Source organism: Dyadobacter bucti (genome assembly GCF_005869225.1).
Lineage (GTDB): Bacteria > Bacteroidota > Bacteroidia > Cytophagales > Spirosomataceae > Dyadobacter > Dyadobacter bucti.
Genome location: NZ_SWFP01000001.1, coordinates 1,211,101 through 1,268,771 on the forward strand (window position 1 = coordinate 1,211,101; position 57,671 = coordinate 1,268,771).

Sequence of the window (57,671 nt, forward strand, 5' to 3'; positions counted from 1 at the left end):
GTTCTCCATTGTGTGTTATCTGCTATCAAACTTATATTAATTGACTCCCAGATGTTTATCGGAAGAAAGCAAGCCATTTTTGCTCAGGATCTCCCTGGCCAAGTTCAGGTAGCTTACTGCTCCTTTGCTCTCTGCATCCTGCGCCATGACAGGAATCCCGAAACTCGGGGCCTCGCTGATACGTACGTTACGGGGGATAATGGTATTGAAAACAAGTGATTCGAAATGACTGGTAACTTCATTGACAACCTGATTGGATAAACGCAGGCGCAGATCATACATCGTAAGCAGGATTCCCTCGATGACCAGGCTGGTATTAAGCCTTGACTGTATGATAGTAATGGTATTCAACAGCTTACCCAACCCTTCGAGTGCAAAGTACTCGCACTGGACAGGAATAATAACCGAATCCGCCGCTGTAAGGCTGTTAATCGTAATAAGGCCAAGGGACGGTGAGCAGTCAATGACAATAAAATCATAATCCTCTCTGACCTCCGCGATGGCATCTTTCATTCTGTGTTCGCGGTTTTTGAGATTGATCATTTCAATCTCTGCGCCCACCAGATCGATATGTGACGGCAGTAAACTCAAATTAGGAAAATCCGTTTCCAGAACGATATCTGCAGTTTTTGCCTGCTCCACCATCGCCTCATAAATACTGTTTTCCATCTCCTGCGGATTAAATCCCAAACCCGAAGTTGAATTGGCCTGGGGATCAGCATCTATGATCAGTGTCCGGAATTCCAGTGCGGCAAGACTTGCCGCCAGGTTGATGGCAGTGGTGGTTTTCCCTACTCCTCCTTTTTGATTTGCGATTGCAATTACTTTGCCCATGTATTAATAAGTGTTACCAAGGTCAAATTTCAATTATTCAGGGCAATTCACCAAAAAATGTTCCACGGACTTTTAAATAAACCAAATAATATACTAACATTCAGTTAGTTAGTATATATTATTATTTGATTAAAATTAAAATCACCCTTAAATATAGCGATGTTTCACGCCCAGACCTGGGTTCCTTCGGTGCAGTTTTTACACATTTCGATCTCCGACCGGGAGCGGATGAGTGAAGCCCGGAAATCCTTATATTTTTTACCTTTCCAGAGCTGGCGGAAAGTCTGCCTTTTCATATCGCCCAATTGATATTCGGCGTCCTTATCAAAACAGCAGGGTACCACTGCGCCGTCCCAGGTAATGACACAAGAGTGCCACATTTTCCAGCAATGGTCTACAAATTTATTTTTGATCGAATATCCGCCTGTTTCTTTTTTTTCGTACCGCGAATATTTTTCAATAGTCGGAATAAGATCGGAGCCTTCTTCATAATCATAGATTTGGGCGGTTTTTAAACCCACTTCATCGACGCCCATTTCTTCCGCCAGTTTCTTCACATCCTCAATCTGATGTTCATTGGGTTTCACCACCAGAAACTGGAAAATAACATGAGGTGTACTCGATTTCAACTCCTTTTTCCACTTGATGATGTTCCTGGTTCCTTCCAGTACTTTTTCGAGATTTCCGCCAATCCTGTATTGCTGGTACACATCCTGCGTGGTTCCGTCAATAGAAATAATCAGCCGGTCCAGGCCCGACTCGACAGTTTTCCGTGCTTTTTCGTCAGTCAGATAATGTGCATTGGTAGAGGTGGCCGTGTAAATTCCCTTGTCATGCGCATATTGGACAAGCTCGAAGAATTTCGGATGCAGGTAAGGCTCTCCTTGAAAATAAAATATCAGGTACAATAAAGTATCTGCAAGTTCGTCGATCGTTTTCTTGTACAGCTTCTCCTCCATCATGCCCGTGGGCCTGGTGAAAGAACGGAGGCCACTGGGACATTCCGGGCAGCGTAAATTACAGGAAGTAGTTGGCTCGAAGGAAATAGCGATCGGCATACCCCAGTGCACTGGGTTGCCGGTTGCTTTGGAATAAAAATAACTGCCTAAAATCTGAATTGCATTCCACGCTCGCTTCGGTGTGACCTTTGACATCAGGTTCAGACCATCTTTAAAGTTTTTATTCATTTGGGCAGCTTTTGGCTATCAGCAGCTCGCTATTAGCCTGTTTGTTATTTTACACACCTTGTTAATGCGCATATTTCATAAAACCGAAATCCCGGTTGTGTACTTAATTTCGGAAATTACGAAATAACTGCTGATGTGTAACACACTTTTCAGGGCGGAAAGTTTATGCTGATAAAATTGATTGTATGCTTCCCCATCTTCCACGACTACTTTCAGCATGTAATCAAAGTTGCCGGACACTACCGCGCATTCCAGCACTTCACTCATACCCACAATAGCCTGATTGAAGTCTTCAAAGCTTTCTTTCCGCTGTTTATCAAGGGTAACATTACAATACACCACCAGACTCTTACCGAGCTTCCTCCGATTTAACAGGCATACATATTTATCGATAAAACCCTCTCTTTCCAACTTTCTGATCCGCTCATGCACAGGTGTGACCGAGAGATTGATTTTGCTGGCTATCTCCTTGATCGTCAGCTGAGCATTTTGTTGCAACATTTCCATGATTCTCCGGTCGGTAATATCAGGTTGCATACAGGTTTTTTTATTGTGTCCGATTCATTGTTTAGGCACCCGGAAGAATTTTTTCCTACCATATCACTCAAAAATAGTTTTCTTTCCTATCCTTTTGCCTTTGGATAGAATCTTTTTTTCATAAAAATTAATTTTGTCCTCTCTCAAAAAACTATTTTTCACTACAAAATCTGCTGCCCAATGATCATCGGTGTACCCAAAGAAATCAAAAATAATGAGAACCGGGTGGCAGTTACGCCGGCCGGCGTAACTGAGTTCCTGAAATATGGGCATTCAGTATATGTGCAGACCGAGGCTGGAAAAGGTAGTGGTTTTACCGACGAGCAATACGCAGCAGCAGGAGCGACAATCCTTTCGGCAATCGAGGAAGTTTACGCAATAGCCGAAATGATCATAAAGGTAAAAGAGCCGATCGAAAGCGAATATGGTCTTATCAAAGAAAATCAGCTGCTTTTTACATATTTCCATTTTGCCTCTTCTGAGGCGCTTACACATGCCATGATCGAGCGCAAAGCAGTTTGCCTGGCATACGAAACTGTTGAGAGAGCGGACAGAAGCCTTCCCCTGCTGGTGCCGATGAGCGAGGTGGCGGGACGCATGGCCATACAGGAAGGCGCAAAATACCTGGAAAAGCCAATGGGCGGGTTTGGAATTTTGTTGGGCGGCGTTGCAGGGGTCAAGCCTGCCAATGTGCTTGTGCTTGGTGGAGGCATAGTAGGTACTCAGGCCGCAAAAATGGCCGCCGGGCTTGGAGCCAATGTTACAATCGTGGACATAAGCCTCGCCAGACTGCGTTATCTGGAGGATATTATGCCCGCCAACGTGGACACGGTAATGTCCAACGAATACAATATCCGCGATCTGATCAAAAGCTCTATACTTATTATCGGAGGTGTCCTTATTCCTGGCGCAAAGGCTCCGTTCCTGATCACCCGCGACATGCTGAAACTTATGAAACCTGGCACGGTAATGGTAGACGTTGCTATTGACCAGGGCGGATGCTTTGAAACTTCAAAAGCTACCACACACGAAGACCCTATATATGAAGTTGACGGCGTGGTACATTATTGCGTCGCGAACATGCCCGGAGCAGTTCCTTATACCTCAACCCTCGCGTTAACCAATGCTACCCTGCCCTACGCGCTGCAACTCGCAAATAAAGGCTGGCAAAATGCATGTTCTGCAAATGAAGAACTAATGAAGGGATTGAATGTGGTAAAGGGCGCTGTGGTTTTCAAAGGTGTGTCCGATGCCTGGAACCTGTCCTATACCGATGTAAACGAAGTACTTTAAATCAACAAACCTAATTAATTAAACCTTGCGGGATTTCTGAACCTGCAAGGTTTTTCGTTTCTAAAAATATTACAATTAACTACGGCAATGCATTGCGATTTCGAAAGTTATTCTTACTTTTGCATAAAATTTGAACGAACATCCGTTCGCTTCTCTGCTTCATACACGGTATAGCATTTTACAGATCAGCTACCCAACCTTAAATTTGCCCGGTTGGAATTTACCGTTCTCATGCAGAGCCCCACGGATGGTTTGTGGCGGGCTTTTGCGCAATCCCCTTTTAAATTAGTTTGAAAAGTATTTTTGATTGACACACCATGTGATGGTACTGTTTTGCCGTACTTTCCTGATCTGTGGGTCATCTGTGCTCAAATGCCTGTAAGAATTTGTCTGTTCTCAATAATGAACAAACCTACCGAGTCTGTAAAGATTTGATTACAAGAATTTTATCCATTTAGAATTTTATAATAATATAAATATAATGACAACTGAAACTATTGAAAATTTCTCAGAGCTAAACCTCTCTGAAAACATCCTGAAAGCCTTAACTGAAATGGGTTTCGAAAAACCCTCACCGATACAGGCACAAGGAATTCCGGCAGTTATGCAAGGTGCTGACGTAATTGGTCAGGCGCAGACTGGGACCGGCAAGACCGCTGCCTTTGGTATACCCGTATTGGAAAGAATAGATCTGTCAAGCAATGCTGTTCAGGCATTGGTACTTTGCCCCACCCGTGAATTGGCTGTGCAGGTTTCGGAAGAAATAGGAAGACTGGCCAAATACCAGAAAGGAATAAGAATTGAAGCAATATATGGTGGCGATTCCATCGACCGCCAGATCCGCTCGCTGAAAAGAGGCGTACATATTGTGGTAGGAACTCCCGGCCGTGTGATGGATCACATGGAACGCAAGACATTGAAATTCGACGAAGTACGCATGATGGTACTGGACGAAGCTGATGAAATGCTGGACATGGGTTTCCGTGAAGACATCGAAAGTATCCTGGCTGATATGCCGGAAGATCGTCAGACCATCCTGTTCTCGGCTACAATGTCGAAACCGATCATGTCGATCACCAAACGCTTTTTGAACGATCCTATCCTGATTAAAGTCGTTCGCAATGAACTCACCAATGTAAACATCGAACAGGTGTTTTTCGAAGTGAAGCCACAGGCCAAGGTTGAAGTGATGACCCGCCTGATTGACATGCACCATCTGAAATCCCTACTTGTTTTTTGTAATACAAAACGTAAAGTGGACGAAATCGTGGAAGACCTGCAACTGAGAGGCTATGCTTCGGAGGGTATCCACGGCGACCTGCGCCAGCAGCAAAGAAGTAACGTTATGAGCAAGTTTAAGGCTGGCGTAACTACTATCCTTGTTGCTACGGACGTCGCTGCGCGTGGTATTGATGTAAGCGGACTCGACGGTGTGATCAATTTCGATATTCCCTTGGATGAAGAATATTACGTTCACCGTATTGGCCGTACAGGTCGCGCGGGTATGTCCGGGAAAGCATTCTCACTTGTGGCACGTGACGAAAAATTCCGTCTTAAAACAATTGAAAACTACACCAAGGTAAAAATCGAAAAAGGAGTAATTCCTTCTTACGAGGATATTGTTGGTGTGCGCAAAGCAAGATTTGTAGAGAGTATATCGGCAGCTATCAAAAACGGTGACGACCTGGATCTTTACAATGATGTTCTTGAAATGCTGCATCACAGCGGTTACAGTACTGAGCAAATTGTTGGTGCGATGGCCAAGCAGATCATGGGTGTTCAGAAAAATGAATACGCTGACAGCAACTTAGCATGGGAAGAAAGACGTGGAGAGCGTGACGGCCGCCGTGAAGGCAGTGGTGATCGTTTTGAGCGCCGCTCATCGGGAGGTAGCCGCTTTGAAAGAGGAGGCAGAGAAGGAGACCGCCGCGGATCGGATCGTTTTGCACCAGCAGGCCGTGGCGAGTCACGCAGGTCAGAAGGTGGCCGTGATGAATCAAGAAAGTCGGCAGTTCCGGAAGCGGGTATGACGCGCTTATTCTTGAGCCTCGGCCGTAAAGACCATATTCTTCCAAAGGATATCGTAGGCGCAATTGCCGGAGAAGCCAACATTCCTGGAAAAACCATCGGAGCAATTGATATTTATGACAAATTCACATTTGTAGATGTCCCTGAGCGTGACGCACGTGCCGTACTTCGTGCTATGGATGGAAATACCATTAAAGGAAAACCTGTACAGATCGATATTGCGAAATAATTGATCCGGGAATTATATTTGAGAAAAGGGACTTGTAAAAGGGTCCCTTTTTTACGTATTTTTCAGAATGCAAAAAGATCAGAGACCTGAGGTATGGCTTCGCGGCCCGCTTTCCGACATACCTGCTTTATTACAACCTGCCGCCCACGCTATTTTGCAGGCAGAGGAAGAAATAACCGCCCTGGCTACGGAATTTCCGAATGAATTGCTCTGGGAAAAGCCGGCAGGCGTGGCATCGGTAGGCTTTCATTTACAACATCTGGCCGGAGTTCTTGACCGGCTTTTTACTTATGCAAGAGAAGAGCAGCTGAGTGACAATCAATTGAATTATTTGAGAAACGAAGGAAAAGAACCCTTCCCTGGCTGTACCTTGCAGGATTTGCTTGATTATTTCCGCAGTCAGATCAGGCAGGCTCTTAACCAGTTCCGGCGCACCGATGAATATACCCTGACCCAGGTCAGATATGTTGGTCGTGCCAAAATCCCTTCAACGCACATTGGGCTGCTTTTTCACGCGGCTGAGCATACCCAACGTCATCTCGGTCAGCTGCTGGTAACCGCCAGAATATTGCAAGCCGGTTCAAAGAATCCTGACTTCTGAATCAGTCGTCTGCTTCCGTCCGAATATGGAGTAGTTTCCTGATCCAGCTTTGTTGCTCGGCAGCTTCGTCCTTTTTGTCATTTTCATCAAAAGAAAATTTAACCGTATCGCCGAGGTCAGGCTGCCCTGCATTGACCCAGCATGTATACCAAACGTCACCCACCATCTTTATCGAGGCCTTCATTCTCCGTTCAACCTGGCCATTGAGCATCTGGTGATATTTCGCGGAAAATTCCCGGGAATAGGATCTCGTCAACACGTTGTTTCTCAATTCGTAACTGTACTTTTTTGCCGGATCAAAAGAGGCGCTCAACTGCTTTTCAAAGAGAAATACAGAATCACTGGCCAGATGAGATGCTTCAACTGTTCTCCAGATTTTCTCCTGGATCCTTTCCACATATTCCGCCTCACCAATCCATAGTTCGTAGTCAGCAGCAAATAATTCCGGCAACCTCGATTCCCAGAAAGCGTGGATCCCCTCCTGCCGTGTCAGCTGGCCGTTATAGTTTCGGGTTGTGTGTAAAGGCACATGCGCATCGGCAATGTAATGACCCAGGTCGGCAGAAATTCTCAAAATCCTTTTTGCATCTTTTGTCTTAAAAGCTTCAGTTAGCTGGTAAGCGGCCGTTTGCACGTACCATGGCACAATTCCATGCTTCCTCAGGCTATCTTCCCCCATTTTCCTTACTGCATCTGGCCAGGAAGCAGGCAACATCTGCAGGGCACTGTCGCCGTACGTGTCAAGATCAATATAATGCCGCTCTGCTTCACCTATTACGGCATATCTTCTCCGGTCGGGGTTAGTGGCATTTTCAGTGAGATAATCAATATTCTTTTTATAGAAAAACTGCATCTCATACGGAAGCCGAAACACTGCCAGACGGTTGATCCGCTTGTGCGCCCAGAATCCCCAGGAAAAATGAAAGCCGCAAAAAACAGTCATACTCAGTATCATGCCGCAGATTGTGGCAGATAAATTAAAAAATTTCGGTTTTTTTGCTGAAAAAGTTTTGATGTAACCGTTTTTCACATCCATATAAAATTTGGAACCTCAGTCAGGCCATTTTTTACATGTTTAGACGCATTCTGCAGAAAAAAGTAACAAACCAGCTCTTTTTCAAACCTGTCTTCGGAAATGAGACCAAAAATGCCGTCGTCGACCGTAATTATCGATTCAATTTCCGGAACCACCAGCAATCTGAGCTGAAAACTACTCCCAAATATTATTTCTCAAAATCAAACTTAGCAATACAAATCCACTGAGAATTGCTCATTTTTCAATATAAATTATATTTTTTATATAAATAATGCAATTATTAAATAATGTTTTACCTTTGTCATTATCATAAATAAGTACGAATCGATTTTTGAAATAATGAGAACAAAAAATAAAACAATAGGATATTTAATACCGGTATTCGCATTATGCGTTTTTATGCTGGTCATTTACGGAGCTTACGTACCACACAAACCTGCGGAAACACAGCGCGTGATTTGTATTAAGTTCAAGCCTGGAACATCAAACGAAGATATTGAGAAGCACTTCCGGGACTTTGCATCAATGAAAAATGCAGTGAAGGATGTGGTAGCTTATTCAGCAGGACATGTGCAGAAAACAAGCGACGATCAAAACCAATTCGATGTCATTCATTACCTGACATTCCGTACTGACGAAAGCGCTCAGAAGTATGTTGCCAATGCAGACCGGAAGGCATTCGTGAAGGCGAATGAAGGGCATTGGGAGAACGTACTGGAAATGAATTCCAACATCGAAAAATAATTTATAATAGTAATAGGAGTGAAAATTTTAAAAAGAGTCGGGTATCCCGGCTCTTTTTTTCTTTTACGGTTATTACCAATTAATGGGGTCCAGCCCCTTGCTTTCAAGATATGCGTTGGCTTTGCTGAAATGTTTGCAGCCAAACCAGCCCCCTCCATTGGCAGACATGGGCGAGGGATGCCTGGCTTTCAGCACCTCGTGTTTCCCCGCGTCAATCACCGCCCCCTTGTCCTGTGCATATTTGCCCCAAAGCATAAATACGATGTTACTTTTTTCATCGGACACACATTTGATCACAGCATCCGTGAATTTTTCCCATCCCCTGTTCTGATGCGAGCCAGGTGTACCGCTTTGCACCGTCAGGGTCGCGTTGAGCAACAGCACCCCCTGCTTAGCCCACCTCTCAAGATTACCGGTTGCCGGAAACGGCTTTCCCAGATCCGATTGTATTTCTTTGAATATATTGACCAGGGAAGGCGGCATGCGCACGCCGTCATTGACGGAGAAACACAATCCGTTCGCCTGGCCTAATCCATGGTATGGATCCTGGCCTAAAATAACGACCTTGCAATCGTCAAAACTGCAGAAATTAAATGCATTGAATATCTGTTTTGCAGGCGGGAAAATTTGCCGGGTTGCATATTCACTTTTTACAAAATTCACCAGCTCAGGAAAATAAGGTTTTTCAAACTCGGGCGCCAACCTTTCTTTCCACGACTGCTCAATTTTTACATCCATAAAACTGTTTTTGATTTGGAAACCAAATTATATGATTTTGTTTTGGTTTTATCAGTAATTGATGACTATTTTCGTTTAAGCTGAAGAATTCACTACTTACCCAACACCCTCAAAGCATATGGTTTCCAAAGTGACAGATGGTGTAAAAGTCACCGTACTAACTGAGTATCAGTCGGATTATTCGAACCCCGGACAGGATCATTATGTCTTCACTTATAAGATTCTGATTGAAAACCATAGCGAGTATACTGTTAAATTGCTAAGAAGGCACTGGCTTATTTACGATGCAAACGGAACCGTTCGCGAAGTCGAAGGCGCAGGTGTGGTCGGTCTCCAGCCTATTCTTGAACCGGGTGATGTGCATGATTATGTCTCGGGATGTAACCTTCGCACCGACTTGGGCAAAATGGCGGGTACCTATTTGATGGAACGCGTGCTCGACGGGCGTCAGTTCCGGGTTATCATTCCTGCATTTTCGCTGGTTGCCCCCTACCGGATGAACTAGAATCTTCAGACCGACATAATTGATGTCTTTCATTAAAAGTCTTACCATTGATTGCAGCATACATTAAGTACCTCCTCAAATCAGGAAACGAGCATTCCATTCACTCCCCTTTTTTGTTTGAACTTTACACGAAGGTCATAGCAGCCAAGAAAGATGAAAATCCGGACTATCCTGCATTAAAATCACTTCGTAAGGAGCTTCTTAAATCGACAAGAGAAATTGAGATCCTGGATCTTGGCGCAGGCTCCCGTATCAACAAGTCGAATCGCCGTCAAATCAAAACAATTGCAAAAAATGCCGAAAAGCCAGAAAAATTCGGAAGGCTCTTCAATAGGCTTATCCAAAGGTTTCAGCCACGGACAATTCTGGAACTGGGTACTTCACTGGGTCTCACCACCCTCTATATGTCCCGGGCAAAAAAAAATGCAAAAATCCTGACTTTCGAAGGCTGTCCGGAAACCGCAGGTGTTGCCAGCGACAATTTCGCTAGGATGGGTGCGGATAATATCGACATCATCATAGGAAACATAGACGAAACCCTACCCAGCACACTTGCCGGACTACGTGAACCATTGGATTTCGCATATTTTGACGCAAATCACCGGCATGAGCCAACGGTCCGATATTTTGAAAACTGCCTGCCCTACGCTACCAACGATTCCGTGTTCATTTTTGACGACATATACTGGTCGGAGGAAATGACTGCCGCCTGGGAACAAATCAAAGCCCATCCACAGGTAACCCTCTCCGTCGATCTTTTCTGGATAGGACTTGTTTTTTTTAGAAAAGAGCAGGTAAAGGAGAATTTCATATTACGGTTCTAGAAAATCATTCATTTTATCCCAGAATTATCCGGCAGATAAATGACGGGCGGGTCAGGTAACAAACTTTTCCCAAAGTTGCTACCTTTACTTTTCCCTCATTTCTTTCTGCATGAACACACGATCTATCCTCAGAGCATTGGCAGACAGTGGCATCATTTCCAGCCCGCAAAGTGCTGTTATTGAAAAATTTGAAACCGAAAAACCATTTTCCATCCACTCGGAACTTCGGTCCGTATTGTACCTCGGAATCATTCTTTTCGGTGGTGGTGTTGGCGTAATCATCTATGAAAACATTGACACAATCGGTCATCAGGCTATTATCGGCGCCATTGCCTGCGTCATCATTGTCTGCTTTTACCATACCTATAAAAACCGACTCCCTTACACCAGTTCTGAAGTCGAAAATCCAAACAAGTTTTCGGAATACTCCCTGCTTCTGGGGTGCACCACTTTTCTTGCCCTTGAAGGTTACCTGCAGTTTCAATATCAGACATTCGGTACGAGATATGGCCTCACGGTACTGATACCAACTATTATTTTCTTCTTCTGCGCCTATCGCTTTGATCACCGGGGCGTACTGTCTCTGGCTGTAACGGGACTGGCTTCCTGGCTGGGGCTCACGATAGCGCCCATGTCCATCCTGGCTGGCAATGATTTCACAGACATCAGGATCATTGTACTTGCAATCTTGCTGGGTGTGATGCTGGTGGCGTTGGGCTGGACGTCCGACAGATACCGGGTCAAACGGCATTTTTCGTTCACTTACCTGTTTATGGGCGGCAATCTGGCGTGCCTGGCTGCCTTGACAGGACTATTCACGCACGACTACAAGATCATTTATTTTTTGATTGCGGGTGGTCTCTGCTACTTTTTCATACTTCGCTCCCGGGAAGAACAATCCCTTATTTTCCTGCTTATGGGTGTGATTTACGGATATGTGATCATCACCTATGCTCTTTTTACAACTTTTGGGGACACAGCTGCGGCGCTACTTGCAACCTATTATTTTCTATTTTCAAGTATAGGAGTCATCATTTTTCTGTTAAACGTCAAGAAATTCCTTGGGATCAAAAAATGAAAAAGGCATTCAACCAAAACTGGATCGAAAATCTGAAAATCCAGGAAACTGCATCTTCCTGGCTCTCCAAAAATCTGATCTCCGCCGATCAGTTATCCACAATCAAGGCCGTTTTTGCTGAACATTTCTACCGTCCCGGCATTTTTATCAAAATCGGGCTGTTTCTTTTTGCCATAATTGCCTGCTCTTTTTTTGCCGGCTTTGCTTCCATATTCTTATCCGGCGGCGGCTCGGATGCGGCAATCGTGGTACTAAGTCTGGTTTGCCTGGGAGGATATGCTTTTTCACTGGAATATCTTATAAAAACCAGAAATCTGTTTCATTCAGGGGTCGACAATGCGTTGTTATATTCCGCGATCGGTGCCGCCATGACGCCTGTTTTTATCCTTTTTAATAATCTGGAGATCTGGCAATACTGTATTTTCATGCTTTTTATCTTCTTATTCGCAGTGCTTCGCTACGCCGACTTTTTTGCAGCATTGGGTTTATTTGCAGTAATATTAACGCTGGTTGCAACCTTGCTGGTCAAATTCCCGCTCGGAAAAGCCTTGCTTCCCTTTGCGGTCATGGCATTATCGGCAGCCATTTATTTGGCGGTTAAAAGAATCAAAGACACATATTACCATGATCGCGCAAAATTGCTCGAAGTCCTTTCTCTCGTCACATTTTATTTGGGAGGAAATTACCTTGTCGTTCGGGAGGGAAATGCTTTTTTAAATGAATTAAACGCGCCGGTATCGCCGCAGGTCGCTTTTGCACCCCTGTTTTATTTTTTCACGATAATCATACCCCTGGCTTTTATTATCGGAGGAGTCCGGAAAAAAGACCGCATCCTGTTCATACTTGGCCTGCTGAGCTTTGCATTTTCTGTATTCACCTACAAATATTATTTTGGCTTTTTAACTCCCGCACAAGGAATAACTGTGGCGGGTGCCCTGATGATCCTGCTGGCCGTAGCCTCGATAAAATATTTCCATACCGCCAAACACGGGATCACCGACGAACAGGACAGTAAACGTAAATTTGCAAACCTAGAGGCGATCATTGTGGCCCAGCAAATCGGCCAGTCCCCTCAGCACGGAGGTCCGGAATTCGGAGGCGGTGATTTTGGCGGAGGAGGCGCTGGCGAAGCATATTAACATTGTACCTTGGAAACGCTGGAAAAATCGCCAATTATCCTGGGAAACCCGCCGGAAAACATCGAGTTCTTCACAGTACAGACCAAAAGGATGCATTTATACATTTCTCCGACGAATCATCGGCCGGTATTCTATCCAGCTCACCTCCGCGGAGAACGTGTGGATCAAAAAAATACTGGTCAGATAATTATACATATACCGGTTATCGTTTGATCGGAATTAGAAAGCTGGATCAGTTTTTTTGTGGGCAAAAAATGCCCGGTCAATTTGTTTGCGGGCAATTAAAAACGATATTTAGAATATATTTTGGTCTACAAATAACCTTGGATTAATGTACACTTTAAAGCTTCTTCTGGAGATTATGGGAGGTTTAATCGTCCTGTTTTCTATTATTCCGCTCATAAGAAATGATTTCTGGGCATTCCGCGTTTTCGAATATCCCCGCCTTCAGAAACTTTTCCTCAATGCCTGCATACTGATCATCTACGCTTCTCTTTTTCAAGTTTCCTCAACTTTCGAGATCGTTTTGGTAGTGTTGATCAGCGCAAATGCGGCTTACCTGATCTATCAGATTTTCCCATTTACATTTTTTGCCAAACGACCCCTGCTCCGGGCAATGCATTCCGATCCGAACAATGCACTGAGCATCATCTCATCCAACGTTTTCCAGGATAACAAAAATACTGCTGGCGCTATGAAGCTTCTCAGGAAATATGATCCTGACATAATCCTGCTGCTCGAAACAGACAATTTCTGGTACCAAGGCACAGAGGAACTGAAAAAGCATTACCCCCATCAGGTGTTGGTGCCTCTTGAAAATACTTATGGAATGCTGCTTTATTCAAAACTAGAGTTGGTAAACCCGGAAGTAAGGTATTTGGTGGACCCGGAAATCCCTTCGATCAAGGCAAGGGTTGTACTTCAATCGGGAACCGAAGTTCGGCTGTATTGCGTACATCCCACCCCGCCGGTACCCGGGGAAAATATGTTTTCGACCGAACGTGATAAGGAATTATTACTGATCGCAAAGGAGGTTAAAGCTGAAAATTTGCCGACGGTGGTTGTGGGCGACCTCAACGATGTCGCCTGGTCTTACACTACCAATCTCTTTACCCAGATCAGCGGATTGCTCGATCCGCGAAAAGGCAGAGGCTTTTTCAATACATTTCACGCTAAATATCCCTTTCTTCGTTTCCCGCTCGATCATGTATTTTGTTCTGTTGATTTTAAATTGCTGCGCCTGCTGCGTCTTGAAAATTTCTCATCCGATCATTTCCCGATCCTGATAGAGCTCCAGTACGAAGTTCTCGCAAAGGTGCAACAGGAAGAGCCAGAAGCCGACGCGGAGGAAATTGCCCTTGCAAACGAAAAAATAAAAAAAGACACCAACTAATCCGATTTATGGCACAAAAAACGGGCATAAAATGATGGCAATGATATTGGAATGATTTTTGCTAACCACCAATCATGGTTATACACTCTGCACCTTCCCTACCCCGACCTATTGGCTATGCATAACAAATCATACGAAGAAAAAATAAAACCCGAGTTCCAGAAATGGCAACTCAGGATGCGGAAGCGGCCCAACTTCGTGGACAGGACCTCGAAGAAGATTCAGGATAAAATAAATAGCGTCATCCCCGACAAAGTGCATCAGGCCATCACGGCTACCATTAAGCAAATGATTCGCGCCGTGCTGACCGGAGCGAAGTTTACAACCGCTTTTCCGGCCAAAAACAATTCACTGGAAGAAATTGAGATCGCGGTACAAAAGAGAGTAGAATTTTATAAAAAAGCAGGAGCCGCAGAAGGGGGTATCACAGGGGCGGGAGGTTTCTTGCTTGCTCTGGCCGAATTCCCCATTCTGATCGGCATCAAAATGAAGCTTCTGTTTGATATCGCCGCATTATACGGCCGTGATGTCGACGACTACCGGGAACGTCTTTTCATACTGCACATTTTCCAGCTTACCTTCTCTAGCCAAAAACAAAGACAAACAGTTTTTGAGCAGATGGTCAACTGGCAGCAAAAAAGTCAGCATATGCCTGAAGACATTCACCAGTTCGACTGGAAAACATTTCAGCAGGAATACCGCGATTATATCGATCTTGCCAAAATGGCCCAGCTAATCCCCGGCATCGGCGCGGCAGTTGGGATTATCGTCAATTATCGCTTGCTCGATCAGTTGGGGAAAACAGCAATCAATGCATACCGGATGAGGTGGTTCGAAGAAAGAACATTAACAGGCTCGACCGGTTATCCTCAGCTGCCGCTGGCAGTCTGAACAATTAAAGACAATAGTTACACTTTGATCCACTTTGCACATAAATTGAATGAGCGCTAAGCGAAAGGAACATGTTTATTCAAAAAGATTAGATTCCGCTTTTCTGGCAGTATATAACGGCTACACATTTTTTCTGCGCTTCTTCCGCGAAGCGTTCAAAGGAAGAATGGAATTTCAGGAACTCGTAAAGCAGTGTTATGCCATAGGCTACAAATCCCTGCTTTTGATCGGTCTAACCGGGTTTATTACCGGAATGGTTTTCACCAAACAATCCCGGCCTTCACTGGCCGAATTTGGGGCGACGTCGTGGTTGCCTTCGCTGGTAGCCATTGCGATCGTGCGGGCACTGGCGGCATTGGTTACTGCACTTATCAGTGCGGGGAAAGTGGGATCGAGCATCGGGGCGGAACTGGGCTCCATGCGTGTTACCGAACAAATAGATGCGATGGAAGTATCGGCGGTAAACCCCTTCAAATTCCTCGTCGTTACCCGCGTACTGGCGTGCACCATTACCATTCCCATCCTTATGTTTTACTGTACCATGGTCAGTCTGATGGGCGCATTTTTAAATGTAACCCTCAATGAAGGCACCAGTTTCATTGCCTTTTTCGAGAATGCATTTGAGCAGATCACCTTCCTGGACATCTTCACTTCGGTGGCGAAAGCAGTTGCCTATGGATTTACCATTGGTATTGTCGGCTGTTACCAGGGTTATAACGCCAGCAAGGGAACCGAAGGCGTCGGGAAAGCGGCCAATTCATCGGTGGTAATTTCCATGTTCCTCATATTTATCGAGGAGGTTATCATTGTTCAGGTATCAAATTATTTCAGAGTTTAGAATGGCAGAAACGAATAACACTCAGGAGCCGGTTATCGATATCAGGGGGCTTTACAAGTCATTCGGGGATCTTCATGTACTCCGCGGCGTAGATCTGAAAGTAGAGAAAGGCGAAAACGTGGTGGTGCTGGGTCGTTCCGGGACGGGCAAATCCGTACTGATCAAAATTATTGTCGGGCTGCTCAGCCAGGACAGAGGAGATGTGAAAGTACTTGGCCAGGAAGTGTCTACGCTGAATGAAAAGGAACTGAGGGACCTGAGACTGAAGATCGGCTTTTCCTTTCAGAACAGCGCATTGTATGATAGTATGACCGTACGTGAAAATCTTGAATTCCCACTGGTCAGGAATGTAAAAAACCTTACCCGCTCGGAAATTGACCAGCAGGTGGAGGGAGTACTGGATGCGGTAGGGCTCAGCCAGACGATCAACCAGGTACCATCCGAACTGTCCGGTGGCCAGCGTAAAAGAATAGGAATCGCCCGGACACTCATTCTGCAGCCTGAAATCATGCTTTACGATGAGCCAACCGCGGGACTGGATCCTATTACCTGCCTGGAAATCAACGAACTGATCAACGAGGTTAAGGAAAAATACCACACCACTTCTATCATTATCACCCACGACCTTACCTGTGCCCGGGCTACGGGCGACAAGATTGCCATGCTTCTCGACGGACGCTTCCTCAGACAGGGCACTTTTGAGGAGGTTTTTAATACAGATGAGGAAAGAATCAAAAGTTTTTACGACTATAATTTTATTCAGTAAATAATGGAAACATCAGCAAGGAAACGCTCCATAACAGTAGGTCTTTTTGTCATTATCGGCATCGTTATTTTCGCCGTGGGAATACTTACCGTAGGAAGTATGAAAAAAATATTTTCCTCCAATATAGCCGTTAAAACGATTTTTGACGACGTTAACGGACTAAAACCGGGAAACAATGTGTGGTACTCAGGTGTGAAGATCGGCACCGTCAAGACCATCCGCTTTCTGGAAAATTCGCGCGTTGAGGTAATGATGAACATTGAGGAGAAATCCCAGGAATTTATCAGAAAAAATGCCAAAGCGAAAGTCAGCACCGACGGTCTGATCGGGAACAAGATCATTGTGATTTACGGCGGTACCCAGAAAGTACCTTCCATTGAAGATGGGGACGAGCTGATTGTGGAGAAAATAGAAAGTACAGAAGAAATGCTGGCCGTTCTTTCGGAAAACAACAAAAACCTGCTCGGTATCACAAGCGCCTTCAAAACTATCAGTAAAAATATCCTCGAAGGAAAAGGGACTGTGGGAATGCTACTTGCCGACGAAAGCCTCTATAACGATGTTGACAAGACACTGGCAACTTTGAAACAAGCCTCTCTGAATGCACAGACCATGACCGCTTCCCTGTCAGGTTTTACAGCCAAGCTGAACCAGAAAGGCGGGCTGGCCAATGATTTTGCAACCGATACTGTGATCATGCGCGACCTGCGCGGGACGATCGGCAAACTGAACGAAACAATTTCTTCGGCCAACGTAATGGTGTCGAACCTGAAGACCGCCAGTGCCGATCTCAATTCCAATACAACCAGCCCGCTGGGGGTACTCCTGCATGATGAGAGCACGGCTTCAAATCTCAAGGGAACGCTAAAAAACCTGGAAAGCAGTACGGAGAAACTGGATGAAAATATGCAGGCGCTCAGATCAAATTTCCTTTTCCGCCGGTACTTTAAAAAGAAAGCGAAAGAACAAGAAAAAGAGGAGGTCAAACAGCCGGAAAAAGTGGAGTAAAATGGAGTATCAGATTAGTGGAAGAAATATTTTTTTAATTTTGTAAATAATACGGGACAGATTGTAAAAATAGTTTCCGTTATTTATTAAAAATAAATCGCATTTTCTTTACAACTCTCTGATATACTTATACCTCTAATTTAACTAAAATGGCATTACAACTCAATTCTGCTCTCGATCTGGACTATATCGATCAGGCGTACGGCGATGATCCTGTGATACTTTACATGATCTTCGACGCCTTTCTCAGTGACTCCATGCCCCGATGGCAGACACTACACAACACTCTGGAAACAAATGATTTAAAAGAATCTGCTGCTATCGTTCACGGGCTGAAGCCTTCCTTCACTATGGCTGGCCTTACCTGGGTCAGAACAAAGGTAGAGGTACTGGAAAAAGCCATTCGCGACAACGAAGATCATGAACAGCTGATAAAGCTCTATTCAGATATTTCGGACGACCTTAATTATGTTACGCCAATCCTGGAACAGGAATCGGAAAGGTTGAAAATGGCCTGACGGAAAATTTACCTACTGAAAATACTTCTAAGCGGGTGGTTATACTACCCGCTTTTTCTTTTGGATTTCTCCCAGACCGAGCTCTGATTTCCAGCCATGTATCGCAGGATACCCGCCAGGACTGCATAATTCATCACACAAAAATAATAAGGGATAAAAAGCACCTTTACTTTAACCTTGCGTTTTTCCAGCATCCAGCCCGCAAATGCAGAGATATAAAACAGCAGTTGCGCCAACAAAATCACCAGGTAAACCCAATGCCCTGATCTGGCCACTATCACAACATTTAATATCAGTGCCAGGATCATCAGAAACGGCGTGATCGTCCAGCGCAGCACACGGTGGCTGATATATTGAAATGACAACACAGGATAATGGAACGGATTAAAGAGCTTTTTCAACCGTAAAATAGATTGAATCCCGCCAGCCGCGATCCTGACCTTGCGTTTCAGTTCCTCCTTGATGTTGTCCGATGAAAGTTCAGAAGCGTAAGCATCAGGCTCATAGATAATCCGGTAACCCTGTTGAGCGATCAGCATTGAGATCATAAAATCATCCAGGATTGTATCCGGCTCCACCTGCTGGTAAAGCGACCGCCGCACACTGAACAATTCGCCGGCCGCACCCACCACAGAATAAAGCTCAGAATCCCACTTTTTTAAAGCAGACTCATATTTCCAGTAGAAACCCTCCCCGGCCGTAGCATCCGAGACCGCTTCCTGCTGTACCCTCTTTTCCCCGGATACTGCGCCCACCTTCGGATCGGCATAATGTCTTGCGATCAGTAGCAATGCATCTTTGTTCAGGAAAGTGTTTGCATCGGTAAAAACCACCACCTCGCTGTCGACTTCGTGCATAGCTCTGTGGATAGCCTGGATCTTCCCGCTTCTCACGGGTGTGTGCATCAGCTTGATCCGGTCATAGGCGCTGATCAGAGCCGGTGTACGGTCCGAAGAACCGTCAGTCACAAAGAGAAATTTCAGCTTGTCATGCGGGTAGGAAAGCTCCAGTGTATTTCTGATTTTTTCCTCAATGATACTTTCTTCGTTGTAGGCGGCGATAATCAGCGTGAGGGTCGGAAAAACCTGATCGAGTCCCGGAACAGCCCTTTTACCCATTATTAATCTCCTGACACGTACGAGTATGTAAAGTAGGATGCCGTATCCTGCAAAAGTGTAAAAGACAATGAATAAACTAAGCCAGAATAGAATTTCCATATTTAGCGGATCAACGGGTAGCCCAGATAATTGCTATCCGGTTTATTGGAAAAGTGCCAGGTAATGGCTTTAAAAAATACCGGAATAAAACTGTATTCTTTGTTCTTGATATAGTGAAGTAGATTTCTCGGCACCACCAGCGCGAGGAAATAGCAGCAGAAAATGAAAAAAGCAAAAGAGGAAGCGTTTTTTCTGATGAACAATATCCTGTTTCGGTTCATAAAATACTCTTTCAAAGCAGTCCGTTTTCCGACGGATACCGATTCCTTGTGATAAATGAGGGCAGATAAATCCGTATGGATTTCATACCCCGCCTTACGGATCCGTTCACACCAGTCCAGCTCTTCATAATACAGAAAGTAATTTTCCGCCATCACTCCCGCCTTTTCCAGCGCCTCCCGCCTGATCATCATCGCCGCTCCGTGCGCATAGCCGGTAACTCCGCTCAAAGAATCATACTGACCATTATCTTCCTCAAATTGCCCGATGCATGCGTTGCTGCCTGTGTAGTAATTCATCGGCGTGTAACCTGTATACTGAAGCATGCCGGGATGGTCAAAATAATGGATCTTGGGCGAGATCATGCCGATCTTGGGGTTCGATTCCATGGTTTGCACAAGCTTCCCGATCAGGTCCGGAGTAACTTCGGTATCGTTGTTGATCAGAAAAAGATAATCGCCGGTTGCATGCCTTATTCCGATATTGTTCCCGCCGGCAAACCCTGTATTTTCGTCAGATCTGATAAATTTGATACCGCTGTCGGCAGCTTCCCAGACAGGTACCGGGTTCACTTTGCTCCCGTTATCGACCACGATTATTTCCAGAGCAGGGTAAGTATTCACTTCCCTGAGCGACCTGAGCAAATCGTCCGTAACCTGAGGCTGATTAAAATTCACAGTAATAATGGAGACACTTTTCATGGTGCAAAACGTGCAGCTGATACCTGTAGAATCGAAGGAATAATTTTATTCGTTTGTAGAATTATTTCAAAATTAACAATAAAAATATAGCTTTAACCAAAATGTGGTCCTGCAACGGATATTTTGAAGGAATAGCGTTACAAGTGGTGATAAAATAAAATAGTTACAATCCGTTATTCGTAAAGTGAAAGTCAACCGTCTTTTGGATATAGGTAAAATTTCGGACAGCAAACCTGAGCTCCCGCCAGGCAAGGAACCGGAAATTATTCTTCTGGACAACAAGATCCAGGAGCTGATCGAGGTGATCGCGAAATGCAGACTGGAAAGCCATCACGCGAAACATTATGAACAAAAAATCGCTGCTGCCTTTCAGAATTCGGTATCTGTCGCACAGCAGCTCGCACCGTATCAGTCGCTCGATCAGGACAATAATTTGTCCAGAGAAGAACTGCTGGAAGGCCTGGAAAAATTGCTTTCTGAAACCAAAATCGACAGCCAAATGACCAGGCGGTATCTGCACCGTCACACGGCCCAGAAAATTGTGATGTTCATCCTGTCCATCCTGCTGATTGTAGTAGGGTTTGCAATGATCATCATGCCCGCCCCTCCCAGCTTCGAAATGTTCACCGTCTTCTATTTCAATCAAAATGACGGCGTAACGATCATGGATCTGGTGTCTTTGCTGGTCATATTTGGCGGAGTTCTGATGTTTGTATTAAACTTCAACAAAAAATGATCGCTTTCGAAGAAGCACCGGCGAAATTGAAGAAAGTGCTGATTGTCGAGGATAACCTGCTTTTTCGCAAGGTTATCTCGGCTTCCCTTACCAAAGCCGGCTATCAATGTGTTCTCTGCGACTCGGCATCAGAGGCGCTGAAATTGCTGGTCAATGAGCAGCCAGACCTTATCCTGTCCGACTATGACATGCCGGAAATGAATGGTTTCGATTTCAGGCAGGCCGTGCTGCAAAACCCTGATATCAGTGATATCCCGTTCGTGTTTCTTACTTCCCATACCGATAATTCACTAGTATTGGAAGGGCTCAATATGAATGCATTGGACTATATTAATAAGGAAACACCGCTTCCGGTAATTATATCCAAATTAAAAAACATCATCAACTCCCTTGAAAATGAACATATCAGATCAATCCGGGAATTAAGGATTGCGGCTGAAACACTGAATGTCAAATCAATACCGACGGTGAGGCCGCAGGTTGCCGGATACAGTATTCACTTCTGGCACAAAGGATTCCGCGGATACCCTGGGGGTGACTTTATCGATTTCGTCCAGGTGGATGACAGATATTGCTTTGCTTTCCTGGGAGATATCATGGGTAAAAAGTGGAAAGCCTGGTTCTTCACTTTTGGTTTTTTAAGCTACATCAGGGCTGCTATCAGATTTTGCGTGCTGGACAATGATTTTGCACTGGATACAATTGTGCAGAAGATCAACAAACTGATCTACCTGGACGAGAGCCTTCAGAACATTTTATCAAGCCTTTCCCTGCTTTTGCTGGACAGCCAAACCGGCCAGATACATTATACAGGCGCAGGCGATTTGCCATTGATCAATTACAAAACGGAAACCAGGGAAACGAAGACAATCCTTTCGTCGGGTCTGTTGCTCGGATTGCTGGAAGATGGGTTTTACGACAAGCAATTGATCCAGATGAGTCCGGGCGACCAGCTTGCGATTTTCACTGATGGCATGATCGATATTCCTTCCGATGGTCTGAAAAAAAGCGATTATCCATTCTTTGTTACCAGGATCAGCCCCTACCTCGGTATGCCGGATAGCTTCGAACTGATCAGGGCCAATGTGCTGGAAAGCATTGACGACAGCAATCAGCTGGATGATTCAAGTATAATTTTTATAGAAAAACTTTGACGGTAATGATTTTAAAAATCAACGAAATTGAAAAAGTAGTGCAGGCTACCATTATGCCTCATGAAGCGAGTCTGGCCAATGCGGATTTGTTTAAGGAAGAAATGATCACCCTGATTGCCAACGGTGCGAAACTGATCATTGTGAGTTTCGAAAACGTAAATTACATCGACAGCTCATTTTTAGGAAGCCTGGTTGTAGCCCTGAAATATGCCATGCCGCGCAATGTGGACATTTATCTGGTATCTCTCAAACCCGATGTAAAAAACTTGTTAACGCTGATTAGAATGGACAAGGTCTTTAAAATCTTTAAAGATTATGAACAGGCTATGGAGAAAATAAACTAGTCCATGGAAGATCACAGGTACCAAAAATCATTTGTATTTCACAACGCTACGGAAAATCTGAACTCGGTTTTAACGAGCTGCCTGAATTACATCGATGAAAAAAAAGACGTATTGCCGGTACCAGTGACCATCCATCCGCATATTAAATGGACGATTACCGAACTGCTGCTCAACGGCACCAAGCATGCAGGCACAGCAGAAAGCAATCTGACACTTAAGCTGAGTGCAGAAAACCTGGTTATAAAAAAAGAAGATTCGGGGAATCCGCTGCGACTTAAGGTCAATGAACCGTCCGCGGAGCTTGTATGGCCCCTTCGGGATTCGATGCTGGGCCAGGAATTTGAGATTTACCACAACGGCATGGATTCACTCCGCGTTTTCACCGAAAGCCGCGATACCGCTATTTTCAGGGTTATCGAAATGGAAGATATGGAGATGCCGCAGCTGCTGGGCAATACGAGCGAACACTTCGGGCTGATGATCATCGCAAAATCATCCGACCATTTCAGCTATTTATACGACCGCCATAACAAACGAAATATTTTCAGCGTCACCTTCGATTACACCGAATGAAAGATCAGAATAGCATAAAACACCGGTTTGAAGTCCTGGATATTTTCCGGGGGATCTTTGCTTCCCTGGTCTTCTTGTTCCATTTAAGCCCATTTGCAGAAACCCCGGTCCTGAAAAACAGCTTCGTCGAAAATTCGGATATGTTTGTGGATTTCTTTTTTGTGCTGAGCGGGTTTGTGATCGCGTACAGTTACCAGTATCTGGGCAACGGACAACAACTCAAATTGTTTTTAACGAAAAGGGTCTACCGGATTTATCCGCTGCATTTTTTTATGCTGATGGCATTCGTGGGGATGGAAGTTGCCAAAAACCTTCTTAATCCCTACATCAAAGTCAATAACCTGGAAAACCCAGCAAACAATGTGCTCACCTTTTTCACTTCGCTTTTCCTGATCAATTCAACACCTGTTCCCGGCGTGGCCGATGTCAGCTGGAATATCCCTAGCTGGTCCATCAGCGCGGAAATGATGGCTTATCTGGTATTCGGCGGGCTGCTTGTCGGGATCCATACTTCCGGACAGTACAAACGCAGGAATATCTTTTATGCTCTCATCATCCTGATTTCCCTGGCATGTTTGTGGCAGGTGTCCGGGAGTTTTCAGATCAATTACAGTTTCAATTACGGCTTTCTGCGAGGAATACTTGGGTTCTTTGCGGGTGTGATTTGTTTCAATTTATTCAGTGCAACCCACTTGCAGGTGCGCAACTGGCCAGCTTTTTTATTCACAGCAGGCGAATTGGTTACCCTGGCCCTGATCGGGTTCTGCATATACCATGGGGAAGCGCTTAAATCGTTCGGGATTGTATTCGAAGCATTGTTTTTTGCGTGTATTTACATCTTTTCATTTGAAAAAGGCATTCTTTCCACGGGTTTGAAAAGCGTTGGCCTGCTCCACAAGCTCGGCCAGTACTCCTACTCCATTTACATGACCCACGCGCTGCTGATCAGTCTTTTCAATGTACTTTTTATCCGCATCCTGAAATTCTCCCCAGCATCTTACTCCTGGCTTTTCATTGTCAATTTCGTGCTGATTTATTTCGTCTCGGCCTGGACATACAAAAACATTGAAATGAGATTTCAGTACAAATCGTCCAAAAAGCAGGCTGAAAAGCAGGAAGTCAAAATCTAATATTAGGATTTCGACTGCAAATGCCGTTCAATGATATCCGCCATGGCATCTACCCGGCTTTCCCAGGTGTTTTCGGAGGCAATCCCGATCCTTTCCTCCCGCAGCTGGCCACTGTCCGTGGCAAGCGCATTATGAATGGCCTGTGAAAAAGTCTCAGGGTCGGAGCAGAACACCACCGCATCACCTGTGAATTCTTTCAGGTCAGGATTGAAATCGATAGCCACTACCGGCTTGCCCGCGCCCAGATATTCGAATAACTTAAGGGGAAAGATACTGCTGCTGACTTCATCCTTCTTGAAGGGGATCAGGGCAACATCAAAACCTTTGATCACCGCAGGCATATCATCGTAAGCTACCGGGCCCGTAAAAAACACATTGGAAGCGGTGTTGAACCACTCGGGAACAAAGTCCGGAGAGACCGGCCCCACAAAAACAAAACTTTTTTCAGGGTTGATCTCTATCACTGCTTTCAAAAGATCGTAATCTATCCGGCGCTCGATGGCACCAAAATACCCGATCACAGGCTTTTTTATTTTCGCTATGACCGGCAGAATAGCGAGTTCCGGATTCAAAGCCTTGCTGCTGTGTCTGATATCAGCAGCATTGGCAACAAAATAAGAATTGGGGTTCTCCTTCTTTTTCTCATTATACAATTGCCGGCTGCTGCAAATCACAAGGTCGCTGTTTTTCACAAGGATCTTCTCAGATATAATGCCATGCTTGCGGTTAAACGGCAGTACCATGGGATCCAGGCAATGATAGATCTTCAGTAAGGGGTCAAGACCGTCGGCCAGTCCGGGATAGTGAAAATTGAAGGAATTGATATAGATAAAATTTTCGATCCGGTGCGCGCGGATGATGCCTTTCAATTTGCGGCGTATCAGAAATTCGTTCCAATGCAACGCAGCCCTGAAAAAAATATTTTCAGGCAAAAAGTTGATCGACAGCAGTATGGGCGGAATAATAACTTTCAGATTAGGAATGTCCGTATCGATCAGGTCTGTGCCGGTCGGGGAAAAGTACCTCTTTCTGCTCTGATACTCGGAAGAATTTCTGAGCTTAAAATAATCCCTGACCGTAAAAGGATTTTCAACGTAATAGACGGTATTTTCCCTTGCCAGGAGCTTGGCGGTAGTATAATTTGTCGATTCGATCTTCGAGTCGAAGCGCGGCAAGCCGAAAATAATGATCTGGTGTCCTTTAAGTTCCAATCGGCTTGTTGTATTTGTAGACCTCATTTCTGTACATTTCACCATAGAATTAACTCCATCAAAAAATCCATACTCAGACCGCCTGTCTGCTCGTCGTTCCCCCTAAAATCCAAGCTTCATCCAGTAAGCCCTGATCACACTGAAAGCCTCGGAATATCCTGTGGTTATTACGCTAAAAATGCTGAAAGGATGGAAACGGTTCAGCCCCCAGTAACCTACCCCTACCCCAATGAGCGTCGGGATAACCCCCGCGACAGCCACCCCGTAAATACTTCCGGTGATTTCAATGCCGATAAAAGATGAAGAAATACTCGCGGCAAGCATTACAAGTACCTTGATGAAATTGATCTTCGGTTGATGGATCACGTCGAGCGTCAGTGCAAAAAACCTGTCCATCGGATAAAGAAGTGCGAAAGTCATAAAAAGCCGCATAATGTTCGCAGCTTCTGTACCCACATATTTGCTCCCGCCTATGATGTAGATCGCCACATCTGCCAGTGCCACCGCCCCTATGCTAACCGGTAGCAGGGCGATCGTAAGAATGCCCGTATACCGGGCCATGGTACCGATCACTTTGTCCTTGTCACCGGCGTTATAAGCTGCCGAAAGTTCCGGCATTCCTGTGGCGGCAAAACTTCTGAGAGGTATTTCAATAATTTCCATTAACCGCTGTCCCAGATTAAACACCGCCAGGGCTGCCGGCCCGAGCAGGAAGTTGATAATCATCGTATTGGATGTGCCAAACAAATTGGAGCTGAGTGTAGTCCCGACGCTGTATTTGCCAAAATGGAACAACTCTCGGATGCAGGGCATGGTGCGTTTTTTAAACATTGAAACCGATGCCCAGCCCATAAAAATGGTATAAAGGCTTGTCACGATGGCACCTGTGAGATAGGCATATATAATGTTCTGAAGTGAGGCCGTACCGGTAAAAACCATAATGACCACCAGAAAAATAAAAACGCCCTGGCTAAAAAAACGGATATAGAGCAGCTGATCAAACCGTTGCTCTGCCTGTACCACGCAGGAAGCGATAAACGAAGGCAAAGAGGCCACATAGATGATCCCGAACCATTCCATAAACAAAGCCAGGGAAGGGTTTTTCAGATAAGGGGAAAAGAAGTAGGCTGGAATGTTGAGCAGCAGCAGGATCCCGGTTATCGCGCCCCCTATGAACCAGGTTGAACCCACCACTTCCTGTTTTCTCTCCGTACCCGACCCGGCATAAAATTTAATAAAAGCAGTAGTAATAAAACCGGATCTGAAGGTGTCCACCAGCAACAAAACAGAAAGAAAGAAAACCCACATCCCGATATTGGCCACCGACAGAGCTCTATACAGGATAATCATGTTCAGCATGCCCAAAACAGACATGATCCCGTTGCCGGCAAGAGAAAGAAAGTGTTTATTTTTTAACTTTTGTGAAAGTTGAAATCCCATGAACGAGTCAATAAGTATATAGCGGGCTTTGCTTTTGAGCGTAGTGCAAATAAGTGATTTTTTATCGAAGACATTACTGAATTACAAACTATTTATAGATACAAATTAACTAATTTGCTTCTTTGCTAGATTAATTGCTACGAAATATTTTTATTTATATCACAGTACTCTCGCTTATGCCAAAAAACTTTACTATTTGGGAATTTCGTCGCACACCGGTTTGCGCAACAGGTCAAGAATTCTCCTCCTCAAAAGAATATCCGGTTAAGGAAAGCAGTCCGTTTTCAGACCAGCTCATGTGCTGGCCGAAGCCTTAAACTAAATCCGTTGCAGCCTCAGCATTGTTAAAACATATTGAAAATGAGTTTATTTGGTTTGCCGAAATGGCTTTTACCACATCTTTTTAGGAACAAACAGTTCAAGGACCTGACAAACCAGGAAATTGAAAATCTTAAAACCGCCATCAGCAGTTTTAAGGAAGAAAAACCGGATGTTTCAGTGGTGATACCCGCCTGGAATGAGGAAAACAACATTTACCGTACGCTTTCGTCACTTTCTCAAAGCCGCACAAAATACAAAGTGGAGATCGTCGTCATCAATAATAATTCTACGGATGGAACCCAGTTTGTGCTGGATACCCTCGGCGTGCGAAACTACCTGCAGACCATCCAGGGAACACCTTTTGCCCGGCAGATGGGCCTGGACATGGCCCGCGGAAAATATCATCTGTGTGCAGACTCCGACACTTTTTATCCGCCGGACTGGATCGATCTTATGGTGGCGCCCATGGAAAAGGACTCCGGCATAACCGGTGTTTACGGCAATTATTCGTTCATCCCGCCCGAAAACCAGGGCAGGTTCGGACTTTGGGTCTATGAGCAGTTTGCGGAAATTATGATCCGGATCCGTAAGAAAAACAGGGAGTACCTGAATGTGTACGGTTTCAACATGGGATTTGTGACGGAAACAGGCCGTACCACCGGTGGCTTCAAAGTAAGCGGCTCAAGGGTATATGCCAATGTCGTTGGGGCCGATTACATGAACGAAGCCGAAGACGGGCGCATGGCCCTCAACCTGAAAAAAGAGGGTAACCTTAAAAGGGTCACAGATTCAAAAGCGACGGTTTTCACTTCACCGCGGCGGCTCCTGGACGATGGCAGTATCGCAAACGCTTTCATAAACCGGGCTAAAAGACAATTAAAGGGAATGTCGGAGTATTTCTCGGCGTCCTGATCAGTTTTAAATATTCATCCATTATGCAGCATATTTTTTCGGACACAACCCTGCTGATTACCCACTATAACCGAAGCGGCTCTCTGGAGCGGCTGCTCACTTCATTCCGTAACCTGGATTGCCAGTTTGCGGCAATAGTGGTTTCGGACGACGGCAGCAAGCCGGAACATCTCGACAAAGTTGTCGGATTGAAAGACCGGTTTACATTTGAGCTTGTCACCACGCCTGTAAACAGGGGACTCGGTAATAATATCAACAAAGGGCAAGCAGCTGTAAAATCGCCCTATACCTTGTATGTACAGGAAGATTTTGACCCTTCAGAAATTTTCCCGGAGCATTTTGAAGATGCGCTCGAGTTCATGCGGGAAGATCCACAGCTGGATATCATACGCTTCTATGCCTATTTCGCCTATCCGAACCTGAAACCTTTCAAAAAAGGATTTTCAGAAATGGTTTATTCGTTCTGGGACATGAGCCACCTTAAATTCTATTATTACAGCGACCACCCGCACCTGCGCCGCAGCAATTTCCTTGAAAAATTCGGAAAGTATCCGGAAGGTGTGAATATCAATCTGAGTGAATACAGAATGGCGATCAGTTTTCTCAGCAAAAAGGGAAAAGGATTGTTTTACAATGAATTCACCACCTTATTTGATCAAAAGAACTCCGCACAGGAACCCAGCACACTCGACCGCCCCAATTGGAAGCTCAGTAAAAACCCGGTCATCCAGCTTTCCCGTCTTGTATACCTCCGTTACCGCTGGCTGAAAAACACACTGGATCTTGCATTAATGAAGTAATGTGTTTTGCCGACTGATCTGATTTTATGAAAAACGAATATCAATTTGATGATGTAACCCTGCTGATCACGCATTACAACCGGAGCCAGTCACTGGAACAGCTATTAAAATCTTTTACGGAATTAAATTGCAGATTCGGCGATATTGTTGTTTCAGATGACGGCAGTAAACCCGAGCACCTCGAATATCTCCGGACGTTGAAGGAAAAATATAATTTCCGGCTGATCACCACGCCTCAGAACAAGGGCCTCGGAAACAATATCAATAAGGGACAGGATGCGGTAAAAACACCGCTGACCCTGTATGTGCAGGAAGATTTCACACCGGCATCTGTTTTTCCCGCAAGCTTTACGGATGCACTGGCAATCATGCACAGGAGGCCTGAGCTGGATGTCGTGCGTTTTTATGCATACTTCGAATACCCATATCTTAAAAATCCTGAAAACGGATATTATGATATGGATTTTAAAATCTGGAAACCGGGCTACCGGAAATTTTACGCATACAGCGATCATCCACATTTGCGCCGCAGTAATTTCTTCGGGCGGTTCGGCAGATATGCGGAAGGGGAAAAAGGAGATGTGACTGAATACCGGATGATGATGTCATTTCTCAAAAACCGCGGGAAAGCCATGTTCTACAAAGATTTCCAGGGATTGTTCTTCCAGAAAAATTCGGAATCCGAGCCCAGTACAATGAAAAGGAACGTCTGGCGGGAAAGTGATCAGTTGATCCTTACCGGCATGCGGCACCTGTACCGCCATTTGAAATTTAATTTTGACTATCTGACCTAGCCGTTACTAATAAAGGTTTATGGCAACCAACCTAAACAATAATTCTTTCAGATGGTATTACGCCAGCATCTACCTTGGGCTGGCGCTTATCTTTTGTTCCCAGTATTTTACTTACCAAAACGTAAGAGATCTGTCCCTGAACAATGAGCGACTGAACGTTACAATTGGCGTTCTGAACCAGACTGCCAATTTTGAACTGGTGACTAAGGATTTCCAGTCCAATATGCGCGGGTTCCTGATCACACAGAAAGAGGACCTGTTGTCTGAAAATTATAATAAAAAAATCCAGCTGATCGGGATCAGCGACACCTTATTTAATCTTGTCAGGACGGATAGCATCCAGACGCGGCGGGTACGACAGCTGCTTTCCATCTCCAGCGACATCGTATCTTACACCCAGGACATTATCACCATTCACCGCGTAATGGGGGCTGATTCTGCTTTTAATAAAATAAAAGAAGGAGAGGATGCACGCCTCAACAAGCAGCTCAATGCCAAGATCAACGAGATCCGGGACCATGAAAACCATAACCTGAACGAGCGTCGCAAGCTGGTAGCCAGCACCCAGAAAAACTCCGTTCTTTTCATCTTTGTGACCGGTGTTGTGGGTTTTTTCCTGACATTGCTGGCGATCATCCTCTTGAACCGCGACAAGCGGAAACAAAGACTTTTGCAGAAGGAAATCTTCGAAAAGGAGCGGCTGGTAAACCAGTACCTGGAAGCAATACCCGACGGTGTTATGGTGATCAATGCACAGAACGAAATTGTATTGCTTAACCAATCCGGACGTGAGATCCTGGGGATCAAATCGGGAAAACTGGAGACACTTTCGGACGAGGTAACGCAGATAAAACTGCTCGATCCTACCCGCTACCACGTCCGTTTTACAGCGGAGACTCTGCCGGTGGCGCGTGCGTTGCAGGGAGAAAAACTGATCGGTAATAAGATCGATCTTGTCAAAAACAACAAAATATATCACCTCGAAACGAACGTCCAGCCTGTGATCGGCCTGGAAGGGGAGATAACCAGCGCTATAACCGTTTTCAGAGATATTACCGAGCGGGCCAATTATGAAGCAACATTGGAAAAAGCGAGGACGCTGGCTGAAAAATCTGTCCGCGTGAAGGATATTTTCCTTTCCAATGTGAGCCATGAGATCCGGACGCCGTTAAACGCTATCATCGGCTTTACCAATTTACTGGACAGCGAAGTAAAAGACCCGAAAAGTCTGGAGTACGTCGGTTATATACAGTATGCCAGCAAAAGCTTACTGGAGCTGATCAACGATATCCTGGATTTTTCCAAAATCGAGGCCGGGCAGGTACATCTGGACAAAACACCTGTTTCGATCGGGGAGCTGGTACACTCCATTTCCGCAATCATCGATCAGCGGGCTGTTGAAAAAGGAATTTCCTATCAGGCTGTGATGCCGGACAATTTGCCCAAAATCGTCAGTGCGGACAAGCTTCGTCTCACCCAGATACTTCTGAATGTGTGCGGGAATGCTGTGAAATTCACGGAAACCGGCAGTGTAAAACTACTGGTGGAGCCCGTTGGGACTATGCTGAACGGGGTACAAAAGATCAGGTTTGAGGTAAGGGATACCGGAGTCGGGATACCGAAAGACAAAATCGACGAAGTATTTAACCGCTTCGTCCAGGCAACAGAAAGCACCACCAGAATTTTTGGAGGTACCGGGCTCGGGCTGAGCATTGTGAAATCGCTGGTTCATCTGTTCGACGGAACGCTGAACCTCCAGAGCGAACTCGGGAAGGGTACGATTTTTACAATGGAGTTTCCGTTCGAAGTACTTCAGAATGTAGTACTCGAAGAGACAATCGACAACAAAGAGATTTCAAGCGACACTATTTCCTCCCTAAAGGTGCTGGCTGCGGAAGACAATACGCTGAACCAGAAATTACTGAAAGCTATTTTTGAAAGGCTCGACGTTCCGCTGACTATCGTCAACAACGGACAGGAAGCATTGGAAAAGCTCGCTGCAGAAGACTTTGACGTAGTTTTAATGGATATCCAGATGCCGGTAATGGACGGTTATACGGCGATCAAGGCTATTCGCAGCTCCATCTCGAAAACAATACCGATTATCACCATGACCGCGCATGCCATGGTGGGCGAAAAGGAAGAATGCCTTAGCATCGGGGCCAACAGCTATATCTCCAAACCTTTTAAAGAAAGTGAATTGATTTACACCATTGCACATTTAGGAAACAAAGAAAATTTCGAAACTTCGCATCAATCAAAAAAAATCATCCCTCCAATCCAAGAAAACATGTCCGATAGTATTTTGAATCTTGAGTACCTCGCCGAAATTACCGGCGGCGATAATGAACTGCGCGATGAACTGATATCCCTGTTTGAAAATGACAGCAAAGTTCAGCTGGACGCTATCCACGAAGCTTCGTCACTGGGTGACAAGGAGAAATTACGACTTTCAATCCATAAGTTCCGGTCTTCCCTTTTTTCGGTGGGGCTCCTGTCAACTGCTAATAAATACAAAGAGCTGGAAGCAGTCTTAAAGCAGGGGATCTGGGAAAACAGATATGAGCAAACGCTGGTAAATTTGAGATCGGAATCTGAATCCGGACTGGTAGCATTAAAGCAATTGTAAAAAAAAGGCCATTGAAATTCTTTAAAGGGACTTTTCAATGGCCGTATAAATTTCCTTCACACTATTTTCCCAGGAATGCAAGCTCGCAAAATCCCTTCTTTCCTCGGATTTCGAAACCGAATCTTCGGCAAGAGCCTGTTCAATCAATGAAATATAATCCTCTTTGTTTTCGGCCATATACACGTAGCCTTCGAAAATACGCATACCCTCCGTCCTCGTAGCGACGGTAGGCTTTCCCACAGCGAGGTATTCATCTATTTTACGTGGATAATTACCGATCGTCACCTCATTAACAATCTGCGGATTGATACAAACGTCGAAAGCGTTGAGATATGCAGGTAATGTTTCTATGCTTTTTGGGCCTGTAAACGTCACGTTCGGCATTTGGTGCAACGGGCTTTTCCTGAATTCATCGTCTTCCATTCCCACCAGCACAATGTTCCAGCCGGGCCGGGTAGCGGCAATGTGGTGTATCAGCGATGGATCAAGCCGGAGGGATTGCACGGCACCTATATACCCTATTCTGGGCCTTTTTATTGCACGAATATCTTCTGGTTCATTTGCGTTTATACCATCCAGGAACATCTCCAGGTCACAGCCCTGGCCTACGTAGTACGACTTTTCATTATACTTTCTGCAATAGTCCGTGAGATAGGGGGAGTTGGCAACACAAAGGTCACTTTTCGCGATGAGCATTGGTTCCAGTCTCTGCCCGTGCTTTTTCCAGTAATTTACCCCCAGCATGTAATCCCGGGAATAATAGACGGACAGCCGGGGTTTTAAATAATCTTTGAGGTAAAACCCGCGAAAAATATCATTGTCGTTGAAATGAATGAAGTCTTCAAACCCCAGCCGGTCAGCGGAACTCTGAATGCATGAAGCAAATACCTTATTGTTCCATTTGTTAAAAAAATCAAATATCTGATCGGAGTTAATCCAGTTGATCGATTCGCTGATATGGTCCGGGTACAATACCCAGAGATTTTCATTGACCTTTTCAAGACCGTCACGCTTCTTCCTGACGACCCTGAGCCGCTTCTGTACTTTCGGGTCCATAAGATTTTTCAGCAAGCTCCTGCGATCAAGCGGGGAATTCACATACAGGACCCTGTGATTCTTGCTAAATTCCAGCGCAATGTTCTTACAATTACTACCAATTTCCACATCCCAGGCTTGCTGACCGGTAATAATGATATCCATCATGTCATTTATAGTTTACAGGAGCTTTTCCACTGAACAATCAAATATTTCAGAGACCCGCCAGTTTCATATTTTCTTTATCATCAAGCCGTTTTGTGATGTTAATCAGTGCGACGGCCAGGTAAAAATATATGTTTGATGGAAACTGAACCAGTGCCTCCTGCGGATAATTACCAATGTTAAAAGCAAACACTATCAAAAGCATGCCCATGCAGCACGTTCGCAGTTCGGGGTTTTTGATAGTAAAATAGTTATTGATCCCTTCCCGCATGATGAAGAACATCAGAAAACAAAATATCAGTAAACCGATCCATCCCAGCTCCACGGCTATACGCACATATCCGCTGTCGGGCGGGAAATTGGCCAGGTATGATTGGGGCGCAAAACGTTGCCCCCAGGCGCCCGTGGCCCCAAGCCCGCCACCCATGGGATGTGAAAGAATATAGGGCTGGATCCTCTTTTGATTGGCCGCCCTCAGGTTAAAAGATGCGTCTTCCGAAGGCTTGAATGCAGACTGAAACCTGACAATATTGGGGTCGCCGGTGGGAACAAATATCAGGAACAATATAAAAACGCCTGCGATGGCAGTGCCAACAAGTACAGACTTGCTGAAACGGAGGATCAGGAACATGACCATTGCCGCGGGCAATAAGACATAGGCACCCCTGGTACCCGAAAACAGCATCGCCGTAAAGAATAGCCCTATCAACCCGGAAAACATGATCCTTTTCCAGAGCACTTTCGCATTGGTCAGCAAGGCGATACACAAAATGCAGCTTACTACCATATTGTAGGAGAACGCTACCGGGTCCGAAAAGATCGAAAACTTGCGCCAGCGGCCACCTATGAAAAGAAGATCCGCAACCAACGGATCGGAATAGAGCCAGGCCTCTTCAGGCCCCGAAAAACCGATGTATTCCTGCTTATAGGCATAAAAAGCCGCGAATACGGAAAGGCTGATCCATATTTTCAAAATGATCCGCATGGCTTTGACCGTTTTGATCTGATACATGAACACGAAATACATCAGCATCACGATCGCCACAGACCGTATCGTATAAACCCACGCCAGTCTTGACTCAGCAGCCGGATTGACCACTTCTGTAAAATTGTAACCGATCCATATCAGGATCATCATACTTACCGGACCTCTGAAGACCGTCCAGTCTGGATACTTTTTCTGATAGATGAAAAAGCCGAGTATCAGCAGCCCCTGAATGCCATCCATTGCAGTTCCCATCGGAAAACTGATACCCAGCCTCATGATAAAAAACAACATGTAGGCCATAATCAGCAGCACCGACACGCCGAATAACGGGTATGCTACAATTCCGTAAATAATGGTAGGCACAAATAAAACGGCCAGAATAACAGCTCCGGCAATAATCCCCTTATAAGCAATCAGCATCCCGAAGATCAGCGAGAATGCCAGCAGGAGCACAAGGCCAGTCGTGTTATTGAGTTTTTCAACCCAGAACAACTGCCTCAGCCGTGCACCAAAAGTTGGGTACCTGCCGTTTCGCTCTGCCGCAAAAATCCGGATATCTCTCTCCACTTAAAAGAAAAGGATTTTAAAGAAAAAAATAAACCCGCTGATCAGTGCCAGCAACAATGCCACCTGCCGTGTTTTCTTTTGCAGCGGCGTCAGATGCTCAAAACTGATCTTTTCCTTCTTCTCTGATTTTACAGGATAAATTTTCATATCGGTATCGTTCGTCACTCATGCTGTTCAGAATGCCCATGCCGCGTCGCCACAGAAATCTGGTTAGCTCTCCTGGATTTGAAAAGCGCCAGGACCTGAAAAAAAATAAACTTCGGAATATTCACCAGCGACTGATAGATCCGCCGGTCCGTTTCCGATCTTTTCAATGAAATATAAAAACCCAGTACAAAAACACACAAGGCTATTAACCACACCAATGCCACTACGGGGGCTATAAATAGATTTACCAAAAGAAAAAAGCCGGAAAGCAGCAGAAAAATGAACAGCGGCGGCCGCAGCAACACCAGCCCAAACAGGAACTGGTTGGCACTGAAATTGACCACGCCTTTAAAGACAATCTTAAACCCAAGAGAGAAATACTTGAACCAGGTGTTGATCCACCGCGCCCGCTGGTTGACAAGCTGACCAGTCCCACTGGTCTTTTCATCATAAACCACGGCATGTTCGGCAAAGGCAATACGGTAGTCCCTGCTCACGATAGCTTCCTGAAGTACTTTATCGAAACCAGCGCCGGTTACATCCAGATGTTCCAGGCATTCCCGGTAAAGTGCCGTGGTAAATGCCATTCCGGAACCTGCCAGCGTCGCAGAAGACCCACAGCCAAAAAGTATTTTCCCGTCGTAAAAATGGTAATAAATATCCCTCGCCGCATCCAGACGCGCATAGGTAGTATCCAGATTTTTGGCCTCTCTCACACCCTGGACCGCTTTAAATCCGCAGTCAAAATAAACATTCAGCTCATTGAGATATTCAGGATCGGTGAGGTTGTCGCTGTCAATGATAGTAAGGTGCGAATGCGGGCGGATAAAATGACGGATCGCATAAAAATGCGACCGCGTATTGCTGCCCAAAACCTGCTCCGGACGCAAAAGTGATACTTTATCAGAGCCGAAGTGAAGACCGGTGGTATCGCATTTGTCTGCGACCACATAAATATGGTAGCTGGAATAATTAAGTTTCAGCAAAGAACTTACGACAGCCGGCAACTGCTCGATCTGCTCGTAGGCAGTCACGATAATAGCATAGTCAGGCACGCCGGAAACAGATGAAAGCCTGTTTCTGACTTCCGGCCGTTTTTTAAAGCTGAAAATCATTAAAAGTACCACAGGAAAAATCAGGTTATACCCGATCAGGCACTGGAACAGAAGCCAGGCAAGTTCTAATACTATCATACTTCTACCGGTTTACCGATTTTACCTGCCTGCTCGGGGATATCTTCAGTATTCGTCAATATCCAGCCTGCAAATTTTTCCCCCAGGTTATTGATATATTGTATCTTAGACTGGTCTTCTTCCGAAATTGAGCGCCCCGCTGCAAACACAGCCACTACCCGGTCGGAAAATGTGATCCATTCCTTTGCTTTGTTCATCGCATTCAGAGAGTCGGTTTCGATCAGGATAATGTCAAACTGAGTTTTCAAAGCCGTCAGTTTTTCATTGATCAGCTTTTCATCCGCCAGTTCCAGCAGAGAAGCATCACCTCCCTTGTTCCCCAGGATACTGATCTGCCCGGGCGTAGCGTCCAGCATAACATCTTTTTTCAGATAGGTATCAAAAAGGCTGTAGTCAGGATTGAGTTTTGATACATCCGGCTGCCCGAAATTCCCGTCGATGATCAGGACGGTCTTATTGATTTTCGAAAATGCCCATCCCAACGCTATGACCAGGGAAGTTTTGCCTACGTCTTCAGACAAGCTTGTCACGGCTATGATTTTGGGATCCGCCTTTTCATTATCCAGTTCATATCTGATAGAACGCACCAGATTTTTATAGAGCCGCATGGATTTTCCGTCCGAAGAATTCATCCCTGAAAGGCTCAGGCTGGAAGTCTTATCCAGTACATTGAGATAACCGAGAACCGGGCGCTCGGTAGCATTGGCGAGCTGCAGCGGATACCGTATGGATTTGTCGAGATAAAAGAGAATAAAAAATACAAACACACAGAAAGTGAAACTGATAACCCCTGAAAGAATAACCAGTACCATTTTCTTCGAAGCCTGTACCTCACCCGGCATCGCCCGCTCGATCAGCCGCAGATAAACCGGAAAACTGAATTCGAGGCTGGCCTCATTATACCGCTGAAGAGCTTCAATGTATTCCTTGCTTGCAATGTCGATCCCCGTTTCATACTCCTGGATCTTGGCCTCATTGGGTACCAGTCCGTCAAACTTTTTATTTAACCTTTTTAACTCATTTTTGATCGAAGAAACGCTGTTTTTCGAAAGCTCCAGAGAAATCTCCATAGTCAGCTTTTGTGTTACAAGGTCTTGTTTGGATGCCATCGGACTGTAAATGTATTTGTCAGAGGCAGCTGCGATCTGCGTTACGAGCTGGGTTCTGACCGAGTCCACACCTGCTTTCAGCTTCGGGTCAAAATTACTCTGGACATATTTTTCGTTCAGCAGTCTCAGATTGGTTTTGCTTGCAACAATACTTTGGTTGAGGCTCGTCAGCGCACTTTCAAAGTACTCCCGGTCAGCAGGGTTAAACTTATTATCAATGTTCTTGATCGCTGCTGAGTAGGCTATGATATCCCTTTCGGCCATTTGTTGCCGTGTTTCGAAATCCGCCATTTGCCCGTAAATGCTCTTTGCCTGCTCATTCAGGTTGAGTACGCGGTTCTGGATCTTGTAATTTTTCAGCGTATTCATGCGGGCATTGAGCGCATCCAGCTTCTGCATCATAAAATTCTGCAGAAATTCGATAGTCTTCCTGTTGTTCCCGACAATCCTCGATGAGTTGAATGATATGAATTCATTGCTCAGCGTATTGATGACGTATGCGGTGAACGCCGGGTCATCGCCTTCAAATTCTATGTCTATAAAATCACCGGTTCCTGTGCGGTAAATGACCAGCTTTTCGCGCAGTGCGTTGGCACTGTAACCCATATCATCCAGAATCTTATTGATCCGGTTTTCGAAGGGTTTCCACAGAAAAAGTTCTTCTTTAGCCTTGTATTTCTGGGTTAGCAGCGCAATTGCCTTGCTTTTGTCTGACTTGCTCATCTCACTGAATTCTTTCACAGGCTCTCGCCATGTAGAATCCTTTACACCTTTCAAATCATTCAAAAGCAGCTTGTAAGAAACCTGGTCAAGCGTTTTTTTAAGGCGCATCGCCTGGATCAGGCTTTCAAATTTCCTGCTGATCTGAGAATCCTGTTCGTCTCTTTGGGTGGTAACAATCTGGTCTGTTTTGTCAACCAGCCCCGTTGCGATGCGGGCATGCGACTCATACACATCAGGTAGCTTTTTTACCAGGAAGAAACAGACGATCACGGTGATGAGGGGAACAAGGATCAGCGTCACTTTATTCCTTTGCAGCAGTCGTAAAAATTGCAAAAATTCGGTCATTTTATATCTTCAAGTTTTTGTCCCAACAATTCCTCAAGGCTGCTTTTCGCAATCAATACGTCACCTTCCGCATTGATGATCATCTGCTGGTGGTCCGAGTGTGTAATCAGCACCTGGTTATAGTTCTGCAACGTCTCTTCACCCTTTTCAAACTTGTGTTTAATGCTTGCCATCATACTTTCCACATCCAGGATAGCGGCGGACCGCACCCGCAGCACGGCCAGTTTTTGTATGTATGTAAAATATCTTTTTTTAACTTCCGCCTCCATATTCAGGTCAAAAGCCTGTTTGTCAAACTGTGCCGCCGCATACTCGCCCTTCGCCTGCTTCACCTGATTCGGCTTTTGGAGGAATGAACCGATATTGGCAAAAAAGCCAAACTGATAGCCGCCCAGAAAACTCGGTGAAATGGTGGCTGTGTTATTATTCGGGCTGTAGAGGTAGGAGAATGAAAAAATATCGAAATACGACAGCTTGGCTCTCTTCACACCGTTCTCCGCAACTGAGAGCCGGGCGTCGTACATTTTATTTTTAGGATAATTAGCCTTGGACACGGCAATGAGTTTTTCGAGGTAAGAATAAGAAACATCCCTACTCAAAGATTCCTGCGCCTCAGTGCTGTGAATGATAAAAAACAGAGGAATCAAAAACACTGCGTACTTCATCTGCATTAATTTTAAAAAATAAATTATTAAAAACTACTTTTATTAACGGTATAGAAATTATACTGCAACTAAATCAAACTTCACTATTCTTCATCCTAATGTCTATCTCTGAACGAATCCGAAAAAACGCCCGGCTTAAAAAGTTTTTTCACTGGCTCCTTATTCCCACCAACCAGGCACGTCCGAGGCTCTGGGTCAGGCTTTTTTTAAACAGGTTTTATCATCGGAAAGGCCGGGGCGTAATTATCCGGCACTGGGTAAGGATGGATGTTGTCCCCTTCAATCACTTCTCGATCGGGAACAATTCGACGATAGAAGATTTCAGTACTATTAATAATGGAGTGGGTAATGTTGAAATCGGAGAGAACTCCCTGATCGGTCTTGGAAATGTGATCATCGGGCCCGTGAAAATCGGCAATAATGTTATTCTTGCCCAGAACATCGTGGCCAGCGGCCTGAACCACAATTATACTGATATTGAACAGCCCATACACAAACAAGGGGTGAGCGTTGCGCCTATTGTGATCGGTGACGACTGCTGGATCGGTGCCAACACCGTTATCACGGCAGGCGTTACCATCGGCAAACATTCGGTTGTTGCAGCTGGCGCGGTTGTTACCAAAGACATTCCACCCTATTCTGTCGCGGTCGGCAATCCTTCCCGCGTCATCAAAAAATATGACGAAACACAAAAAGAATGGGTAAAAATCTATTGACATATTGATGAATAACTGGTGCAGATCGCTTTGATTCTCAGACGTTTTCCGATTGCAGCAACGCAGGAAACGTTTTAAGAATGATCTGCATATCCATTTTGAATGAAAACTCTTTGGCGTAGGTGATATCAAGCTGGGTTCTTTCTTCCTCAGACATATCGGCTTTACCTTTCCCCCTTTTCGTTACCTGCCAGAGACCCGTCAGACCGGCAGGCCCAGCAAACCTCAGTATCTTATCATCTGTGGTCATTTTTTCTGCTTCATACAGAGGCAGCGGACGATTCCCTACCAGCGACATGTCCCCTTTCAGGATATTGATCAGCTGTGGCAATTCATCCAAGGAAGAATTTCTGAGAAACTGTCCGAAACGCGTGATACGCGGGTCGTTCTGAAATTTCATGAATGCCGCTTTCTGCTCCTTCTGAAAATGATAAAGTTTTTCGCAGATCTCTTTTCCGTCCAGGAAGAGCAGGCTTTTGCACTGGCCGCCAGCGAGGCAGTCCTCACACAACCCGCTGTGTTCCATTTGCTGCTGGACAGGCTCCGGCGCTTTGTTATACATACTCAGGGCTGCCATTTTTCTGATCATCTGGTCGGCGTCTGTCCGCATGGTACGGAACTTGTAGAGGTCGAAAATCTTATAACCACTGCCTACCCTTTTGGATCTGTAGAATACGGGGCCTTTGGAATCGAGCCGGATTAATAATGCAACCAGCAAAAAGACCGGCAACAACAATATGACTGCCCCGCCTGTCGTGATCACGTCAATAGCCCTTTTCCAAAATGGGGTGCGACTTTGCTGCGACCCTATTTTCTGGGACGCTTTGTTGGCTACATACCATTGACGTTTTTTGAAGTATCTGATGCGCGTAATCAGGTTTCCGTCATCGAATTTCACGGAAAAGATATCGTCGGCATGCTTCTTCCTGGCATTTTCAATGTCGGCACGTCTGAGGTTTTCAACGAGGATCACAAAAGGGATGTTACCGAACCCCGAGCTGCTCCGGATCGTATCCAATAGTTCCCACCCACCGCTGTCGGCATGCGCCAGGATCACATCGGCCGGGAAATTCTCATGCAGGGCTTCGAGAACGCTCTCTTTCCTATCGAAATACTCAGCCTGCAGTTCATTTTCGAATTTTTCCGAAAAACGTAAAAATTGTTCCAGGTCTGTGTTCAGGTACATGACCCTGAAATGCGGCGCACGAGATTTCTTCTCAACAACCATTTCCGGAGATTCGCTTGTCAATTCCATTGGTGACAGTAATTAAGAGTAGCGTTTACTTCGGCGCAGGATCGCGTTGATCTTGGCATGTACTTCCATGGGGTTGAACGGCTTGACCATAAAATCGTCAGCTCCCAGGTTCAGGCACTGGATCCGTTCACTGCTTTCATCTGATCCGGAAAGGATAACGACGGGGATGTCAGCATACAAATTGCTCGCCTTCGCCACCTTCAAAAACTCTTTTCCGCTGAGATTAGGCATATTTAAATCCGCGATGATCAGATCCGCCTTGTTACCCTCTTCGAGCCAAAGCATCCCCTCGGACCCATCACTTTTAATTACTACGTTAAAATCCTTTTTTAGAAAATGTTCAAGAATCTTCGTGATACTCGGTTCATCATCTATTATTAACAGACTTTTCTTATTGTCCATAGGTTAAATAAATATCTTTCTGATAATTCTTTTGTGGGCTAATTTCCAATTCGGGGGATATGCATTTACAGCGACCGAAACAAGAAGCTGAAACTACATGTAAGTACGCGAATTAATTTTGTAGAATTAATAATAAAACCGTCGATAACAAAATTTCCCTTAATAAATTATACGGCACTGCTTTAAATGTTTCTTTCCCAGCGTTCTGCTCTGAATTTTACTCAAATGTTTTGTTCAATTTAGTAATGTGTATAAAATATAGGAAACCGGTTGTGTGGGGGTGAATAGATAAATCTAAGAAGTAAAAATAAATACTTGTAACAATAAGTCAAAAAATTAACAACCTAAATAGCAAATTTAGTTCAATTAATTCTACATGTAGCTTCAAATTCGAAATTTTCGGAAGATATACGGGCGAGTATGCCGTTGAACATTACTTCGGCAACAAATAGTATTTTTCTTTGGTGACAAGCTCGGGAAAAGAACCTGTGCCTTTACTGGCGAGAGCCGAAATGGATTGTTACCTCTGCTGTTTTGAGGATTTTTTCGCCATTGGAGATGGCCGGCAGCCACGCGGGCCCCTCTTTCAGGATACGAATGGCCTGATCATAAAGCAGTTGATCACCTTTGGGAGAAAACCCGGTAAGTGATCCGTCCGATCCTACCAAAAATGTTACTGTCACTATCCCTTTGATCGCCGCATCTTTGGTTTTGGTTTCCAGGTAATCCTGGTAAGACAGCCAGCCGCCTAGTGGCATAGGCGAGTTATTCCTGGCGATCAGGCCACCGGAGCGGCCTGAAGCTGCCAGAGGAGAAACGGGAGCCGCAGACCGGGCATTGACATTTTCCGGAAGTACCGTAGTTTTTTTGGGCGTAACCAAAACAGTTCTCAGGGAATCCAGGTTAAATTGCTGAGGCTTGGCAGGAATAAATGCATCCGGGGAATTAATGTCCAGAGTTTCCCTTTCCACCTGAATTTCGCTTTCCGCTGCTTCGGTAATCGCTGCAATGCGTTCACCAGCGAGAAAATCTTTCACAGGAGATTGTAACGCACCGGCAGGAACTTCGGCTTTTTTATAATTGCCAGATAATACTTCACCGGGGTTTTTACGCGGTGCGACTGTGTGGGAAGGTTTAGTTTCTTTGATGACCGGAAGTGTAGCGGGAACTTCTTCTACCCCCACTTCTGCCGTTTCAGAAGATAATGAACCCTTTTGGGTCTGCCAGAAAACACCGATCACAATGATGATCGATGCAGCGGCTCCATAAGTCCAAAGTGGAATTATGCCTTTTCGTTTTTCCGGAACCCGCTCATAAAGTCGCGCCGACAGGTCTTTTTTTACTTGATCAATGTCTGTTTCATCGTCGAGCATTGCCGCAAATCCTTCATAGGCATCGGCCACAAGAGGTTCATCAAGCATCTTTTTTTCTAATTGATGCTGCTCTTCGAAAGACATCTCACCGTAATAATACCGGCGGAAATCTTCAAAACCAGGATGTTGCGTTGAGTCAGTTGCTGCCATTTTTATCCATGCAAATTTTCAGGTTCCGCTTTCCGTTCTGGATATAGCTCTTCACTTTATTAAAATCAAAACCGGTTTCGTCGGATATTTCCCGGTAACATTTCTCCCTGAGAAAAAACAATTCGACGCTCGTTCGCTGCTCGTAAACCAGTCTTTCCATGCATTTTTCAAGTACCTTTAGATTGATCTCTATCTCAGAATGCCCTTCATCGTCATTCATATCATATTTCAGATCTCCCCTTTCCTGCTTTTCGTCGATTGCTTCAAAGACCCGCCTTCCCCTGATCCGCATCAGACAAAAATTTCTTGCAACAGTATGCAGCCAGCTCTTTAAATTGTCGATTTCATGTGTTTTGAGGTCTGTAACGAGTTTTTCGAAAATCTGCATCACGGCATCCTTGCTTTCTTCTTCCTGCCGGAGGTATTTATAACAAATTCCAAACACCATTTCCATATAAGGCTCATACAGTGCGCCCAGCAGACGAATGTCCCCGGTTCTGCGATAAGCCAGCAGTTTTTCCGCTTCGGCAGGCGGTTCCGTCTTTTTATTCTTTAATAACCTTAAAAACCTCACAAGTGCACGCTTGATGAAAACTCTTTTACGGTAACTGCTTATGGATGCAGCTGTTTATAAAATTCCATAAAAAAAGTTTAAAAAATTTATGGAATTACCCGCCGGTCTGCATCCAGCAACAAACTAATCATTCCAGACCATGAAAGGAAAGCTAATTATCCTGTTTGCACTGCTTTTCAGTGCATTTTACCTTGTCCCAGACAAGAAAATAACCGGCACCGTGACCGATACAGCTGGAAAAACCATTTCCGGCGTATCTGTAACAGTGTACGGAACCAGCATTGCGGCCACAACGGATTCGCTCGGAAAGTATGCGATCCGTGTGCCCGTAAATACCCGATCGGTAAGATTCAGCCATGCAAATTATCAAACGAGGGAGGTGCGGCTGGCTTCCGGTTCGGAATTAAATGTTCAATTGAGCCCCGCTGTTGTGGATTTGGTGCCTGGGCTCCTCGACGAATTAATTGACCTGGCCCAATCAAAACCGAAAAATATCGGCGAGTATGAAGTAGCGTTCAAAACGATGACTTCACCGGCCGCAGCATCTTACGGTGGACGAATTCTCCCACGGGCTGAAATGAATACCGAAAATTACAAACCTGTCAATGAAAACGGTTTTCAGATCGCCGCGCAGCAGCCGGTAACTACTTTTTCCATCGACGTTGACCGTGCGGCTTACAGCAATGTCCGCCGATTTCTGAATATGGGACAAATGCCGCCCGTCGATGCCGTAAGGATCGAGGAAATGATCAATTATTTTGATTACACCTACCCGCAACCGAAGGGCGAGCACCCTGTTTCTGTTACCACCGAGCTGACAGATTCTCCCTGGAACAAAGGATTAAAACTGCTGCATGTGGGCTTGCAGGCCAAATCGGTTTCCAATAAAAATCTCCCTTCTTCCAATCTCGTTTTCCTGGTCGATGTCTCCGGTTCCATGGCCGATCAGAACAAACTCCCTCTGCTGAAACAGGCTTTTAAACTGCTGGTAGACCAATTACGGGCAGAAGATAAAATTTCGCTGGTGATGTACGCGGGGGCCGCAGGTGTGATTTTGCCTCCGACTTCCGGCAGTGACAAAATGAAAATCAAGGAAGCACTGGAAAATCTGGAAGCGGGAGGCTCCACGGCCGGTGGGGACGGGATTGAGCTGGCTTACAAACTCGCCAAAGAGAATTTTCTGAAAAACGGTAATAACAGGGTCATACTCGCCACAGATGGCGACTTCAATGTAGGGATAGCCAGTGAAGGCGAATTGCAGCGCCTGATCGAGCGGAAGCGAAAGGACGGGATTTACCTCAGCGTGTTTGGATTTGGTATGGGTAATTATAAGGATAACAATATGGAAACCCTTGCCGACAAGGGCAACGGAAATTACGCTTACATTGATAATATACAGGAGGCCAGGAAAGAATTTGTACAGGAATTTGGCGGCACTTTGTTCACGGTTGCCAAAGACGTAAAAATCCAGATTGAATTTAATTCGGCATTTGTACAAGCCTACCGGTTAATCGGTTATGAGAACAGGGCTTTAAAAAACGAAGAATTTCACGACGACCAGAAAGATGCCGGCGAAATGGGTTCAGGGCATACAGCTACCGCTATTTACGAAATTATCCCGGCAGGACTTAACAACCATTATCTGCCCAGGACGGATCCATTGAAATATCAAAAAAGCGAACTCTCCGGTGCCGGAAAAACGGATGAACTGCTGACGCTGAAAATCCGCTATAAAAAACCTGACAGCGAGAAAAGCATACTGTTTGATATGCCGGTCAAAAATGCCCCAAGACCTTTTGCATCGTGCTCCGAAAACCTGCGATTTTCTGCGGCCGTCGCTGCCTATGGCCTGCTTCTCCGTAACTCGGACTACAAGGGAAATGCGAGCTATGAGTCAGTCCTATACCTTGCAAAAAATGCTTTAGGTACAGATGAAGAAGGTTACAGGGCCGAATTTGTGAGGCTCGTAAAAACAACGCAAATGCTCGACAGCCGGAAGGAAACTGCCAGGAAGGATTAAGATGGCATCGGCCCGGCGATATTCGTTTGTCGGGCTGAGCGCCAATTGACAATGTAAAAAGCAACCTGAGCGGACGGCGCGGCCGGCTCAGGTTGACAAATGCCCTCAGTGCAACAGCTTAGTCATTTAAGGACTTCGCAAGTAAAGCCTTCGCTGCTTCGCTGAACTGGATGGTTGCGGTTGCTTCTCTGCCCGGTGCACTCATCTTGGCCCAGGTTTTTTGCAAAATATCGATCATTTTTTCCTCTGTCAGTTTTGTTATCAGATCATCGAACTGGTATTGCAGGAAAACCAGGCATAGCGCATTTTCCATGGTCTGCACCTCAGGATCAGACTTCAGCCTTTGTTTTAAAACAATTTGCCGGACGCGGTCGATCGTATCTGCATCAAATCCAACCGATGTGAGAATTTCCGTTGCCTTGGCGGCATGATATCTGGACAGGTCACTTCTCCATTTAAGGTATCCGACCCGCCCCTCCGGATAGTTGCTCCGGGGGCTTTCCCATCTGCCGATATGCTGGCACCGCGACGCAAGCAGCAGGCTTTCACTCGCATCGGGATCAAGTTTTGTAACCCATTCGTGCAATTTCAGGGCATAGAAATATTCGACAGGATACTCCTTTTCTTCATAAACCAGGTGCTCCGGGGAGTTTTTGTTATATGCATCGAAAAGTTCGAAAGCTTGTTCAAGTTTTGTCATGGTGAATTTGGGAAGTACCCGCAGTTATTTTTCACTTGTAAATTTCAACGCGATTTTCGTCATCCGCGGGTAGTCGTATGCAGTACTCTGGGTTTTCATAATAAACGAGCCTTCCCGGACATCCTCCGGCGCAATCGTCCACTCACCTCCTTTTACCGACTCATCGACCGCGCCCACACTTATGTTCTTTTCATTCGTTTTCCATTTCAGAGCAAATGGTTTAGTATCCCCTTTGAACATACCTGTAAAACTGCCGTCCCTATTGATCTTCACTGTTTCCATATACCTTTCGAAATCGATGCTGCCAAACTGCTGATTCATTTTCCCATCCCTGAAGGTAACAGCATCATTGACAGTTATTTCGTTGATGTACCAAGTTGGGGAACCGGTAAGTATGTCTGCGGCTTCTCCTGCACTACCCGCGCCGTTTTTGCAGGCGGACAAAATAAATATACCCGAAACAATGATCAGTGTTTTTCTAAAAAACATTGCTGAGATGGTTAAATGTACATTTACAAATATAGGGACATCCTAAAACAAAAAAACTCAAACAACTCCCGTTCGCAAATCTGTCAGATATTTTGGTTGGCGCGTGACAGCAAATGCGAATATCATAGGCACAGGTTTCCGTCAACCGCTCCGCGGCTCCGGTAAATGCATATTCCATTCTGGTAAATGCGGGCAGAAAAAGCGATGCTTGTGTCTTTACGTTTGAGCTGAATATTGCAGGTGAGAGGACAAAGGATTATTCATGACTGGTCGCCGATTTGCCGGACTATTCGCCAAGGAGTGACCTGAGAACCGGGATTTCCAGGGGTTTGGAAAGCAGTTCAATAATATACGGATTATCCCTGGCTTCTTCGATGTCCATGCTATCTACTGTGGATGATATCATGTAAATCCTGATCCGTTTCCGCATTTCTTCCGACATCTCGGCAAAGTGCCGGGTGAATTCGAAACCGTTGATTTCAGGCATTTGCAGGTCGAGTAAAATGACCGTTTCGGGCATAGCCCCTGTTTGTTCTTTCAGGAATTTGATGGCTTCCTGAGCAGAGCTGAATGACTTCACGGTGTCGGTAAGACCGCTTTTCAGCAACAACTTTTCCTCCGTGAGCAAATCAAATACGCTGTCGTCTATCAGTATAAATTCCATTATGCCTGGATAAAGAAGTTTTACAAACCAACTGCCGGACAATGGGCCTGCTAAATTGTGAATAAATTGATTTATTTTTATACTTTTGAAAGTTATTGTAGAAATAGTTCAAAAGAAATGCCGCACAACACTCATCTGATTTATCTTTAAAAGAGGTAAGGTATTAACTAATACTTTACAACATTAAAAATGTACCCAGCCCATTTATTATTTCTATTTATACTGCTCTTTGCGCCTTTAACAAAAGCACAAAAAGCGGACCGGCTCTTTCATCACCTCACCTCCAACCAAGGTCTTTCGCAGAACAACGTCACATCCATCGCCCAGGATCATCAGGGTTTTATGTGGTTTGGAACGCAGGACGGTCTGAATAAATACGACGGGTACAAGTTCACTGTTTACCGCAATGACCCGGACAATGCAAACAGTCTAAGTCACAGTTATGTTCATACATTATTTCAAGGCAGAGACGGACGGCTGTGGGTCGGGACAGACAACGGTGGTTTAAGCATGTACAACGGGCAAGCAGATCATTTTGTTAACTATTTAAATAATTCCCGTGATCCGAAAAGCATAAGTAACAATGATGTAAGGGCTATTGCACAGGATAGGCAGGGCAATCTTTGGGTAGGGACAGATGGCGGGCTGAATTACTTTGATACTACAAGAAAAACTTTCCGGCATTTCAGACACAACAATAAAATCAAGGGTAGCCTGAGCAGCGATGCGGTGAGCGATGTGCATGTCGATTCGGATGGAATGGTATGGGCGGCTACCAGTGATCGCGGCCTTAATATGCTCAACCCCACCACACAGCAGATTACACATTTTAAGCACGATCCTGCCAATCCCAGTTCGCTGAGTAGTGACCGGATCAATCATATTTTTGAGGATTCAAAAAAAAATATCTGGATAGCAACCGAAGGCGGCGGTCTGAACAGGCTTGATAAAAAAAATGGAAGCTTCCACATTTTCAGGCGAAACGGTAAGCCTGGAAGTATTTCTCACAATGATGTAATTTCTCTGGAGGAAGACAAGGACGGCAGGCTGTGGGTCGGAACGAGGAACGGCGGCATCAACATCCTTGAAAAGAACGGCACTTTTACCCGGCATTCGTATGACCGAAACAATACGGACGGAATTAACAACGGATCCATCTATGCTCTTTACTGTGATAAGGTGGGTACGATGTGGATCGGGACATACAGTGGAGGTGTTAATATCATGGATTACAATCCATTGAAATTTGTCCGGCACCGTAGCCTGCCTGGTAAGCCGGAAGGGCTGAACAATGACAATGTCCTCTCCATCATACAAGACCGCAACGGCAAAATCTGGCTTGGAACCGACGGAGGAGGCATCAATGTACTTGATGAAATCACTGATCAGTACCAGCATTTTACGCATGATCCCGATAACCCAAAAAGCATAGCCAGCGATTACATTATCTCGCTTTACAAAGATAAGGATGGCAAGATATGGATCGGTAATTACAAAGGGGGATTAAGCCTTTTCAACGAGGCCGGTAAGTCATTTTACAATTTGAACAAAACGGGCAACATTAAGGAAAGTATCCCGGCCAATATCCATTCTCTGACGGACGACAACAAAGGAAATTTATGGATTGCGACATCAGAGGGGCTTTTGTGTTATGATAAGAAAAACGGATCATACAAATACTACAAGGCCGATCCGGCGAAAGCGGGAAGCATCAGCAGCAACTCGGTTTTATCGATATTGATTGACAGCAAAGGCATTCTCTGGGCGGGTACCGAAGGTGGCGGCCTCAATCAGTTTGACGAAAAAACAAACACTTTCATCCGCTATGTCAATGACAGCCAAAATGCAAAAACAATAAGCAATAATATTGTCAAGTGTATTTATGAGGATGAAAAGGGCAATTTATGGGTGGGTACCAACGGCGGTCTGAACCGGTTTGACCGCCAAAGCAGGACTTTCAGCTGTTACAGACGAGCCGATGGTTTACCAAGTGATGTGATTCAGGGAATTGTGAAGGACCACCATCGGACATTTTGGATCAGCACCAACAACGGTATATCCAATTTCAACCCCAGAACGGGCGTTTTCCGTAATTTCGATACCAGCGATGGCTTGCAGGGCACCTCATTCAACAAGATGTCCCTTTACAAAAGTGCAGCGGGCTTCATCTATTTCGGTGGGCAAAACGGTTTTACAGTTTTTCATCCTGACAGCATCCGCGACAATAATTTTATCCCGCCGGTTTTTATTACCGATTTTCAAATCTTCAATAAGTCAGTCACACCTCACAACAGGGATTCACCCCTAAAAAACCACATCACCCACACCAGGGATATCACCGTCTCCTACCGCGATCTGGTCCTTTCTTTTGAATTTACGGCATTGAATTACACCCTATCCCGTAAAAACCAATATGCCTACAAGCTCGACGGTTTTGATAAAAACTGGATCAATTCGGGTACCGTCAGAAACGCTACTTATACCAATCTCGATCCCGGCGACTACGTTTTCAGGGTGAAAGCGTCGAATAACGATGGTGTCTGGAATGAAGTGGGCACAGCGATCCATTTACACATCGTTCCGCCTTTCTGGCAAACGTGGTGGTTTCGCACCCTGCTGGTGTTGTTCATCGTCGGTCTTATTTACCTTATTTATCAAATCAGGATCGGCGAGATCAAAAAGCAGAAAATCGAATTGCTCCGGCAGGTAAAAGAGAGAACAGGACAAGTTATACGCCAAAAGCAGGCATTGGAAGTACAGGCAGCAGATCTCTTGAATTTACATAAAGACTTACAGATCAAGCATGTGCAGGAGCAACAGGCCCGACAGGAAGCTGAAAAGGCAAATCAGGCGAAAAGTGTATTTCTTGCCACGATGAGCCACGAAATCAGAACGCCGATGAACGGTATCCTGGGTATGGCGCTACTGCTCTCACAAACGGAAATGACCGAAGAACAGTCGGAATATGCCGAAACGATCATCAGTTGCGGCGACGGATTGCTGACTGTAATTAACGATATCCTTGACTTCTCCAAAATTGAGTCGGGGAACATGGAGCTGGAACTTAAGCCTTTTAATTTACAGGAATGCATCGAAGAAGTGCTGGGGCTCTTTCCGGGAAAATCGGGAGACCAACGGCTGGATCTTGTATACCAGATCGACCCTAAGGTACCGGCGCAGATCATCGGCGACAGCCTGCGCCTGCGTCAGATTCTCATCAATCTTGTCGGCAATGCTGTAAAATTCACACAGCAAGGGGAAATCTTGGTCAGTGTGAACTATGTGGATATCAATGAAGAGGAGGAAATAGAACTGAAATTCATGGTTCAGGATACGGGAATCGGAATACCAGAGGACAAACTCAACCTTTTGTTCAAAGCTTTCTCTCAGGTTGATTCATCTCATGCACGCAGATATGGTGGTACCGGCCTGGGGCTGGCCATCAGTCAGCGGCTTGTGGACTTAATGGGCGGAAAAATCGAAGCGGAAAGCACCGAAGGAGAAGGAACCTGTTTTTCATTTACAATCCTCACAACGGCTCCGCATCAATCCATCGGGCAAGAAGCGGAATTCAATACTACCGGCACTGAGGACAAGTATGTGCTCGTGGTGGATGACAACAAAACGAACCTACGGATCATGAATGCCCAGCTCAAATACTGGAACCTGATCCCCGTACCGGCTTCGTCAGGGAATGAAGCATTGGAAATACTGCGGGAAGAAAAGCGGATCGCGTTGGTGATCACCGACCAGAACATGCCGGAAATGAACGGTGTCCAACTCGCACAGCTCATCCGGAATGAATATGCTGATTTGCCGATTATTCTGCTAAGCTCTGTCGGGGACGACAGCCGGAAAAATTACTCCGGCCTTTTTAGTGCCATTCTTACCAAGCCTGTGAAGCATCAGCGATTGGGGCAGGTGATTGTCAAAGAACTTTCGCGGCAGGTTGTACAAACGGATACACAATCAACCGGCCAGAATCTATTATCCACCTATTTCGCGGAAGAATTCCCGCTGAACATACTGGTGGCGGAGGATAACGCGGTCAACGCAAAGCTATTTGTCAAAGTTCTCAGCAAACTCGGTTATAAACCCAAAGTCGTCCACAACGGCCAGGAAGCATTGCAAAAAGTGCAGGAAGAACCTTTTGACTTGGTGTATATGGACGTTCAAATGCCCGAAATGGACGGACTGGAAGCTACCGGTCTCATCCGCCAGCTGCATATCCCACAACCCTATATTACCGCGATGACGGCCAACGCCATGCAGGAGGACCGTGAAATCTGCCTGAACTCGGGCATGGACGATTACATCTCGAAACCGCTGCGGGTCGAGGAGATTAAAAACTCGCTTCAGCGTGCATTTGCTTTTAAACTGCAAATTCTGGAATAGTCGCTTCGAAAAAGTCGGGCTATTTTCCGGCGGTTGCTAATGGTTGTAACCTGTGTACAGCCGTGATTCCGGCTGCCAGTACTTTGTTGAAACTAGTCGTCTACAGGCATGATTTTGATTGTTGAGTGCCCGGCGGGCGATCAAAATACTTCCGGCCGAACCCGTACGGAATGCCCTGCCCTATCCAAAATTGACTGACTCAACTAGCCACACCAATGGAAGACAGAAACGAATTGAGCGAAAAAAATTTGCATTGGTATAAGGATGCAATCATTTACGAATTACATATAAAAGCGTTTAAGGACGGTAACTGCGACGGTATCGGTGATTTTCAGGGGTTGATGCAACAACTGGACTATTTGCAGGATCTGGGTGTGACGGCCATCTGGCTGCTGCCTTTTTATCCCTCGCCCTTGCGCGACGACGGATATGATATCGCGGATTATTACACCATTAATCCGTCCTACGGCGACATCGGCGAGTTTAAAAAATTCCTGAAAGAGGCCCATAAACGAAAACTGAAAGTCATTACCGAGCTGGTCATCAACCATACGTCGGACCAGCATCCCTGGTTTCAGCGCGCGAGGATGTCACAGAAAGGATCAGATTATCGAAATTTTTATGTCTGGACTGATGATCCGAAACAATTCAAGGATGCCCGCATCATTTTCCAGGATTATGAAAAATCGAACTGGAGCTGGGACGCGGAGGCCGGGCAATATTACTGGCACCGTTTCTTCCATCATCAGCCTGATCTGAATTATGACAACCCGCTGGTGCAGGAAGAGATCTTCAAGATCATCAATTTCTGGTGTAAGCTGGGGGTAGACGGTTTCAGACTTGATGCCGTGCCCTACCTTTTTGAAAGAGATGACACCAACTGTGAAAACCTGCCGGAAACACATGAATATCTCAAAAAACTGAGAAAATACGTCGACGAACGATACCCCGGAACCTTGCTGCTGGCGGAAGCCAATATGTGGCCCGAGGATTCTGCTGCCTATTTCGGCGATGGGGATGAATGTCAGATGAACTATCATTTTCCAATCATGCCAAGAATGTTTATGTCGCTTCAAATGGAGGACAGATACCCCATTACGGACATTTTTGACCAGACTCCGGCTATTCCTGACAATTGCCAGTGGGGCATTTTCCTGCGGAATCACGACGAACTGACCCTGGAAATGGTTACGGACGAAGAGCGCGATTATATGTATAAGGTCTATGTCAAAGATCCGAAAGCGCGTATCAACCTGGGAATCAGGCACAGACTTGCGCCTTTAATGGAAAACAACCGCAAGAAGATCGAGCTTCTCAACTCGCTTCTTTTCACTTTTCCGGGTACACCGATCATTTATTATGGTGATGAAATCGGGATGGGCGATAATTTTTACCTTGGTGACCGGGACGGTGTGCGGACGCCTATGCAATGGAGCCCGGACCGGAATGCCGGTTTCTCACAGGCCAATCCGCAACGTCTCTACCTTCCACTGATCCTGGATCCGCAGTACCATTATGAGTCTGTGAACGTAGAATTGCAGAGCCGTAATTCATCTTCATTATTATGGTGGATGAAAAGGGCGATCAGCATCCGAAAAAAATACCCTGCTTTCAGCAGAGGTGATATTAAATTTCTGAACTCCGAGAATGCCAAGGTGCTTTCCTTCACCCGTACTTTCGAAGATGATACCATGCTGGTGATCGCAAATCTATCGCGCTTCACACAACCACTGGAACTTGACCTGGACGTATTCAAGGGTTATCAGCCTGTTGAAATTTACAGTGAAAACAAATTCCCGCCTGTCAGGGACAACATGCCTTACTTTTTCACGCTGGAAGCTTATGCGTGCCAGTGTTTTGTGATGAAAAAGACACATCCAGAGATTGACCAGAGCGAAGAACTCCAGCTATTGAAACTGGCAAAATGGGAAGATCTGCTTGAACCCGAAGTTCTTGAAAAGCTGGAAAGCAGCTTATTGCCAACTTACCTGATGAAAATGCGCTGGTTTGGCGGCAAAGAAAAAGAGATGGGAAGTGTCCGGATCGTTTCACATGCTGCAATTCCACTGGGTGATAATCCTCCGGGGTACATCTTTTTGCTGGAAGCCTATTATCGGAATAATCTGCCGGAAATGTATCAGCTTCCACTGGCTTTTGGCAAGGATCCTTTTTCACATCAGGTAAGAGAAAACTGCCCGCAGGCTGTGATTTGCCGGATCCAGATCGATAACGAAGAGGAAGGTGTTCTTTTTGACGCCATTTATGGGCTGGAACTCCAGCAGGCGCTGCTCCTGAATATGGGCCACAATGAAACCGTACCCGCATTTAATGGCGAAATCCATTTTTCAGGCGATGCGAACCTCAAAAAGCACGTAAACGAAACCGAGAAAATCAAGCCACGCGTTTTGTCCGGTGAACAAGACAATACATCCGTCACTTACGACGGAAAGTACATTTTCAAACTCTACCGGAAAGTAGACCGCGCCATCAATCCCGACATGGAAATCATACATTTTCTTACACATGAAGCAAAATTCGCAAACATACCTGCGTTTGCAGGCGCAGTGGAGTGGAAATATAAAAAGGACGCTATGGTCCTTGGCATGATGCAGGAAATGGTGGCGAGCAGTACCGATGCATGGGCAAACATACTGGACAGACTTGATAGCTTTAATGAGAAAATCCTTTCGGATAACGATATTCAACTCCCGGCAGAATTGGCAGGAACACTGACGGAGCCGATCGGTTATGAAGATATTCCCGAAGTATTGAAAGATCTGCTCGATGTGCACGTGGCCGAGCAGATTTCACTGCTGGGACAAAGGACAGCTGAAATGCACCTGGCACTTGCCTCAGGTACAAAGTTTCCCGATTTCAAACCCGAAGAATTCTCATTACATTACCAACGCTCGGTTTATTCGTCGCTTCAATCGCTCGTACGTGTTGCATTTCAGGACCTCTCCAGGAATATGAAAAAACTTTCACCGGATGTAAGACAGCAAGCCGATGAAATCCTGCAGATGAAAGACGAAATCCTGACGAAGCTCAAGAAGATCTACTCCCACAAGATCGATACCTCCAAGATCCGTATCCACGGAGATTACCACCTTGGCCAGGTACTTTTCACCGGTAAAGATTTTGTCATCCTTGATTTCGAAGGAGAACCAGCACGGAGTTACAGTGAAAGAAGACTGAAACGTTCGGCCCTGCGGGATGTGGCTGGTATGCTCAGGTCATTACATTATGCAGCTTTCGGAAGCCTGTTCCTCGACAATCAGATCCGTAAGGAGGATATCGGCAAACTACTGCCTTATGTTGAGCAATGGTACCATTATATGAGCGGCTTTTTCATGAAAGCCTATCTGGAGACGGTTAAAGATAATCCGATCATTCCGCGAAAAAAGGAAGACCTGAATATTCTTATCCAGACTTTCCTTCTCCAAAAAGCCATTTACGAAATGCAACATGAAGTTAACAACAGGCCGACTTGGCTGACGGTGCCATTAAAAGGCATTAAATCGATCATGAAAAAAAACGAACCTGTTCCTGCCTAGCGTAATTTTAGCTGGTTCGTTAAAAATGGGAAAGGCCCCGACTTGCAAGTCGGGGCCGGAGGATCCCACGTGTGTCAAACGTTACTTTATTTTGTTGCTTTTTTGCATGCGATAAATATTCTGGCTGTAACTGCTGCCAGTACCGAAACAACGAGTATTGCTTTTAGCGTTTTATTCATATTTGATTTTGTTAATTGTCGTGTGCTCACCCTCTGTTTCACGCGTTTCATTGTTCATGAGGTTATCAATCGCCAACTGATATTCGTCAGTGGTCATTTTTTTACTTAGGAAGCAATTTACTCCGGCATTTAAATATTGTTCTTCGATTGTCTCGTCGTCATTATGTGAAAAAATCAAAATTCGAACCTCAGGCTGGGCCCTTCTCAAAAATTTGATCATGAAATGGTCATCCTCAGAATATGCATAGACGTTCATCACCACAAGTTCCACTTTTGTCTTGAAAATATATTCGAGCGCTTTTCCCATTGTCTCCGCATATAAAACCGGGTAGCCTGGCAGAAATGATCTGACAAACATGCCAATGCCGTAGCTGAATGTTTCACCTGTGATAACAAGTATTGGTTTCATAAGTTACTTTCTTACAAGTTTCAATGTGTCGAATCCTTCCATATCCAAAGTGATCTCGTTGCAGGTGTTGGTAATCAACGTAAAGCCATAAACCGCAGGGCCGGATTTGCTGTACACACCTGTCAGCGTTAATGAATCGTCCTTAACCTTCCAGGAAATCTTTGTGGAATCATAATTTCAAAAAAACAGACCGCTACTTTCTTTAAATGATTTATCCCTATTAAATTCAATGGTATTCAAAGCCTGAGTACCAGACAACATTGTTGCCGTCCAACTGCCAATAATATTTTCCTCCAACGTTGGTGCTTTACACTCCTTTTCGTCTTCAACGCATCCAAAAAAAATAGCCGACAGAATTATGGTATAAAAAATGCGGTTCGACATAATCGATCATGTTAAGTAAAAATCATGAGAAAAAAGATTAAACGCCAGTGAAGCCACCAGCGTTAATCTGCTACACACAAAACCCTATACTTTACTTGGAAATTACAATTTTGTGATCACTGCTGGTATTATTCTTCTGAGTTACCTTTACCACATACACACCTGCTGCGAGATTTTTTACATTGATATCTTTGATAAGGTTGCTTGCAGAGTTATAGACTTCTTTTCCTCCCATATTGTAGATTTGAATCTTCGCTACCTTATCCCAATCATTGGTTTTTATACTAATCTGATCAATCAGTGGATTTGGGAACATGATGAATTGGGCTTGCCCCTCAAAATTCACGCTTTCAATTTTACTATATGCGCTGCTGCCGTCTTTATCAATCATATGCAAACGATAAAGGTTGGAGCCATTAAGAGGATAAGAATCCGTAGCTGAATAATAAGCAGTCTGCTTGCTTTCTCCCTTCGATTTAACGCTCCCAATTTGCTGCCACTTTTTGCCGTCTGAACTTCGCTGAATATCAAATCTGTCACTATTTGTCTCCTCGGACGTTGCCCAATTTAGCTGAGCAACATTTCTTTCTTTGGTTGCAGAAAACGATATCAGTTTGACAGGCAACGGGAAAGTTTGTTCTACAAAAGTGAACGGTCTGAAAGTTATTTCATCTTGTGGATTTGACCATGAGCTTCCCTGAAGAGTTGGAAGCAATCGCGGCGATGCAGGATTCCCCTGCTCCACTGGGCCGGAAAAGTCTATGGTGTAGGTAGCCAGATGAACAAAATCGGTTGTATTTAAATCCAGATCGTCGTCGGCTCTTTCCAGCGTTAAACCCAACTCCTGCCATCCGGGGGGAGGGTTACCAGGGGCTATTGTCTGGACACCTATACTTGCCGATGCATATAAAGGATCTCCGACACCCGATCCCCCTATAATAGTAACACCGGCTGGCAATTGCACATCAAGCCTGACATTATATGCTCTCCATGTATTATCATTTGGCGGGAGATAGGTCGGATCCCCCTTGCCTACCACATCGAATGTCCAATGCAGCCCATCCTGGCTTACCTTCTTATTGACGAAGTCAAGAATGATTGT

Annotated in this window: 53 protein-coding genes (2 of these 53 only partly in view); 27 read left to right on the forward strand and 26 right to left on the reverse strand. The window is 45.2% G+C overall.

The window, feature by feature from the left end; all coding sequences use genetic code 11:
- The 4 genes from FBF61_RS04500 to FBF61_RS04515 form a co-directional block, all read right to left on the reverse strand.
- Positions 1–9 carry the 5' portion of a ParB/RepB/Spo0J family partition protein gene (locus FBF61_RS04500; protein ID WP_138475951.1) on the reverse strand. It extends 906 nt beyond the left edge of the window, so 9 of the gene's 915 nt are visible here — the first part of the coding sequence; it begins with the start codon at positions 7–9; its stop codon lies beyond the left edge, outside the window.
- Between the two features lie 27 nt (positions 10–36).
- Positions 37–834, reverse strand: coding sequence for a ParA family protein (locus FBF61_RS04505; protein WP_138475952.1), 798 nt, complete (start codon positions 832–834; stop codon positions 37–39).
- A gap of 164 nt (positions 835–998) precedes the next feature.
- A complete protein-coding gene (locus FBF61_RS04510) occupies positions 999–2,021 on the reverse strand; it encodes an SPASM domain-containing protein (protein ID WP_138475953.1) in 1,023 nt (340 codons plus the stop codon).
- A 75-nt stretch (positions 2,022–2,096) separates the two neighbouring features.
- Complete coding sequence (locus tag FBF61_RS04515) at positions 2,097–2,558, reverse strand: Lrp/AsnC family transcriptional regulator (protein ID WP_138475954.1); 462 nt, start codon at positions 2,556–2,558, stop codon at positions 2,097–2,099.
- A gap of 180 nt (positions 2,559–2,738) precedes the next feature.
- On the opposite strand from FBF61_RS04515, the gene ald reads away from it, so the two are divergent.
- The 3 genes from ald (at position 2,739) to FBF61_RS04530 (ending at position 6,709) form a co-directional block, all read left to right on the forward strand.
- Positions 2,739–3,851 carry an alanine dehydrogenase gene (gene ald, locus FBF61_RS04520; RefSeq protein ID WP_138475955.1) on the forward strand — a complete coding sequence of 371 codons (1,113 nt, stop codon included), beginning with the start codon at positions 2,739–2,741 and terminating at the stop codon, positions 3,849–3,851.
- Positions 3,852–4,332: 481 nt separating this feature from the next.
- Positions 4,333–6,108, forward strand: coding sequence for a DEAD/DEAH box helicase (locus FBF61_RS04525; RefSeq protein ID WP_138475956.1), 1,776 nt, complete (start codon positions 4,333–4,335; stop codon positions 6,106–6,108).
- Between the two features lie 67 nt (positions 6,109–6,175).
- Positions 6,176–6,709 (forward strand): DinB family protein, encoded by a 534-nt coding sequence (locus FBF61_RS04530; RefSeq protein ID WP_138475957.1) that lies wholly within the window; start codon positions 6,176–6,178, stop codon positions 6,707–6,709.
- Between the two features lies 1 nt (position 6,710).
- Here the strand turns inward: FBF61_RS04530 and FBF61_RS04535 are convergent, their stop codons facing one another.
- Positions 6,711–7,664 carry a zinc dependent phospholipase C family protein gene (locus FBF61_RS04535; protein WP_229214909.1) on the reverse strand — a complete coding sequence of 318 codons (954 nt, stop codon included), beginning with the start codon at positions 7,662–7,664 and terminating at the stop codon, positions 6,711–6,713.
- A gap of 420 nt (positions 7,665–8,084) precedes the next feature.
- On the opposite strand from FBF61_RS04535, the gene FBF61_RS04540 reads away from it, so the two are divergent.
- Positions 8,085–8,489, forward strand: a complete 405-nt coding sequence (locus FBF61_RS04540) for a Dabb family protein (RefSeq protein ID WP_229214910.1) — start codon at positions 8,085–8,087, stop codon at positions 8,487–8,489.
- Positions 8,490–8,561: 72 nt separating this feature from the next.
- On the opposite strand, the gene ung is transcribed toward FBF61_RS04540, so the two are convergent.
- Positions 8,562–9,227 (reverse strand): uracil-DNA glycosylase, encoded by a 666-nt coding sequence (gene ung / locus FBF61_RS04545; protein WP_138475959.1) that lies wholly within the window; start codon positions 9,225–9,227, stop codon positions 8,562–8,564.
- 118 nt (positions 9,228–9,345) lie between these two features.
- Here ung and apaG point away from each other — a divergent pair, with 118 nt between their 5' ends.
- From apaG to FBF61_RS04595, 10 genes are all read left to right on the forward strand, one after another.
- Positions 9,346–9,732, forward strand: a complete 387-nt coding sequence (apaG, locus tag FBF61_RS04550) for a Co2+/Mg2+ efflux facilitator ApaG/CorD (protein WP_138475960.1) — start codon at positions 9,346–9,348, stop codon at positions 9,730–9,732.
- 47 nt (positions 9,733–9,779) lie between these two features.
- Positions 9,780–10,556 (forward strand): O-methyltransferase, encoded by a 777-nt coding sequence (locus FBF61_RS04555; protein ID WP_138475961.1) that lies wholly within the window; start codon positions 9,780–9,782, stop codon positions 10,554–10,556.
- Between the two features lie 109 nt (positions 10,557–10,665).
- The gene (locus tag FBF61_RS04560; RefSeq protein ID WP_138475962.1) at positions 10,666–11,634 is read left to right on the forward strand and encodes a DUF2157 domain-containing protein; all 969 of its coding nucleotides are present in this window, start codon (positions 10,666–10,668) and stop codon (positions 11,632–11,634) included.
- Positions 11,631–12,773, forward strand: a complete 1,143-nt coding sequence (locus tag FBF61_RS04565; protein ID WP_138475963.1) for a hypothetical protein — start codon at positions 11,631–11,633, stop codon at positions 12,771–12,773. The genes FBF61_RS04560 and FBF61_RS04565 overlap by 4 nt, the downstream gene beginning before the upstream one ends.
- 331 nt (positions 12,774–13,104) lie before the next feature.
- Positions 13,105–14,166 (forward strand): endonuclease/exonuclease/phosphatase family protein, encoded by a 1,062-nt coding sequence (locus FBF61_RS04570; protein WP_138475964.1) that lies wholly within the window; start codon positions 13,105–13,107, stop codon positions 14,164–14,166.
- Positions 14,167–14,283: 117 nt separating this feature from the next.
- Complete coding sequence (locus FBF61_RS04575) at positions 14,284–15,057, forward strand: EcsC family protein (RefSeq protein ID WP_138475965.1); 774 nt, start codon at positions 14,284–14,286, stop codon at positions 15,055–15,057.
- Positions 15,058–15,106: 49 nt separating this feature from the next.
- On the forward strand, positions 15,107–15,895 hold the full coding sequence (locus tag FBF61_RS04580) for an MlaE family ABC transporter permease (RefSeq protein WP_138475966.1): 789 nt from the start codon (positions 15,107–15,109) through the stop codon (positions 15,893–15,895).
- 1 nt (position 15,896) lies between these two features.
- The gene (locus FBF61_RS04585) at positions 15,897–16,661 is read left to right on the forward strand and encodes an ABC transporter ATP-binding protein (protein ID WP_138475967.1); all 765 of its coding nucleotides are present in this window, start codon (positions 15,897–15,899) and stop codon (positions 16,659–16,661) included.
- A gap of 3 nt (positions 16,662–16,664) precedes the next feature.
- Positions 16,665–17,669, forward strand: a complete 1,005-nt coding sequence (locus FBF61_RS04590; RefSeq protein WP_138475968.1) for an MlaD family protein — start codon at positions 16,665–16,667, stop codon at positions 17,667–17,669.
- Positions 17,670–17,818: 149 nt separating this feature from the next.
- Positions 17,819–18,187, forward strand: a complete 369-nt coding sequence (locus FBF61_RS04595; protein ID WP_138475969.1) for an Hpt domain-containing protein — start codon at positions 17,819–17,821, stop codon at positions 18,185–18,187.
- A gap of 44 nt (positions 18,188–18,231) precedes the next feature.
- Here the strand turns inward: FBF61_RS04595 and FBF61_RS04600 are convergent, their stop codons facing one another.
- The gene (locus FBF61_RS04600) at positions 18,232–19,404 is read right to left on the reverse strand and encodes a glycosyltransferase family 2 protein (protein ID WP_138475970.1); all 1,173 of its coding nucleotides are present in this window, start codon (positions 19,402–19,404) and stop codon (positions 18,232–18,234) included.
- Between the two features lie 2 nt (positions 19,405–19,406).
- The gene (locus FBF61_RS04605; protein ID WP_138475971.1) at positions 19,407–20,324 is read right to left on the reverse strand and encodes a glycosyltransferase family 2 protein; all 918 of its coding nucleotides are present in this window, start codon (positions 20,322–20,324) and stop codon (positions 19,407–19,409) included.
- Between the two features lie 184 nt (positions 20,325–20,508).
- Between FBF61_RS04605 and FBF61_RS04610 the strand changes: the two genes are divergently transcribed.
- From FBF61_RS04610 to FBF61_RS04630, 5 genes are read left to right on the forward strand one after another with little or no spacing between them, the layout of a single operon-like run.
- Positions 20,509–21,060: a hypothetical protein gene (locus tag FBF61_RS04610; RefSeq protein WP_138475972.1), complete on the forward strand. Its 552-nt coding sequence runs from the start codon at positions 20,509–20,511 to the stop codon at positions 21,058–21,060.
- On the forward strand, positions 21,057–22,214 hold the full coding sequence (locus tag FBF61_RS04615) for a response regulator (RefSeq protein WP_138475973.1): 1,158 nt from the start codon (positions 21,057–21,059) through the stop codon (positions 22,212–22,214). Before FBF61_RS04610 ends, FBF61_RS04615 begins: the two co-directional genes overlap by 4 nt.
- Before the next feature lie 5 nt (positions 22,215–22,219).
- A complete protein-coding gene (locus FBF61_RS04620) occupies positions 22,220–22,558 on the forward strand; it encodes an STAS domain-containing protein (protein WP_138475974.1) in 339 nt (112 codons plus the stop codon).
- A 3-nt stretch (positions 22,559–22,561) separates the two neighbouring features.
- Positions 22,562–23,131 carry an anti-sigma regulatory factor gene (locus tag FBF61_RS04625; RefSeq protein ID WP_138475975.1) on the forward strand — a complete coding sequence of 190 codons (570 nt, stop codon included), beginning with the start codon at positions 22,562–22,564 and terminating at the stop codon, positions 23,129–23,131.
- Complete coding sequence (locus tag FBF61_RS04630; protein WP_229214911.1) at positions 23,128–24,261, forward strand: acyltransferase family protein; 1,134 nt, start codon at positions 23,128–23,130, stop codon at positions 24,259–24,261. The genes FBF61_RS04625 and FBF61_RS04630 overlap by 4 nt, the downstream gene beginning before the upstream one ends.
- 2 nt (positions 24,262–24,263) lie before the next feature.
- Here FBF61_RS04630 and FBF61_RS04635 read toward each other — a convergent pair whose 3' ends face one another.
- A complete protein-coding gene (locus FBF61_RS04635; RefSeq protein WP_229214912.1) occupies positions 24,264–25,499 on the reverse strand; it encodes a glycosyltransferase in 1,236 nt (411 codons plus the stop codon).
- 75 nt (positions 25,500–25,574) lie between these two features.
- On the reverse strand, positions 25,575–26,912 hold the full coding sequence (locus tag FBF61_RS04640; RefSeq protein ID WP_138475977.1) for a lipopolysaccharide biosynthesis protein: 1,338 nt from the start codon (positions 26,910–26,912) through the stop codon (positions 25,575–25,577).
- A gap of 360 nt (positions 26,913–27,272) precedes the next feature.
- On the opposite strand from FBF61_RS04640, the gene FBF61_RS04645 reads away from it, so the two are divergent.
- From FBF61_RS04645 to FBF61_RS04660, 4 genes are read left to right on the forward strand one after another with little or no spacing between them, the layout of a single operon-like run.
- On the forward strand, positions 27,273–28,145 hold the full coding sequence (locus tag FBF61_RS04645; RefSeq protein WP_138475978.1) for a glycosyltransferase family 2 protein: 873 nt from the start codon (positions 27,273–27,275) through the stop codon (positions 28,143–28,145).
- Between the two features lie 23 nt (positions 28,146–28,168).
- Complete coding sequence (locus FBF61_RS04650; protein WP_138475979.1) at positions 28,169–28,945, forward strand: glycosyltransferase; 777 nt, start codon at positions 28,169–28,171, stop codon at positions 28,943–28,945.
- Positions 28,946–28,971: 26 nt separating this feature from the next.
- The gene (locus tag FBF61_RS04655) at positions 28,972–29,739 is read left to right on the forward strand and encodes a glycosyltransferase family 2 protein (protein ID WP_138475980.1); all 768 of its coding nucleotides are present in this window, start codon (positions 28,972–28,974) and stop codon (positions 29,737–29,739) included.
- A 19-nt stretch (positions 29,740–29,758) separates the two neighbouring features.
- Positions 29,759–32,368: a response regulator gene (locus FBF61_RS04660; RefSeq protein WP_138475981.1), complete on the forward strand. Its 2,610-nt coding sequence runs from the start codon at positions 29,759–29,761 to the stop codon at positions 32,366–32,368.
- Positions 32,369–32,389: 21 nt separating this feature from the next.
- Here FBF61_RS04660 and FBF61_RS04665 read toward each other — a convergent pair whose 3' ends face one another.
- Genes FBF61_RS04665 through FBF61_RS04685 form a run of 6 tightly spaced genes read right to left on the reverse strand, consistent with a single transcriptional unit; the run spans position 32,390 to position 39,305 of the window.
- Entirely contained in the window at positions 32,390–33,571 is a 1,182-nt protein-coding gene (locus tag FBF61_RS04665; protein WP_229214913.1) for a glycosyltransferase, read from the reverse strand.
- A 46-nt stretch (positions 33,572–33,617) separates the two neighbouring features.
- Positions 33,618–35,123, reverse strand: coding sequence for an O-antigen ligase family protein (locus FBF61_RS04670; RefSeq protein ID WP_229214914.1), 1,506 nt, complete (start codon positions 35,121–35,123; stop codon positions 33,618–33,620).
- On the reverse strand, positions 35,124–35,270 hold the full coding sequence (locus FBF61_RS34455) for a hypothetical protein (RefSeq protein ID WP_166444419.1): 147 nt from the start codon (positions 35,268–35,270) through the stop codon (positions 35,124–35,126).
- 14 nt (positions 35,271–35,284) lie between these two features.
- Entirely contained in the window at positions 35,285–36,463 is a 1,179-nt protein-coding gene (locus FBF61_RS04675; RefSeq protein WP_138475982.1) for a glycosyltransferase, read from the reverse strand.
- The gene (locus FBF61_RS04680) at positions 36,460–38,640 is read right to left on the reverse strand and encodes an exopolysaccharide transport family protein (RefSeq protein ID WP_138475983.1); all 2,181 of its coding nucleotides are present in this window, start codon (positions 38,638–38,640) and stop codon (positions 36,460–36,462) included. Before FBF61_RS04680 ends, FBF61_RS04675 begins: the two co-directional genes overlap by 4 nt.
- Positions 38,637–39,305: a TolC family protein gene (locus FBF61_RS04685; RefSeq protein WP_229214915.1), complete on the reverse strand. Its 669-nt coding sequence runs from the start codon at positions 39,303–39,305 to the stop codon at positions 38,637–38,639. The genes FBF61_RS04680 and FBF61_RS04685 overlap by 4 nt, the downstream gene beginning before the upstream one ends.
- A gap of 98 nt (positions 39,306–39,403) precedes the next feature.
- Here FBF61_RS04685 and FBF61_RS04690 point away from each other — a divergent pair, with 98 nt between their 5' ends.
- Positions 39,404–40,021: an acyltransferase gene (locus FBF61_RS04690; protein WP_138475985.1), complete on the forward strand. Its 618-nt coding sequence runs from the start codon at positions 39,404–39,406 to the stop codon at positions 40,019–40,021.
- A gap of 37 nt (positions 40,022–40,058) precedes the next feature.
- On the opposite strand, the gene FBF61_RS04695 is transcribed toward FBF61_RS04690, so the two are convergent.
- The 4 genes from FBF61_RS04695 to FBF61_RS04710 form a co-directional block, all read right to left on the reverse strand.
- Positions 40,059–41,276, reverse strand: a complete 1,218-nt coding sequence (locus tag FBF61_RS04695) for a sugar transferase (protein ID WP_138475986.1) — start codon at positions 41,274–41,276, stop codon at positions 40,059–40,061.
- 12 nt (positions 41,277–41,288) lie between these two features.
- The gene (locus FBF61_RS04700; protein ID WP_138475987.1) at positions 41,289–41,678 is read right to left on the reverse strand and encodes a response regulator transcription factor; all 390 of its coding nucleotides are present in this window, start codon (positions 41,676–41,678) and stop codon (positions 41,289–41,291) included.
- 494 nt (positions 41,679–42,172) lie between these two features.
- Positions 42,173–43,201 carry an energy transducer TonB gene (locus FBF61_RS04705; protein WP_138475988.1) on the reverse strand — a complete coding sequence of 343 codons (1,029 nt, stop codon included), beginning with the start codon at positions 43,199–43,201 and terminating at the stop codon, positions 42,173–42,175.
- Entirely contained in the window at positions 43,188–43,775 is a 588-nt protein-coding gene (locus FBF61_RS04710) for an RNA polymerase sigma factor (protein WP_138475989.1), read from the reverse strand. The genes FBF61_RS04705 and FBF61_RS04710 overlap by 14 nt, the downstream gene beginning before the upstream one ends.
- 139 nt (positions 43,776–43,914) lie before the next feature.
- Here FBF61_RS04710 and FBF61_RS04715 point away from each other — a divergent pair, with 139 nt between their 5' ends.
- Positions 43,915–45,795, forward strand: coding sequence for a YfbK domain-containing protein (locus FBF61_RS04715; protein ID WP_138475990.1), 1,881 nt, complete (start codon positions 43,915–43,917; stop codon positions 45,793–45,795).
- Positions 45,796–45,913: 118 nt separating this feature from the next.
- Here the strand turns inward: FBF61_RS04715 and FBF61_RS04720 are convergent, their stop codons facing one another.
- From FBF61_RS04720 to FBF61_RS04730, 3 genes are all read right to left on the reverse strand, one after another.
- On the reverse strand, positions 45,914–46,495 hold the full coding sequence (locus FBF61_RS04720; protein WP_138475991.1) for a DUF4202 domain-containing protein: 582 nt from the start codon (positions 46,493–46,495) through the stop codon (positions 45,914–45,916).
- Positions 46,496–46,519: 24 nt separating this feature from the next.
- Positions 46,520–46,984, reverse strand: coding sequence for a hypothetical protein (locus tag FBF61_RS04725; RefSeq protein WP_138475992.1), 465 nt, complete (start codon positions 46,982–46,984; stop codon positions 46,520–46,522).
- A gap of 286 nt (positions 46,985–47,270) precedes the next feature.
- Entirely contained in the window at positions 47,271–47,648 is a 378-nt protein-coding gene (locus FBF61_RS04730) for a response regulator (protein WP_138475993.1), read from the reverse strand.
- Positions 47,649–47,837: 189 nt separating this feature from the next.
- Between FBF61_RS04730 and FBF61_RS04735 the strand changes: the two genes are divergently transcribed.
- Together FBF61_RS04735 and treS are read left to right on the forward strand one after the other, a co-directional pair.
- Positions 47,838–52,043 carry a hybrid sensor histidine kinase/response regulator gene (locus FBF61_RS04735; protein WP_138475994.1) on the forward strand — a complete coding sequence of 1,402 codons (4,206 nt, stop codon included), beginning with the start codon at positions 47,838–47,840 and terminating at the stop codon, positions 52,041–52,043.
- 215 nt (positions 52,044–52,258) lie between these two features.
- A complete protein-coding gene (gene treS, locus FBF61_RS04740; protein WP_138475995.1) occupies positions 52,259–55,597 on the forward strand; it encodes a maltose alpha-D-glucosyltransferase in 3,339 nt (1,112 codons plus the stop codon).
- A 171-nt stretch (positions 55,598–55,768) separates the two neighbouring features.
- Here treS and FBF61_RS04745 read toward each other — a convergent pair whose 3' ends face one another.
- The 3 genes from FBF61_RS04745 to FBF61_RS04755 form a co-directional block, all read right to left on the reverse strand.
- Complete coding sequence (locus FBF61_RS04745) at positions 55,769–56,185, reverse strand: response regulator (RefSeq protein ID WP_138475996.1); 417 nt, start codon at positions 56,183–56,185, stop codon at positions 55,769–55,771.
- A gap of 177 nt (positions 56,186–56,362) precedes the next feature.
- Positions 56,363–56,569 carry a hypothetical protein gene (locus FBF61_RS04750; RefSeq protein ID WP_138475997.1) on the reverse strand — a complete coding sequence of 69 codons (207 nt, stop codon included), beginning with the start codon at positions 56,567–56,569 and terminating at the stop codon, positions 56,363–56,365.
- A gap of 91 nt (positions 56,570–56,660) precedes the next feature.
- Positions 56,661–57,671: the 3' portion of a T9SS type A sorting domain-containing protein gene (locus FBF61_RS04755; RefSeq protein WP_138475998.1), read on the reverse strand. 75 nt of this gene lie beyond the right edge of the window; only the last 1,011 of its 1,086 coding nucleotides appear in the window; the start codon falls outside the window, past its right edge; it ends in the stop codon at positions 56,661–56,663.

Bases quoted from the DNA above. Each gene is read 5' to 3' on its own strand.
- FBF61_RS04505 (WP_138475952.1), bottom strand. From the start codon at position 834: ATGGGCAAAGTAATTGCAATCGCAAATCAAAAAGGAGGAGTAGGGAAA.
- FBF61_RS04510 (WP_138475953.1), bottom strand. From the start codon at position 2,021: ATGAATAAAAACTTTAAAGATGGTCTGAACCTGATGTCAAAGGTCACA.
- FBF61_RS04515 (WP_138475954.1), bottom strand. From the start codon at position 2,558: ATGCAACCTGATATTACCGACCGGAGAATCATGGAAATGTTGCAACAA.
- ald (WP_138475955.1), top strand. From the start codon at position 2,739: ATGATCATCGGTGTACCCAAAGAAATCAAAAATAATGAGAACCGGGTG.
- FBF61_RS04525 (WP_138475956.1), top strand. From the start codon at position 4,333: ATGACAACTGAAACTATTGAAAATTTCTCAGAGCTAAACCTCTCTGAA.
- FBF61_RS04530 (WP_138475957.1), top strand. From the start codon at position 6,176: ATGCAAAAAGATCAGAGACCTGAGGTATGGCTTCGCGGCCCGCTTTCC.
- FBF61_RS04535 (WP_229214909.1), bottom strand. From the start codon at position 7,664: ATGATACTGAGTATGACTGTTTTTTGCGGCTTTCATTTTTCCTGGGGA.
- FBF61_RS04540 (WP_229214910.1), top strand. From the start codon at position 8,085: ATGAGAACAAAAAATAAAACAATAGGATATTTAATACCGGTATTCGCA.
- ung (WP_138475959.1), bottom strand. From the start codon at position 9,227: ATGGATGTAAAAATTGAGCAGTCGTGGAAAGAAAGGTTGGCGCCCGAG.
- apaG (WP_138475960.1), top strand. From the start codon at position 9,346: ATGGTTTCCAAAGTGACAGATGGTGTAAAAGTCACCGTACTAACTGAG.
- FBF61_RS04560 (WP_138475962.1), top strand. From the start codon at position 10,666: ATGAACACACGATCTATCCTCAGAGCATTGGCAGACAGTGGCATCATT.
- FBF61_RS04565 (WP_138475963.1), top strand. From the start codon at position 11,631: ATGAAAAAGGCATTCAACCAAAACTGGATCGAAAATCTGAAAATCCAG.
- FBF61_RS04570 (WP_138475964.1), top strand. From the start codon at position 13,105: ATGTACACTTTAAAGCTTCTTCTGGAGATTATGGGAGGTTTAATCGTC.
- FBF61_RS04575 (WP_138475965.1), top strand. From the start codon at position 14,284: ATGCATAACAAATCATACGAAGAAAAAATAAAACCCGAGTTCCAGAAA.
- FBF61_RS04580 (WP_138475966.1), top strand. From the start codon at position 15,107: ATGAGCGCTAAGCGAAAGGAACATGTTTATTCAAAAAGATTAGATTCC.
- FBF61_RS04585 (WP_138475967.1), top strand. From the start codon at position 15,897: ATGGCAGAAACGAATAACACTCAGGAGCCGGTTATCGATATCAGGGGG.
- FBF61_RS04590 (WP_138475968.1), top strand. From the start codon at position 16,665: ATGGAAACATCAGCAAGGAAACGCTCCATAACAGTAGGTCTTTTTGTC.
- FBF61_RS04595 (WP_138475969.1), top strand. From the start codon at position 17,819: ATGGCATTACAACTCAATTCTGCTCTCGATCTGGACTATATCGATCAG.
- FBF61_RS04600 (WP_138475970.1), bottom strand. From the start codon at position 19,404: ATGGAAATTCTATTCTGGCTTAGTTTATTCATTGTCTTTTACACTTTT.
- FBF61_RS04605 (WP_138475971.1), bottom strand. From the start codon at position 20,324: ATGAAAAGTGTCTCCATTATTACTGTGAATTTTAATCAGCCTCAGGTT.
- FBF61_RS04615 (WP_138475973.1), top strand. From the start codon at position 21,057: ATGATCGCTTTCGAAGAAGCACCGGCGAAATTGAAGAAAGTGCTGATT.
- FBF61_RS04620 (WP_138475974.1), top strand. From the start codon at position 22,220: ATGATTTTAAAAATCAACGAAATTGAAAAAGTAGTGCAGGCTACCATT.
- FBF61_RS04625 (WP_138475975.1), top strand. From the start codon at position 22,562: ATGGAAGATCACAGGTACCAAAAATCATTTGTATTTCACAACGCTACG.
- FBF61_RS04630 (WP_229214911.1), top strand. From the start codon at position 23,128: ATGAAAGATCAGAATAGCATAAAACACCGGTTTGAAGTCCTGGATATT.
- FBF61_RS04635 (WP_229214912.1), bottom strand. From the start codon at position 25,499: ATGAGGTCTACAAATACAACAAGCCGATTGGAACTTAAAGGACACCAG.
- FBF61_RS04640 (WP_138475977.1), bottom strand. From the start codon at position 26,912: ATGGGATTTCAACTTTCACAAAAGTTAAAAAATAAACACTTTCTTTCT.
- FBF61_RS04645 (WP_138475978.1), top strand. From the start codon at position 27,273: ATGAGTTTATTTGGTTTGCCGAAATGGCTTTTACCACATCTTTTTAGG.
- FBF61_RS04650 (WP_138475979.1), top strand. From the start codon at position 28,169: ATGCAGCATATTTTTTCGGACACAACCCTGCTGATTACCCACTATAAC.
- FBF61_RS04655 (WP_138475980.1), top strand. From the start codon at position 28,972: ATGAAAAACGAATATCAATTTGATGATGTAACCCTGCTGATCACGCAT.
- FBF61_RS04660 (WP_138475981.1), top strand. From the start codon at position 29,759: ATGGCAACCAACCTAAACAATAATTCTTTCAGATGGTATTACGCCAGC.
- FBF61_RS04665 (WP_229214913.1), bottom strand. From the start codon at position 33,571: ATGATGGATATCATTATTACCGGTCAGCAAGCCTGGGATGTGGAAATT.
- FBF61_RS34455 (WP_166444419.1), bottom strand. From the start codon at position 35,270: ATGAAAATTTATCCTGTAAAATCAGAGAAGAAGGAAAAGATCAGTTTT.
- FBF61_RS04675 (WP_138475982.1), bottom strand. From the start codon at position 36,463: ATGATAGTATTAGAACTTGCCTGGCTTCTGTTCCAGTGCCTGATCGGG.
- FBF61_RS04680 (WP_138475983.1), bottom strand. From the start codon at position 38,640: ATGACCGAATTTTTGCAATTTTTACGACTGCTGCAAAGGAATAAAGTG.
- FBF61_RS04685 (WP_229214915.1), bottom strand. From the start codon at position 39,305: ATGAAGTACGCAGTGTTTTTGATTCCTCTGTTTTTTATCATTCACAGC.
- FBF61_RS04690 (WP_138475985.1), top strand. From the start codon at position 39,404: ATGTCTATCTCTGAACGAATCCGAAAAAACGCCCGGCTTAAAAAGTTT.
- FBF61_RS04695 (WP_138475986.1), bottom strand. From the start codon at position 41,276: ATGGAATTGACAAGCGAATCTCCGGAAATGGTTGTTGAGAAGAAATCT.
- FBF61_RS04700 (WP_138475987.1), bottom strand. From the start codon at position 41,678: ATGGACAATAAGAAAAGTCTGTTAATAATAGATGATGAACCGAGTATC.
- FBF61_RS04705 (WP_138475988.1), bottom strand. From the start codon at position 43,201: ATGGCAGCAACTGACTCAACGCAACATCCTGGTTTTGAAGATTTCCGC.
- FBF61_RS04715 (WP_138475990.1), top strand. From the start codon at position 43,915: ATGAAAGGAAAGCTAATTATCCTGTTTGCACTGCTTTTCAGTGCATTT.
- FBF61_RS04720 (WP_138475991.1), bottom strand. From the start codon at position 46,495: ATGACAAAACTTGAACAAGCTTTCGAACTTTTCGATGCATATAACAAA.
- FBF61_RS04725 (WP_138475992.1), bottom strand. From the start codon at position 46,984: ATGTTTTTTAGAAAAACACTGATCATTGTTTCGGGTATATTTATTTTG.
- FBF61_RS04730 (WP_138475993.1), bottom strand. From the start codon at position 47,648: ATGGAATTTATACTGATAGACGACAGCGTATTTGATTTGCTCACGGAG.
- FBF61_RS04735 (WP_138475994.1), top strand. From the start codon at position 47,838: ATGTACCCAGCCCATTTATTATTTCTATTTATACTGCTCTTTGCGCCT.
- treS (WP_138475995.1), top strand. From the start codon at position 52,259: ATGGAAGACAGAAACGAATTGAGCGAAAAAAATTTGCATTGGTATAAG.
- FBF61_RS04745 (WP_138475996.1), bottom strand. From the start codon at position 56,185: ATGAAACCAATACTTGTTATCACAGGTGAAACATTCAGCTACGGCATT.
- FBF61_RS04750 (WP_138475997.1), bottom strand. From the start codon at position 56,569: ATGTCGAACCGCATTTTTTATACCATAATTCTGTCGGCTATTTTTTTT.